Genomic DNA, 43,023 nt, shown 5'->3' on the forward strand with positions numbered 1-43,023 from the left:
GTCACTTCAGTTTTGTCTGAAACGTTGCCTGCTTCATCTTTGGCAGTTACGTCAACTTTTTCACCATTGGTTAATGGATTATCCAAACCAACTGTGAAGTCACCATTTTCGTCTGCTGTACCTGAACCCAAGATGTTGCCATCTTTGTCTTTGATTTCAACTGTTGAATCCGGTTCTGCTTTACCTGTAACCGTTGAACCATCTTCACTGATTACAACATCACTTGGTGCATCTGGTGCTGTCGTATCTTCGCCAGTGCCACCAGTTTCACCTGTGCCGCCAGTTTCGCCTGTACCGCCAGTTTCGCCCGTGCCACCAGTTTCGCCCGTGCCACCAGTTTCGCCTGTACCGCCAGTTTCGCCTGTACCGCCAGTTTCGCCCGTGCCACCAGTTTCGCCTGTACCACCAGTTTCGCCTGTGCCGCCAGTTTCGCCTGTGCCACCAGTTTCGCCTGTGCCGCCAGTTTCGCCTGTGCCGCCTGTGCCGCCAGTTTCGCCCGTGCCACCAGTTTCGCCTGTACCACCAGTTTCGCCTGTGCCGCCAGTAGCACCATTATTAGAATCATTATCGTCAAGCGATCTATTTAAAAGATATGCCATTGTGCCTACAGCACCAAGCACTCCAGCCGCAAATGGTACACTGCCATCTGACTCATATAATAAAGGCTGAATATTATCTAACCCAGCATAGTTAATAGTTTCTAGTGAAACATTATTTAAATCATTAAACTTAACCCAAAGTAATTCATTATTATTCTCTAAAACCAAACTATTATCTAAAGCAAAAAAGTTTTCAATTCGAATCGTTTCGCCATTATCAAGAGTAATGATTAAGTGATCACCCTCTCTAGCAATATTTTTTATCTGATCCTTACGATATTTAAGTACAACAACAGACGGGGCTTTTATTGCAAAACTAGGATTAGTAACCTGAAATGAATTTCCAGTATCCTTAGATACTACTGATATATTTTCCATCTTTTCCACCGTTATCAGATAAATACTGATTTAAAAAAATAATATTATTAAAATCCTACCATGCCACTATGATTTTAGAATCACATAATAATTTTAAGTGTTAAATATATTCTTAATAGTCTATTAAATTAAATTAAATATTTAAGATGTCTAAAGCAGATCGGTTTAACATTAAAATATATGTTACATTTATTTTTTTACCATTATTTTTATTTTTATTTTAAATCAATAATTTACAAAATATAAAAACCTTATTAAAAATAGTACTTTTAGTTTATCTAAATGTGTATTTAATATTTATTTATATATATTTTTTTTAATATTTATGTTATTTTTTATTAACCAAAGTAGTGATGAATATCACAATAAAAATATATTTATAATAAAAAATCACATTAATTAAAATAAATGTATAATGTATTAAAAATATCGAAATTTTAAACAATTTATAACCTAAAATTTATATTTTAACTTATACCATCATATTTCTTATTACCTTATATATTTTTGCTCACAAAAAAGCCAGTATAAATACTGGCTTTTTAATAAATAAATGACTTATCTTTCTCTTAATGCTTCTTGTGCTTTATTAAATGGTTTAAGTAAATATTCCATAATCGTTTTTTGCCCTGTTCTAATATCTACTGTCGCGACCATACCAGGTGTAATGGCAAATGATTGCCCAGATTTATTAACCAGTTTATCAACATCAGTTCGAATATAAACACGATAATAAAATTGATCTTGTTTGACTTCATCTCGAATTGTATCTGGTGAAATCACGACAACTTTACCATCTAAGCCGCCATAGATTGAATAATCATAGGCTGTTATTTTCACAAGTGCTGCTTGTCCAGGATGAATAAAAGCGATATCTCTTGGTGAAATACGTGCTTCAATTAATAACTTTTCATCCAATGGAACTAAAGTCATTAATTTTCCATTTTGTGGAATAACCCCACCAATCGTGGTAATTGCAAGTTCTTTCACTACGCCACGCACAGGTGCATAGAAAGTCGAACGTTTTACAGAGTCATTACGTCCTGTTACGACTTGTTGTAAAGATTTAATATCTGCGTTGGCTTTGGCTAATTCTTCACGAGCTTTCACATAGTAATCATTACGCTTGTCATTAATCTGATTTTCAAAGTTATTAATATCACGCTTTAAACGTAACACTTCAACTTCTGAAGCAGCTCCTTTTGCAACCAAAGGTTGTGTCATTTGCAATTCGTTTTGCACCAAAGACAATGCATGTTGTAAACCTTTGATCGACTCTTCTAAGTTCCAACGTCTAGAGGTATAAAGTGCTGTTTCTTCTGAAACTAAACTTGGAATCTCATGGACTTCTTTAGGAAAGCTCAACTGAGTACCATTTACTTCAGCTTGTAAACGTGCTGCAGTTGCCTGCATCGCACGTAATTTACTTAAACTTTCACCAACTTGTGATTCAAAACGAGTGGGGTCAATTTGCGCTAAAATTTGCCCTTTTTCAACAATATCACCTTCTTTTACTTCTAGCTTAGTCACGACACCACCGTCTAAAGACTGGATGGTTTGTTCTTTAGATGAAGGAATGACTTTACCAGTTCCTGTCGATACCTCTTCCAGTTTGAACATACATGCCCAAACAATAAAAGCAATTAAGCCTAAAGCAACGATCCAAATCACCAAACTTGATTTTGGTAAAGGTGGCTCAGAAAATTTGAGTGCCGAAGGATTACTTGGACGCTTTAATGTATCTAAGCCATTTTCTGGTTTTGTTTTATTTTCAGGTAATTGTGCTGAACTCATGCTGAAGTACCTCGTGCATTGGCTTGACTCGAGTTCAAGATTTCATTACGAGGACCATCTTTTACGATTTTTCCTTCATGAACCACAATGATACGGTCTACCAATTGCAATACTGCGGGACGATGTGTTGCCACAATCAAAGTTCGATGTGCTGACCATTCTTTTAAGTTATTAATTAAAGTACGTTCAGAAACATCATCTAATGCTGCTGTTGGCTCATCTAATAACAGAATACTTGGATTGCGTAATATAGAACGTGCTAATAATAAAGATTGTTTCTGACCACCAGAAAAACCTGTACCACCTTCAAGCACAACGTGATCTAAGCCTTCTTTTTTCTGTTCTACAATTTCAAGTGCATTTGCCAGTTTTAAAGCATTGATAATGTCATGATCTGTTGCTAATGGTGCACCTAAAGTCAAATTTTCACGAATCGTACCGTAAAAAAGTTGAGCATTTTGATTCAACAAAGTCATATCTCGACGAATATCATCAGGATCAATTAAATTTTGGTCAACGCCATCTAAACTGATTTTGCCTTGAATTGGTGTCTGCATTCCTGCCAATAATTGCAGTAAAGTTGATTTACCTGCGCCATTACGACCTAAAATTGCAATTTTTTCGCCAGCTTTAATTTTTAACTGTGGAATAACTACGGATGGACGAGGATCATCTTCACTATATTTAAATAAAACGCCTTTAAATTCGTAGTGACCTAAAATTGTTGGACGATGAATCAGTTGTGCGCGATCAGGACGATCCACAGGTTTTTTCATTAACTCATCTAAACCTTGCTTCGCCACTTTTGCTTGTTGCCAGCGCCCTAAAACACCCGTAATTTGTGAAATAGGTCCTAACATTCTTGAAGATAAAATCGAACATGCAACCAGCGCACCAGTCGTCATATCCCCTTTCATCACTGCAAAACAACCCACCAATACGACAACTGCATAAGTCAAACCCTGAATTTTTTGAGTCCATGCATTTAACCAACCAGTAATTTTACGTTGGCGCATACTGACATCGGCTGAAACCTCATTCATGTGATTCCATTGGTTTTGGAATCTGGCTTCTGCACGTAATAATTTAATATCTTCAATGCCTTGAACAGCTTCAACTAAAATCGCATTACGAATAGCACCTTCACGCATGCCTTCTTGTGCGAGCTGTGCGAGCTTCTTTTGCGCCAAAATACTTGGAATAATCATCAATGGCACAACGATGAGCATTACCCAAAATAGGTTGCCACCAATCACCCAAAAAATTGCAAGGAATAATAGGAAGAATGGTAAATCTGCAATTGCACTGATCGTGGTTGAGGTAACAAGTTCACGCACCCCTTCTAACTCACGAATTTGTGAAATAAATGATCCTGTAGATTTAGAACGATCTTTATTACGAATACGTAATGCATGACCAAACACACGATCAGATATTTTCAAATCAGCACGTTTACCGATAATGTCAGACAAATACACCCGTGCCACACGCAAAGTAAATTCAAAAATAGCTGCGATCAGCACCCCACCTGCCAGAACCCACAACGTAGGGACGGATTGTGATGGTACAACACGGTCATACACTTGCATGGAGAAAATAATGGTTGCCAACGCTAAAATATTGGCAATCATGGACGCAACCATAATATCGGTATAGCGTTTCCAATCTTTTAGAACAATGCTCCAAAACCAACTTTGCTCATAGGGCTTAATATATTCATCAACACGCGCATCAGGAATAGATGTTTCTGGTCGGAAAATAAAAACTTGTTTAGCATTGGCTTGTAAGGCTTTTAAATCAAAAGTTTGTGATAAACCTTGATCCCCACTCAGCTGTAGACTTGCGTTACCTTGTTGGTCTACTTTTTCAATAACTGCAACTTGCCCATCTTTAAATTCGATGACTACAGGTAAACGCCAAGGGTTCAGTACATCTTTTGAAAAATCTGCACGACGATAATTTAATCCCAATTGTTTAGTGACAATCTGTAATAAATCATCAATATTCTGATATTTATTCCAATCTAGCTGTAAACGTATTTGCTCTTCTGAGGGCTGAATACGATAATGCTGAGCAACCGTTAAAATGGCTTGCAGCCAAGGTTGATAATTGAGTGTTTGGTTCATTACTGTACTTCAAACCCTTGAATTTTCGTATTATTAAGTTGATAAATATCTCTACTTTTACCAATTACATTGATATAAATCGCAAGTGTGTCATAAATATCGTAACGGGCAGATTCTCGTTCTGCACGAGAACTATGAAAAGACTGTTCAGAACTCAGTAAATCTAAAATAGACCGTTTTCCTAACTTGTATTGTTCTTCGTAAAGTTCACGTGTTTTTGCAGTAGAACGCTCTCGTTCAATTAACACCCAAATTTGCTTGTCCATATTTTCAATATTTTCACGGGCGATTTGCGTAGAATCCATGATATTTAAATAAGTGGCATTCAACTTTGAACGTGCAGCTTGCTCTGCATAACCTGCAGAGCGAATTTGTGAACTGACTGCACCACCCTGATAAAAATTACTACTCATAGAGATACCAATTGAGCTATCAGTATCATCTTCTTTACCTGTATTTGGGTTTTTACCATTCAGTGCTTGATTGAGTGAACCAACCAAAGACACTGTTGGATAACGACTTAACTCCGTTTGTTTCTTTTGACTACGTGCCACTTCTATTTCAGCTTGGGCTGCAATCATGCTCGGAATCATGTTCATTTTTGGAGAAGTATAAAGTTCTGATTTTTTTAAGAAATCATCATGAATAATAAAATCAGTGCGACTAACATCAAAGCCCAATAATGTGCGAAGTTTTTGCTCTTCTTGACGCAATTTATTTTGTTGTGTCAATAAATACGTTTTGGCATATTCTACATAGCTTTGAGCTTGCACAGGATCTGCATAACTACTAATCCCTGCATCGGAACGTAATCGAGCAATTTCATGTAAACGACTCACACCTTTGACTTGATCTTGTGCAATATTAAGTAAAACTCGATATCGCAAAACAGCAATAATGGCACGTGAAGTTTCTGTAGAAATTTCATCAATGCTCACTAAAACATTGGCTTGTTCTGCTTCTAATTTATTTTTTTGCGTATCAACACTGGATTTTACTTTACCAAAATCATAGAGCATCTGATTTGCTTCAACCGTATAGACCTGACGCCCACGATCACTCGAAGTAAAATCACCTGTGTTTAAACCTGCTTTTAACTGCGGATAATATTGTGCTTTTGCCACATCAATATTGGCATTTTGTGCAGCTAAATTTGCCAAAGATTGTGAAATATTTGGATTACGTTTTACTGCAATTTGCACCGCATTTTGTAAACTCAAACGACTTTGTATTTCAGCATTATTATACAAAGGGACATTATTATCATCTGTCATTGGACGACCAACCACAGGCAATTGTTGATAAATTGGATCTGTTTCAACTTGAAAGTTTGACAACTGACTCAGTTGTACTGTGCTATAAGATTCATCCGCTTGAGGACGAATTAAACTTCCAATATTTTGTTTAATCTCTTGAAAATACCCTTGCCGAGTTTCTGCATAAACCATGCTGTTTAAACATAAACTCAGCGCGATAAAAGTATTTAATTTTTGAATAGAAAATGTGAGATATTTCACTTTACACATGTGTAAACTGTACCTAGAAATAATATTGAATTCTCTGTAATCATTAAATCATTTGCATTTTTTGACATTATTTCCCATATATCAAAAATGAAAGATTTTGCTATATCACCGTTTCATTTTTCAACGGTTTAACTGAGAACAACCGACATCTAAATCAAAATTTTGATTATTAATTTTCAAATTGAATAAACAAAACACCAATGATTAAACCATAAAACTAATAAAATAAAACCTATAACCTTAATATTTTTCAAAATTCATAATCATTATTTTTAGATTACACAACACTTATTATAAAAAATGTGATAAATATCCAATAAAAAAATATTTATCAAAATTAATAAAACTATATTTTAATAAATATTAAAATATAAAGAATGGTATAATCTAATAATTAAATCTATGATTTTAATATATTTGAAATAAACCATATTTAAAATAAGGATTATAATCAAAAATTGCTATATATTTTTATTTAATTTTTCTTTTTATTTATCCACTTATTTAAACAAGATGAAATATTTAATTAGTGCCTGCCTTGTTGGTGAAAATGTTCGTTATGACGGTCAAAACTGTTTACATACTCAACTTAAATCTTTGCTTAAAACAGGTCAAGCCATCATGATTTGCCCCGAAGTTTCAGGTGGACTCAGCACACCTCGCGCTGCTGCTGAAATTGTCGGTGGTGATGGGCATGCAGTACTCAAAGGACAAGCCAAAGTCATTGATACACAAGGTAATGATGTGACTCAGGATTTTATTCAAGGTGCAGAAAAAACATTAAAACTCGCCCAACATCATCAGGTCACACATGTCATTCTCAAGGCAAATAGCCCTTCCTGTGGTTCTACATGGATTTATGATGGTTCATTTTCAGGAAACAAAATTCACGGTAAAGGTGTTACGACAGCCTTACTTGAACAATATGGTTTTAAAGTCATGACCGAAGATGAGTTTTTAAACCCATTAAAAAGTCTATAAAAAAGAGCGCATAGGCGCTCTTCAATGCTGTAGCCTCAAGGCGTTAATGTCTATACTGATCTTCTGATGGATTTTCTAAATCATTTTCTATGGTATTTTGTGCCATTTTATATGCCTTAGATGCCCAATAAGTCGCCAATGCAGGTCCAGAAATATTGTGCCATAGACTAAATATTGCGCTAGGTACCGCGGTTATAGGTGAAGCTGCAAAATGAATCGCTGCTAAAGTCACACCTAAACCAGAGTTTTGCATACCGACTTCAATCGAGACAGCTTTGGCATCTGGATAAGATAATTTCAATAAGCGACTTGCCCAATAACCTAGTAAAAAACCCAAACTGTTATGTAAGATCACTACAACCAAAATCAGCAAACCTGATTGCAAAATAGATGCCTTACTGGCTGCAATAATCGCCGCCACAATCACCACGATGGCAATCACCGATACCAAAGGCATGATTTGAATATATTGTTCAGTTTTTTGTTTGAAGAAAGTTCTCAGTGTCACCCCTAAAATAATGGGGAAAATCACCACTTTCAGAATATCAATAAACATTGAACCAGCATCGATCGGAATCCATTGACTCGCCAACAAATAAAAAATCGTGGGGGTTAAAATCGGGGCTAAAAATGTTGAAATAGAAGTACAAGCAACCGATAAAGCGGTATTGGCTTTAGCCATATAAGCAATGACATTGGAGGCTGTACCACCAGGACAGCAACCCACCAAAATAACACCTACTGCAATTTCAGCAGGCAACTGCAATAACTTGCAAAGCAGATAAGCCAAGCTTGGCATAATCACAAACTGAGCAACTACACCAATCAGCACAGCTTTGGGATTTTGCAACACACCTTTGAAATCATCTACGGTCATGGTCATGCCCATTCCGAGCATGATAATACCTAACACCCACGGAATATAGGCTTTTAACCATACAAATGCGACAGGAAAACACAGCGCAATCAATGCAAAGACCACCACCCAAAGCGCGAAGGTCTTTTGCACAAACTGACTAAAACGTAAAATGGCTGCCATAAAATCCGTCCTGAATCTTTTTTAATTGTCCCAGATTTGTCAGATTTTAATAGAACTTTATACCACTCAGTATTTTTTTCTGGATTATCACAAATTTTCTGTCTCTAAAATCTGCTTTGCCACAACACGTTTTACGCCTGCTGCCAGCATTTCTTGCCATGCATGTTGTAAAGAACCTTGCCAATCAATCGCTTTGGTCGCATCAGAAATCACAAAGGTTTTAAAACCTAGTTTCGCAGCATCCATTGCTGTCCATGCCACACAAAAATCTGTGGCAATCCCAACAATATAAACTGTATCTATACCACGCTCTTTCAAATACCCCGCCAGTCCTGTTGTCGTTTTATGATCTGCTTCCATAAATGCTGAATAACTGTCAATCTGAGCATTAAAACCTTTACGAATCACCAACTGTGCTTGTGGAATATTTAAATCAGGATGAAATTCAGCATCATGCGTGCCTTGCACACAATGAGTCGCCCATAACACCTGTGTGCCATATGCCAGTTGAATCGTATCGTAAGCTTTTTTATTCGGATGATTTTCTGCAAAAGAAATATGATTGGCAGGATGCCAGTCTTGGGTCAAAACAATATTATTAAAATGTTGTGCCAGTTGATTAATGGTTGGAATAATCTGTTCTGCATGGGCAACGGCTAAATTTCCCCCAGACGTAAAACCATTTTGCACATCCACCACAATGAGTACCGAATTATGCTGCATATCCATCTTTCTTAACTTAGTATTTTACTTCACTTTAGCATATTACAAAAAATTCAGTACATTGCCTCAATTGATCATTTTTATAAAAATGAAGTCTATAAAAAAACCCACATCATTATGGGCTTAAATATATTTTGATCTTATTCACTTTTTAGTCGTTGAATTAAAATCAGCATAAAAATAGCTGAAATAACAATACAAGGAATCGCTGCTGAAATTACCCCTGCTGCACCAAAACCTGCTGCAAGAAGTTGACCTGCGATCGCGGGTCCGAGCATTGCACCTATACGCCCCACCGCTGAAGCCATACCTACTCCTGTACCACGTACCGCAGTGGGATATACAATACTGCCAAACGCATAGAGTACACCTTGACAACCAATCACAAATGCACCAACCAATGCAGAAGCCATATACATTTGAGTCAATGAACCTGCTGCATTTAAAGCAAATAAACCTGCCAAAATACCGCCATACATTAATACAATGACATAGGTCTTTTTCCAGCGATCCGTTAACATTCCTAAGATTACAGTACCAACTGTTGCACTGACCATAAAGTAAAACTGTGCTGTTGCACCTTCTTTACGTGTGAAACCTAGTTCAGTAAATAATGATGGCAACCAACTCAACATGATGTAAACCACCATCAAAGTGAAGAAGTAACTCACCCAAATCAGAAGAGTACGGACAAAATTTTGCGTATTAAATAGATCTTTAAATGAAGCTTGAGGCGTAACCTCATTCGTATTGTTATTTTGCGTTTTTAAATATTCTTTAGATTCTGGCAAAAATAGAATCATAATTGGAATAACAATAATCGGTAATAAACCACCTAAATAGAAAATATTTTTCCATTCTGCACCAAAATTAGTGCTTGCAACCAAAGATAAAATTGCAGCGCCAACAGGCATACCACAATACATCAAACCTACTGCACGTCCACGGTTTTCAGGAGACACTGCCTCTGACGCCAGCGTAATTAAAATAGGCATTGCAGCACCTAAACCAGCACCTGCCAAAAACCGAACTGCCAATAAACTTTGGAAACTATTTACCCATACAGTACATAAAGTAAAAACTGCAAATACTGCTGTAGACCAAATCAAAACTTTTTTACGACCAATACGGTCAGCAAAACGACCACCCACTAATGCGCCGGGCAATAATCCCAAAATGCCTGCACTAAAAAATACGCCCAATTGTGAACTGTCTAAAGCAAAATGCTCTCGAATACCTGCTGCTGCGATACCTGCTGCTTGAATATCTAATCCTTCAATCACTGCGATTAAAAAACAAATCAGCACCGTAATGGTGGCATGTTTTTTATCTAAATCGGCTGATCGATCCATATTGAAAAGTCCTTTTACAAAATATTATCGAATGAATCATCATCTAGAAAAATATTTTGCAAAATAACTATCTAAAGGTCGTAGAATATTGGTTTAAATCAGAAATTTAAAATAAATAAATTATTTTTAATAAAAATTTAATAAGTTTAAAAAGCAATAAATCACGCTAAAATCTATCTCTTTAAGCCATAAAATAGAGCAATTAAAGCACAATTAAAGAACAAATTCTCACCATCTAAGAACAAGTCAAAATACCTCCTATATAAAAAAACACTCAATATTTTTGCCATGATCAAAATTTTAGCTAAAAAAAGTAAAAAATCTAAGAATAATTGTGTCTTTGATCATCTTTAAAAACTCTAAATCTTCATGATTGACTTTTTGTTAAGATAGTTGAGCTAAAAGTTTGATTTAGCGCATTTTGAATCTCTCTAATTTTACTTAGACCTAAGAAGTCGCTGATAAAAGTAGAATATGAAGCTTAAACTGTGAGTTATTTGTTGCTTTTTTTAAAGAATTTCCATGCTTTGAATAAAGTATATTGTTCTCAATCGCTGAATCAGTCATAATTTGCGTAAGCAATATGCAATTATTAAAGTGATTGTTTTTGCTCAAATCAAAATACTGCAACCATCCCAATCTTATTTTTAAATCAGTATATGCGGATGGACACATAGGATATTTTTTCAAAATGACTCAGCAAGCACAGATTCAAGGCTCAATTGTCGCAATCGTCACCCCAATGTTAGAAGATGGCAGCGTAGATTGGAAGGGTCTCGAGAAGCTGGTTGAGTGGCACATAGAACAAGGCACTAATAGCATTGTTGCCGTCGGTACAACTGGCGAAGCATCAACGCTTAGCATGGCAGAACACACAGAAGTAATTAAAGAAATTATCCGTGTTGCCAATAAACGTATTCCAATTATTGCCGGTACTGGTGCAAACTCAACACATGAAGCTATTGAGCTCACCAAAGAAGCAAAAGAACTCGGCGCAGATGCCGCTCTTTTAGTGACACCTTATTATAATAAACCAACTCAGGAAGGTTTATACCAACATTATAAAGCAGTGGCAGCAGCTGTAGATTTACCAATCATTCTTTATAACGTACCAGGTCGTACAGGTGTAGATTTACAAAACGAAACAGCGATTCGTTTAGCTGATCTTCCTCAAATTGTTGGCATTAAAGACGCTACAGGTGATGTACCACGTGGTACAGAACTGATTAATGCGCTAAAAGGTAAAAATATGGCAGTGTATTCAGGTGATGATGCAACTGCATGTGACCTAATCGCTGCAGGTGCGCAAGGAAATATTTCTGTTACAGCAAATATTGCACCTAAAATTATGAGCGAACTTTGTGCTGCTGCAATCGCAGGTGAAATGGATACAGCAAAAGCAAAAGATGCTCAAGTTGCAAAATTAAACAATATTCTATTTTGTGAATCGAACCCAATTCCAGTGAAATGGGCACTACATGAAATGGGATTAATTGGTACAGGTATCCGCCTACCATTAACTCCGCTTGCAGAACAATACCGCACTCCTCTGCGTGACGAACTCAAAGCAGCGGGTGTCATTTAATAAGAGCTTAGTATTATGCAATTACGTTTTGGTTTAACCCTTGCCCTGTTAACTTTAAGTTTAGCGGGTTGTAGTTCTTTAGGAATCAAAAATGGTTCTTTAGACTATAAAAATACAACTGATGTGCAACTGCTTAAATACCCTCAAGGCACAACGATTAGACCATCAACGCCATTGTATCCAGCTCCAGTGGTTGACCCGCTTGCGATTCAACATGCTCCTAAGTTTGAAAACAAGCGCGGTAATCGCTATGACGTACCTCGTCCAGAGTTTACGCAAACAAATTCCGTAACACAAAGCAATAATGATACTGCGACAGCGGTAAGTCGCCCACAACTTTTAACTGATGGAAATGCGAATCCACTGCTTAAAGTTGATGGAGATTCTGCTATAATTTGGCGGTATGCATTAGCAACCCTCAATAGTCTAAATTACAACATCATTGGGCAAAGTAAAAATGTGACTGAAGTTACATTTAAACTCGATAATACCAGTTATGTTTTAAAAATGACTTCTGTAGGCTCAAGTAATACCATTGCTTTGTTTAATGCGAACAACTCTTTTGCAGATAAAGACCAAGCTGCGGAAGTGTTGACCCAGATATACCAAAACTGGCCAGCCTAGTCGTTCTAGGCAATTTTTTTTTGCAAAAGGTTCCCCCATGTTAAAACAAACCTTGCTCTATACTGGTAAAGCGAAATCCGTTTATGAAACAGATAGCGCAGATCATCTAATTCTAGTTTTCCGTGACGATGCTTCAGCATTTAATGGCGAAAAAATAGAGCAACTAGATCGTAAAGGTAAGGTGAATAACCGTTTTAATGCCTTTATCATGGAAAAATTGGCTGCGGCTGGTATCGAAACTCACTTTGAAAAACTTCTTTCTCCAACTGAAGTTTTAGTGAAAAAATTACAAATGATCCCTGTAGAATGCGTAATGCGTAACTATGCTGCGGGTTCATTATGCCGTCGTTTAGGTGTTGAAGAAGGTTTAGAACTGACTCCTCCTACATTTGAATTGTTCTTCAAAGATGACGCTTTAGGCGATCCAATGGTGAACGAGTCTCAAGCGATTGCTTTAGGTTGGGCGAATGCTGAACAATTGGCACAAATGAAAGAACTCACTCAAAAAGTGAATGTTGTGCTTAAAGATTTGTTCGCTCAAGGCAACATGCTTCTTGTTGACTTCAAACTCGAATTTGGTGTGTTCCATGACCGTATCGTTTTAGGTGATGAGTTCTCTCCAGATGGTTGCCGTCTATGGGATAAAGACACTAAGAAAAAACTCGACAAAGACCGTTTCCGTCAAGGTTTAGGTGGTGTTGTTGAAGCTTATGAAGAAGTTGCCGCACGTATTGGTGTAGATCTTTCAGACATCTAATCTTAGATTCTGATTGTTCAAAAAACCGAGCTTTTTAGCTCGGTTTTTTATGTTCAGTGTTATAAATTTTTATATTTCTCTAAAAGAAAATCATGCAAATTTTCACCTTTTTTCTGTTTAAAATGCTGAGAAAATAATGAAATGTATTCAGAAGGATTAATCTGTACAAAACTAATTTCTTCAAAATCTTCATCAAAAGCATCTGCATACTGAAGGATAAAAATCATTTCATCGCCTTGCTGATTTTGTAGTTTTCCTTCTTTTCTTAAATCTTGTAATACTTGAATAATTGTATTTTGGTAATGTTGTCGAAGCTCAATATACTGTTCTTCCGTGTATTCTTCACCCAATTGCTCATATAATCTTTGAATTTGTTGATGAACATGATTATTGTGGCTCGCCTCAATGCTCCATTCAGAAATAAACCAAACCAGTTCTTGATCAAATTGACTGAATTCTTCGAGCGTCATCCCCACCACAAAATAACCGCATAAATCCTCAACTAAGCCTAATCCAATTATCTGTAAATGCTGTCCTAATGTCTCTTGTTTGAGTTCTGCACAAGCATCTTGAATATCTTGGTAAATCGTTAAATATAAATTTGTTTTTTCAGTCATTTTTCATTATTCCTATTTTTATTGATCAAAATAAATACTTTACTATCTGCATTTAAAATCTGTGTATTATTTTTTAAAGTGACAACTTGTGAAGTGTCCCAATGTGAATGCCCACAAAATAATAAATTTTCAGCGTACTTTTCAAGTAAATGAAGCAATTGTGGTTCACCTAAAAAGCCATATTCTTCCAAGTGAGGTGACAAATGCGTGAGTACAAGATCAGGCTGTTTTTTCAAAAGTTTTTCAAAAGCGTGTAAGTAATCTGTTTCTGAACGTCTAAAATTTTTATCTACACGTCCAATGATTCCGCTCAGCCCTGCGATTTTGAAATGATTTATTTCAATAAAATCATTGTCTAAAAAATGAATATTTTCAAATTCTGCAAGTTTATATAAATCTTTTCCAAAATCATCATGATTGCCTGCAATGCCAATCACTTGCCGAAAAACCTGTGCAAAAGCTTGCCAGACGTTGATCGGATTGCCACTGCTGCCACGCTTTTCTAAATTGGCATATAAATCGCCACATAAAAAACCCCATGACTTTTCAAGTTTCAACTGAGGAAAATAGATCTCATAAATCAGCGCCAAACTTTCTGCTACAACTTCTCCTAATAGCAAAGTCTGATCATTGTCAAAGTTGCATACGCCTTGCAAATCCGAAGTCACCACGATTGAATCAATAGATTGCGGTAAACCTTCAATTTCACCCCGATAAATCGGAAGCTGAAATTTTTGTGCCGTCAAAGCACCATGCGGAATGGTTAAATATTCAATATATTCAATCGGATTTGAATCAATTGTTTTTATACTCAGACGACTCATCAATCACACCTAATTTACAATGATTTTCATAAGCTTAGATACAATATGATAATAGTTTTGTTGATCAATCTGATATTTATAAATTACTAAAACATCAGCCTTCCCTTTCTCTAGGAAAATCAACTGACCATTAACCATCTCATATTTGGGTGAGCCTGCTAATACGATGAAATCATTAGAATTTTTTGATATTTTTATACCGTCTTGCTGAGTTAACTGAGCTTTAACTCGCACAGCTTGATTCAGTTTAGCTTTGATGCTTTCAGCCGTTTGAATATCCACAATATACTTCGAATAAAGCTGTGCTGAATTGGTCGTAATGCCATTTGTTCCCGCAATATACAACTGTTTAAATGTTTCATCATTCAGTGCCCATGGCCAAAAACTGATACCACGATGTTTTGAAGCTTCTAAAATACTGCTCAAATCTGCACGATAAGCAGGGTTATAACTTGAATTAAACTTTTGTACATCAGCATTAATTTGCTTACTACTCACTAAAACATTGGCACTATTTGGCATCTTCCCAACCAATAAACCACGTGGAATCTCCGACATTTGTGACTGAGCACGTGCAACTTGATCGGTATTGAAGGACGTTATGACAACCTGATTTTCAACTTGATATCTTTTTATTTTCTCTTGCATTTTAGCGACCAATTGAGGATTTTTGCTTTTCATTTCAATCATCAAAACAAAATTGGGATTGTTCTTAAATGTTGTAAAATATTCCGCTAAAGTTGGAATTTTATAATTTTTATTTTTTGAGCGAAGTTGTTGAACTTGCGCTAAAGTCATCTCCTCAATTTTGCCTGTGGAGGTTGTGGTTCGGTCTACCGTCGCATCATGCATCACTACAATCTGCTGGTCTTTAGTCAGATAAATATCATTTTCGACAATATCCGCACCTAATGCTACAGCATGTTTCGCACTTTCTAAGGTATTTTCATCCTCTAAACTAGGTACACCACGATGACCAATAATCAAAGGTTTGCGCAATAATGTATTTTTTGGAAATTGCTTCAATACACTATTGAATAATGAACTTTGTGTGGTGATCATGCCATTCGTTCCTGAAGTTAAAACGGTTGCAACTTCATTCGGCTGTGTCGCTGTTGAATCAATCCAAACCGTCATCAAGTGGCGCTGAATAAAACTCACATTGGCTTTATTGGCTAAATACTCTGGCAGTACCATAATACGTGCATGCGCTTGATTGGTACGACGCATAACTTCTGAAAGACTTTGTCGATTATCTTTTAATTTTTCGGCACTTAAGTCCAAAGCTGTACGTAGCATCGGGACAACTTGATGTGCAGTTTTTAGCAGAACATCGCTTTTAGACAATAAGGTGATATCACTGATATCTTGTTTTTTTGAAAGTAATTTTAATTGCTCAAGGGTTTGTGGGGTTTTAATTTCTAAAACAGGAATAGTCTTACGTTGTGGATTTGCTAAATAATGTTCTAACAAACCCAGCTTATTTCCTTTTTGATCTAACAAATTTAACTCACTATCCAATTGGTAATATGCCTGATTGGCTGAGCTCAAAGCTGTGTCACTATTCTCAATCTTTTGAATGATCGTAGGAGCTAAAGCAACATTGCTTTGAATTTCTTGTACTTGAGTCACTTTATTTTGCAATTCAGGTAATGCTTGTCGCTGTTCACTTACCTGAATATTTTTAACTTTGAGGATAATACCTGTCGCTGATAACCCAATACCCCCTTTGGTAGAAAGCTGATCAAGCTCAACATCTTGCATCAACTGATGATTTAGATAATGTTGTACGCGTTGCCCAGAAACCACAATGCTGGCTTTGTACCATTGATTTGGTTTTAGGTTTTCTGAAAAAGCTTTACTGGTCATGACTTCCCATTGACCATTGCTTTTACGACGACCAAACTCTGTGCCATTTTTTGCAGTAGTATCTGCACGTATTGTAAATTGATAATAACTGTTGGGAATTACACCTTGAGTTTCAGTAACATCATAAATCACACTGCCCCAACGTGAAGAATTCACAGCTTGATCTAAACTAAACTCTACATCGATTCGATAGTTCTGTTGTTTTTCTAAGCTTTGTGGCAATAAAACTGAGGTCGGTTGTCCAGCATTAGCTCGACCATCCAGAATCAATACACCATTTTCAATATAGATATGACCTGCATTATTTCCAGAGATACGCCAACCGTGGGGAATGGTTTTTTGTTGTGCAAAATTTTGTTGATAAAGCACTTTAAGCTCAGAAGAAACAGGCGCAGTGCTTTGTACTTTTGTGGTGGTTTTGGCAGAAATTTCAGCATAACTTTGTAATGGAAGTAACATGAAAACAGCAAGAGAAAGTATTGAATTTTTCATAATATTTTTTGATTCATTGAAAATATTGACATTTTTCAATGATAAAAGCCCAAACTAGTTATGATCTATTCTAAATCTTTCTCTACTTTAGAACAGTATTTTAGTTTGGGCTTTTTCTATTTTTACTATTTTTTTCTACTTTTCACTATTGCTGTTGCTGCTCTTGTTGCCAACGGCGTTGTTGTAAACGTTCGCCTTCCACTTCACGCTTATTACGTGCAGATTCATATAACTTTGTCCCTTTGAGCTCAGGTGGCAAATATTCCTGCAAAACAAAATGTTCAGGATAATTATGCGGATAGAGATAATCTACACCATAGCCCTGTTCTTTCATCAGCTTGGTCGGTGCATTTCGTAAATGCAAAGGCACAGGCAGATTTGAGGTTTTTTCTGCAAGTTCAAGGGCTTTATTAATGGCTAAATAAGTGCTGTTACTCTTGGCACTGGTCGCCAAATAGACCGCACATTGTCCCAAAATAATCCGACATTCAGGCATACCGACAGCTTGTACCGAACGAAAACATTCACCTGCCAACAACAAAGCATTCGGATTTGAATTGCCAATGTCTTCCGAAGCTGCGATCAACATCCGACGTGCGATAAAGACAGGATCTTCACCACCTTTTAGCATACGTGCCATCCAATACAAGGTCGCATCTGGATCACTGCCCCGAATGGACTTAATAAATGCCGACACTAAGTCATAATGTTGCTCACCTGATTTGTCATAGCGTGCAATATTTTGCTGTGCTACTTTCACCACAATCGCATTGGTGACAATATTTTCAATCTCAGGCTCAAAAGTGCTTGCAACCAAATCAATCAAGTTCAGTGCCTTACGTGCATCACCTGCGGCAAATTGCACCAATGCATCAAACTCTTCAATTTGAATATATCTTTCTTTTAAAAACCGATCTTGCTGAATTGCACGTAAAATCAAGTCCTGAATTGCCTCATTACTTAAAGCATGTAAGCTATACACCTGACAACGAGACAGCAATGCACTATTCACCTCAAAAGATGGATTTTCTGTGGTTGCCCCAATCAGCGTAATCTTGCCTTTTTCTACTGCATTTAACAGCGCATCTTGTTGTGACTTGTTAAAACGATGAATTTCATCCATAAAAACCACAGGTGTCAGCAAATCACCGCTTTCCGCAATCACTTCCCGTAGCTCTTTGACCCCAGTATTGAGCGCAGATAAACTGACAAATGGTCGATCAACCGCTTGAGCCAAAAGCAAGGCAATTGTGGTTTTCCCTACCCCCGGTGGCCCCCAAAAAATAATCGAGGGTAAATGTCCTTGATCAATCATTTGACGCAGTGGTGCATCTGCTCCCAACAAATGATCTTGCCCAATAATTTCAGACAAATCGCGTGGGCGTAATCGTTCAGGAAGAGGGATTTGAGTGTCGGACATATGACTTTTCGATTGGTAAATGCTGTTCTTAGTCTACTATGGAAAGTCCATCAGATGACATGTCCCTTTTTAAAATAATTGATTGTTCAATACATCCATCAATGCTGCCTGAAAAACCTGTCCATGACTCAGATGTGGATACAAAATTAGCTTTGCATCAACACCTTTATGCGCCAGATCTTGCACCAATTGACGATTATTTTGAATCATCTCTCGATCAGCATTGATACTGACCCGAGCTTGTGACTGCACCTGATCACCTTCCATCACCACCAGTTTTTTATGCTGTAACTGTGCTGCATCTGTTTTGGCAACTGCATTTAAAATACGTGCATCTGCCCAACTCAGTGAAGGACTTGCCGAGAAATAGTGTGAAAATGGCTGATCTTTTGTATTCAGTAAAGTGTCAAGGACAAATAATCCACCATAAGAATGTCCCCATAGTGCTGTTCGCTGCGGATCAAGTGCCACCTGCTGACGTACCCATGGCTGAATCTGATGTATGATCAACTCACGAAACTGCACACTGCCACCTGTCATGCGCTCGGGATTTCGTGGATCAGGCATTATTTTTCCTGTCTCATCTGCAGGGGTATAATCGACAGAACGTGCTGCTGATTCAAAAGGTAAATTGCTCTGATAACCAATTGCCACCAAAACAGGCGCATCCCGTTCAGATAATTTTTTCAGCACAGTATCATTTAAGCGTGACATGACAGAATTACCATCGAGCATAAAAATGGCAGCGGATTGTTGATTTTGCTTGTGATTTTTGGGAATGCCTAACCAAACCTGATAATTTCTTTGCTGATCTGCTGACTGAAATTTTTGCGTTTTGAACTGATAATAGGCTGAACCTTGCTCTGCAATATTGGCACCTAAAGGTCTTAAATCAGGCTTGGCATATGCCGCTGTCATGTTTACCATGCTTAAACCGAGCGCCAACACACAGCACATGATGGGTTGATGCCATACAGCCACTTTCGACATTATTGATTCACTCCATTTTAATGGAATGATCATACTTTTAATTGATAATGATTATCAATTATTTTATGAGAATTATCGAACCCAACGCACAATATAATCTTCGATTTGCTCTTCATCGACCTGTTCTTCAGAAATGCAACGCCCTGCTGCAGATTTTCTCGCATCAATCACACTTTGACGTGATCCCGTATTTAAATAATGCCACGTTGGCAAATTTTTGCCTTCATTTAAACGACGATAAGCACAGCTCGAAGGCAACCAATTGATTTGTTGTAATTTTTCTGGGGTCAGTTGAATGCAATCAGGAACATACTGCATACGATTGGGATAGTCAGAACATTGAGCAGTCTGGCAGTCAAGTAACTTGCAGGAAACTTTGGTATATGCAACTTCATTGGTCTCTTCATCTTCCAGTTTGACTAGACAACACAGTCCACAACCATCACATAACGCTTCCCATTCTGCTTGATTAAGCTCAGTCAAGGTCAAGGCTTTCCAAAATTGTGGTCGAATCTCAGCAGACATATCCCAAATAATCCTTAACTCATTTACAAAATGATTATAACAGTATTCATAAATGATATTCACTCTTACATTTGCTCACAAAACAAGCGTTTTTTGTTTGGCATTTCACATGAATTGCACAGAACTATACATGTTGCGGATGAGGCTTTTTATATACTGAAAAAGATAACAACAACTTGGAGAAAAACTATGTTTCGTTGGGCAATAATCTTTGCAGTGATTGCATTAGTTGCGAGTCTATTTGGTTTTGGTGGCGTCGCAGGTATGTCAAAAGACTTCGCGGTCATTCTCTTGGTCGTCGCAGTAATTCTTGCGATTGTGGGTTTCATCTCTAGGGGAAAAGTTTAAATTTACTTATTAAATAAATAAAAAAAGAAGGAGAGATATCCTTCTTTTTTTATCGCTGTTTTACCCACTAAATTTATAATTTCTCACATTTATTTACGACTAATGATGCAATTAGTCATTTGAATTTGTCATATTTATGCTTTAATCAATGTCATTCTTGCCGATCTTAATCAGGATTTAATAATGACATTTGCAATAACAACACGTGAAATTCAATACCAAGCACAAGATGGTACAACGCTCATTGGCTATTTTGCTGCCCCTGAATCTACACAAGCTGTTGCAGGTGTGATCGTTGCTCCTGAATGGTGGGGACGCACTGAATATACTGAACAACGTGCGCGTGAGTTGGCAGAACATGGTTTTGCAGCCCTTGCCATTGATATGTATGGCGACAAAAAAGTCACAACAAATGTACCTCAAGCCAGTGAATGGATGACACAAACTTTCCAAAATGCCAATACGATTGTTGACCGTGCAACTGCGGGCTTAGCTACTTTGGCAGCTCAACCAGAAGTCGATGCAACACGTTTAGCTGCCATTGGTTTTTGTTATGGCGGTAAAGTGGTATTAGACCTTGCACGTACTGGTGCGGATTTAAAAGCAGTTGTGACTTTCCACGCTGCTAATGTTTCACCACGTCAAGAAGGTGATGCTCAAAATATCAAAGCTGAACTTTTAGTTTTACATGGTGAACTTGACAGCATGCTTTCACTTGAAGCAATTGAAAGCTTTGAACAAGAAATGACTACTGCACAAGTAAAATATGAAGTGATTGTATTTAAAGGTGCAAAACATGGCTTTAGTAATACTCTTGCAGATGAACGTGCAAAAGCAAATAATGTCGACTTAGGATATAACGTTGAAGCAGAGCAAAAAAGCTTAGCTGCAATGTATCAACTTCTAGACCGTACACTCGCTTAATTCAAAGTCTATAGCGAATGTCTTGATTTAAATAAAATTGAAAGAGGAAGATAAAATGACTGATAAAAAATGCCCATATTGTGAATTTGACGAATTTGACATCATTGATAAAAATGATTTTGGGGTGATTTTACCTGAAACAAATCCCTTATCTAAAGGTCATTCAGTCATTATTCCTCTACGCCATACCGACTCATTTTTTGAGTTGACTGAAAAAGAACGTAATAGTTTATCAACATTACTTGAACTTGCACGTAATGAACTAAAAATCCGTCATCATGCTGAAGGTTTTCATGTCGCATTTAATGATGGTAATGTCTTTGGTGATGATCAACTTGAACATTTCCATATTCATATCATCCCACGCTATAAAAATGAAAATTTAAAATTAGATAAACGTTGGGGCGTAATCAGTGATCAATAACTGATGATTCCCATCTAAAGTAGAAAAGGCGCTAAAGCGTCTTTTTTATGGTCTGATTTTCGTCCTCTATTCTGTTAAAAATTGTGCATTATTCGCTATACTAATGATCTATTTTTTCATTATTTTTCATGATTTTTATGTCGCAATTCTCCTTTTCAGATGCCCTGCTCACTTGGTTCGATCAACATGGACGCCATGATTTACCGTGGCAAGTTGCAGATGATCCCTACAAAGTATGGGTCTCTGAAATCATGTTGCAACAGACGCAGGTCAAAACGGTCTTACAATATTTTGAGCGTTTTATGAGCCGTTTTCCGACTGTGGATGACTTAGGCAAAGCCACGTGGGATGATGTTGCTCCCTATTGGGCAGGTTTAGGTTATTACGCCCGTGCGCGTAATCTACATAAAGCGGCGGGAATTGTGAGTCGACAAGGACATTTTCCTGTAACACTTGAACAATGGGTTGAGCTACCTGGTATTGGTCGTTCAACAGGGGGCGCATTGATGTCGCTCGGTTTACGTCAGTATGGCGTGATTATGGATGGCAATGTCAAACGTGTATTGGCACGTTTTTTTGCCATTGAAGATGATTTGAGTAAACCCATTCATGAACGGGAAATGTGGCAACGTGCAGAAATGCTGTGTCCAACTGAACGTAATCATGACTATACACAAGCCATTATGGATTTGGGTGCAACCATCTGCACGCCGAAAAAACCATTATGTTTGTATTGTCCAATGCAACAGCACTGTCAGGCACATCAACAAGGTTTAGAAACTGAACTGCCTTATAAGAAACCGAAAAAACCTGTCCCTGTAAAAACAGCCAAAGTTTTACTGATTCAATCCAATCAAGAATGGTTATGGCAACAACGTCCAAACAGTGGTTTATGGGGTGGTTTATGGAGTTTGCCTATTTTTGAAGATGATGTTGAATTTGAAAATATCTGTAAGCGTTTTAAATTGATTTCCAAAGTTAAACCCGTACAAATTTCGCATAGTTTTACCCATTTCACATGGATTTTAAATGCTCATATTTTCCAGATTGAGTCTGATCAACAGGAATATCTGCAAGCTGAACTGACTGGTGAATGGCTTTCGCCACAAAAAGCTACACAAATGGGCATTCCAACTGCTATGAAAAAATTGATCTCAGCCATCGAGATATGACATAGTCAGACACGGGTATTCACAACTTATTTTCAATTTTAAACTGTACTTTTAAAACTTGAAGAATAAATAAATCAGGATTTCTTGTGTCATTTTATTTTCGTTATAGTTTGATTGCATGTTTTGCTATTTTAATCAGTGCATGTACCACTACGCCTAAAAAATCAAGTCCTTTACCGCAAAATACGATTTTAAAACTAAAATCAATGTCGATGCCAAATCGTTTGCCTATTCCAGTAGAAGGGATTAAAGCAAAAAATTTGACTGACACTTGGGGAGCATCTCGTAGCGCAGGGCGCAGTCACGAGGGCATTGATATTATGGCTCCACGTGGAACAAAGGTTTATAGTACAACTGAAGGCTTAGTGACTAGCCTCAAAGGGAATAACTTAGGTGGCACTGTCATTTGGATCATGGGTCCTAGTGGTGCTTATCATTATTATGCACATTTAAATGGACATAAACGTGGCTTAAAAGAAGGTGACTATGTCAAAAAAGGCACTTTAATTGGCTATATTGGCAATACAGGAAATGCACGACACACTGCCCCTCATTTGCACTATGGATTATACTTAAACGGTAAAGGTCGTGGCGCAGTCAACCCTTACCCTTATTTAAGATAGTTTTATTGAAAAAATCAGTTAGGAATATTCCATGTCAGAAGCAGTACTTGAGCGTTTGGTTGAATTTGCAGAATCAGGCAATCAGCAAAAAATTGTCTTTAATGGACAAAGCCATCAAGGCTGGATTATGGAAATCACCGATGAAGCTTTACTGATCAGTACAGGTTTTGCAGATAAGACAGGCAAAGATTTGTGGCTAAATTTCAACGAGCTGCAACAGTCTGAATTATTTTATTGGGACAATAAAACCGATCAATGGGTCGAATTTAAACTTTAAAAAAATAAAATTCAGGAGCACTTAAAAATGACAAATAAGCGTTGTGGCTGGTGCTCCAATGACCCGATTTATATCCACTACCATGATCATGAATGGGGCAAGCCCAATCGCAATGAACAGCATTTATTTGAAATGCTGTGTCTGGAAGGTCAGCAAGCAGGTCTGTCATGGATTACCGTTCTGAAAAAACGCGAAGCTTATCGGACGCATTTTTTTCATCATCCTATTACTGAAATTGCACAACTGACTGATCAGCATCTTGAATACAAATTACAGGACGCAGGTCTAATTCGTCATATCGGTAAATTGAAGGCGATTCGTGACAATGCCATCGCTTGGCAAAATATGAAAGCCGAAGGTTTAGATCCTGTCCAATGGCTATGGGATTTTGTCGATCAGAAACAGCAGATCAATGATGTACCTGACTATAAACTCGCCCCTGCTCAGACTGAAATCAGTCAACAGTTATCGAAAACCTTAAAGAAAAAAGGCTTTAAATTTGTTGGACCAACCACGATCTATGCTTTTATGCAGGCTGTCGGTATGGTCAATGACCATGAAAATGATTGCTCATTTCGTTGATGTTTTTTTATTAAAAACTGAAAATAACAGGAAGGATTCACATGACTGATAATACCATCCATGCTTATGCTGCCTTAGAGGCAGGTGCTGCACTTGTACCTTTTGACTTTGATGCAGGTGAATTACAAGCGCATCAAGTTGAAGTCAAAGTCGAATATTGCGGACTTTGTCACTCCGATGTTTCCGTGATCAACAATGAATGGGGCAATGCAGTTTATCCTGTGGTGGGTGGTCATGAGATTATTGGTACGATTACTCAACTTGGTTCAGAAGCCAAAGGCTTAAAAGTCGGACAGCGTGTTGGAATTGGTTGGACTGCGGAAAGTTGTCAGCACTGTGACCCTTGTGTCAGTGGTCAACAAGTCCTTTGTACAGGTGAAAAGAAAGCAACCATAGTCGGGCATGCAGGTGGTTTTGCCGATAAAGTCCGTGCAGGTTGGCAATGGATTATTCCCCTACCTGAAGACTTAGATCCTGAAAGTGCAGGACCCTTACTGTGTGGTGGTATCACGGTATTTGACCCAATTTTAAAGCATCAGATTCAAGCCATTCACCATGTTGGCGTGATTGGCATTGGTGGTTTAGGTCATATGGCGATTAAACTGCTGAAAGCTTGGGGCTGTGAAATTACAGCTTTTACCTCAAGTCTGGATAAGACCGATGAACTCAAAGCCATGGGCGCAGATCATGTGGTGAATAGCCGTGATGCGAGTGCTTTAAAAACACAGCGTGGCAAATTTGATCTGTTACTGTGTACGGTAAATGTCAGCCTAGATTGGAAAGCCTATCTGAATACGCTTGCACCCAATGGTACGATTCACATGCTCGGTATGGTTCTTGACCCAATGCCAATTCCTGCGGGAACTTTAATCAGTGGTGCAAAATCAGTGACAGGCTCCCCTACAGGTTCACCTTTTGCTCTACGTCAACTGCTACAATTTGCTGCACGTAAGAATATTGCACCACAAATTGAGCTTTATCCGATGTCAAAAATTAATGAGGCTTTGGAGCGATTGCATTCAGGACAGGCACGTTATCGCATTGTGTTAAAGGCGGATTTTTAATAAACCGTACTAACCTCTTTAATTGCTATCGGACGTGATAATTTTTGACTTACTTTTTCTGTTCAATAGAATCCCTCCCAACCTCCCTTTAAAAAAGGGAGGAGATGTTCGAATCTAATATTAAGCAGATTCGTAATATTCCCCTCTTTTTAAAGATGAGTAGCAAAGCTACGCAAGAGGGGAGATTTTAAGCTACATCCTCAGCAGATAACTCCCCTCTCACCCAATCTGCCAACAACACAATCGCTCCTCGAATCTCATCCGATAACTGATGCCCTGCATTTAACCGAATACAATTGTTATAACGATTATCTTCACCAAAAATTAAACCGGGAACGATATTAATACTGTGTTTTTGCGCATGATAATACAGCGCCAAACTATCCACCTGTTCAGGAAACTGTAACCACAATGCATAACTGCCTTGCGGTTGATTCAATCGAATCTCCACACCCTGAAAAGCCTGTGAAATAAACTGACGATATTGCTCCACCTGTGCCATCAATTTAGGTCTCAATTCACTTAAATGCTGACGATACGCCCGACTAAAAATCAAATCAGCAAGCCCCAATTGCAACGGCGTATTCACCGACACATTTTGTAAAATCAACTTGGCATGCAAATGCTTCAAGCGCTGCGGTAAACAAAACCACCCCAAACGATAAGATGGTGATAAAGACTTGGAAATCGAACTACAATAAATCACATAACCTGCACGATCCCAATATTTGATCGGTAAAGGACGTTTGGCATTGAAACTACATTCGGCATAAATATCATCTTCAATTACATAACACTGATATTTTTCAGCAAGTTGAGCAATTTTTTCTTTTTCAGCATTACTCAGACAAAAACCCAAAGGATTTTGAAAATTTGCAGTCAATAAACAGACTTTTGCACCTGATTTTTGCATGGCTTGTTCTAAACGCTCTAAGTCAAAACCCTCAGTATTGGCAGGAATTTCAATGATCTTGCGCTTTAACAATGCCAACAATTGCAATTGCCCATTATAGTTGGGCGTGGGCACGATAATACTGTCACCTTCATGGCTGACACTCTGAATCATCATGGACAATGCAGGCATGCAACCATTGCTGATATAAATATCTTCTTTGGCAATATAAAAACCATCTTCCGCCCAATGTGCGGACAGTGCTTCACGTAAAGTGGGATGACCTTGTCGATTGTTATATAAAAAATCCTCAGGTTTACAGTGTTTTAGTGCACGTTGAATCGAACGCCTCAGGGCTTCTACAGGCACAAAATCAGGTGACAATTGGATCGAACCTAGATGTACCAAATGGTTATTGGCTGAGGCTTCATGAATTTGTATTTGTAATTCTAAATTTGACACTTCACGTGGTCGGGATGGAAAACTCGGATGATCAGGTACAGCAATATGTTGTGCATCCTGTTGTGATTGCACAAAATAACCTGACTTTTCCTTCACATAAATCAAACCTTGTGCTTCAAGCAATTCATAACAACTTTTTGCCGTATTCAGACTAATGCTTTGCTGCTCGGCAAATTGACGCAATGAACTCAAACGCTGCCCAACTGTCAATTCACCACTATAAATTTTCTGTGCAAGTTGCTGTGCCAAACTTTGGTATTGAAATGCCATATCTGTACCCAAATTTTAGTATTTGTTGTATCTGTACCTATAAAACTATCAGATTTATGCTTCTTTCACAGCCCCATCTTGCAACTGAAATGATTTGAAAGGAGAAAATAATGAGAATATTCACATTGCTAACGACCGCTTTATTGCTCAGTGCCTGCCAACCCCAAGCCACCAATCAAATCGCACAGCAACAGCATTTTATTTGTAAATCATTGATTGAAGGCTTTCTAAAAACGCAACGATTGGGCGAATATCAACTTGATCATCTGCAACCGAGTTTACAACATACAGCACCGATCAGAGCGTACACCTACCGTGTCAGCAGTGACATCACAATGCGCCTTAACATGCCGACACAGCAGAGTTTAAATTTTGAATGTCAGCAGGATGCTGCTCAACATTTTGAAGTCCGTTTGGTCAACAAAGCACAGAATAGCAAACAAAACTTGCTCAGTTTGGATTTACCGCCACAAAAAACTATCGATACTTTGACAGCTTTTGCGCTAAAAACTCAATGAATAAACGGACACGCTTCGGCAAGTGCTCTTGCTGATAGTACACGGCATGGATGCTCTGCTCATATAGTTCGATTTGATCTTCAAATAAAGCCACCAATCGCCCTTGCTTTAAATCTTGGATAATTTCAAATGCAGATAAGCGCGCGATCCCAAATCCACCTACGCATAATTGTCTTACGGTTTCTCCACTTGATGCTTTAATTTGAGGCTGAATCGTCAAATACTGACCATCAACCTGAATCGGCCAAGTATTGAGATGTGCCACTTTACTGAAGCCAATTTGTTGATGGTTGAGAATGTCCTTTGGCGTTTGCGGCTTGCCATTTTTTGCTAAATATTCAGGACTTGCCACAATATATAAACGACTCTTACACAACAAGCGAGCATGCAGACTTGAATCGGTTAATTGTCCAAAACGAATGGCGACATCTGTTTTATGTTCAAGCAGATCAATAATTTGGTCATTACTATTCAGTTCAATCTGAATATTGGGATATAGCGCGAGAAACTCAGGAATCAACGGCGTAATCACATGCAATACAAAAGGTGTTGCGGAGTCAACCCGTACAATCCCTGAAGTATCGTTGTCTGATTTGAGTAAGGCATCCTCTGCTTCATTCAGATCGTGAACGATTTTTCGGGCTTTTTCTAAAAATATTTGCCCTTCCTGCGTCAATTTTAATTTGCGTGTGGTGCGTTCAAGCAAAGTTACATTGAGTTTGGTTTCAAGACGCTGCAAGGCTCGACTCACGCCCGAAGTAGTTTGATGCAACTGCTCTGCTGCCCCAACAATGGAGCCACTATCAACAATAGAGATAAATGCTTGTAATTCTTCTAAGGTGGATTTCATTTTTATCACAGTTTATTGTTGACTAAAAATCAATAATATTTTGCAGAATATTGTATTTGTCCGCAACAATAAATCTTGCACAATACAGATAATCTCAAAAACAATGTGAAATATCCATGAATACGATCATTCCGCAATTCGGTGTCGGAACTTTCCGTTTAACAGGTCAAACCGTTATTGATTCGGTAAAAACGGCTTTGGATGTTGGTTATCGTGCTATTGATACGGCGCAAATTTATGGCAATGAAGCAGAAGTGGGTCAAGCCATTGCTGAAAGCCAAATCAACCGCAATGAGTTATTTATCACCACAAAAATTTGGACAGAACATTATTCAGCAGACAAACTGATTCCAAGTTTAAAAGACAGCTTACAAAAACTCAGAACGGATGCTGTGGATTTAACCTTGATCCATTGGCCTGCGCCAAGCACAGGTATTTCGGTCGCTGAAATGATGCAAAACCTGTTACAGGCAAAACAGCAAGGTCTGACCAAACATATTGGTATTTCAAATTTCAATATTGATTTGACCCAACAAGCGATTGCTGCGGTGGGTGTGGAAAATATTGCCACCAATCAGATTGAACTCAGTCCGTATTTACAAAACCGTAAAGTTGTTGAATTTTTACAAGCGCAAAATATTGATGTGACTTCATATATGACTTTGGCATATGGCAAAGTCTTGCAAGACCCTGTTTTGGCTGAAATTGCTCAACATCATCAAGCGTCAACTGCACAAATTGCCTTGGCTTGGGCATTGCAAAAAGGCTTCTCTGTGATTCCATCATCAACCAAACGTGAAAATTTGATCGCCAATCTAAAAGCACAGGACATCCAACTGACTGCTGAAGAAATGCAGATGATTGCAGAGTTGGAACGCAACGGACGAGAGGTTGATCCTGAAGGCTTAGCACCGATTTGGGACTAATCCACAATGAAAATTAATTTTCCTTTATTTGCGCTTGCCATTGGGGCTTTTGCCATTGGCACCACAGAATTTTCTCCCATGGGTTTCTTGCCACAGATTGCGGAAAACCTGAATATTTCCATTCCCACCGCAGGCATGCTGATCACTGCCTATGCCTTGGGTGTGATGATTGGTGCACCGATCATGACGCTATGGTTTGGACATTTTTCCAAACCTAAAGCCCTGATCCTTGCTATGAGTATTTTCACAGTCGGAAATATTCTAGCCGCCATAGCACCCAATTATTGGGGACTGATGGGCGCACGGATCCTGACCAGTTTAAATCATGGCGTGTTTTTTGGAATTGGTTCCATTGTGGCAACCAGTGTTGTGCCTAAAGAAAAACAAGCCAGTGCCGTTGCCACTATGTTTATGGGGCTGACCATTGCCAATATTGGCGGTGTTCCGCTTGCCACATGGGTCGGACAAAATATTGGTTGGCGCATGTCCTTTGCCGCTATTGCTGTTTTGGGTGTCGTCACCATGCTGTGCTTATGGAAGGCATTGCCCGAGGGAACTGCGGGACAACGTCCCAATGTCAAAGCTGAATTAAAGGTGCTGACCCGTTTACCTGTCGTGCTTGCCTTACTCACCACGGTGATGAGCGCAGGTGCAATGTTTACCTTGTACACCTATATTGCACCAACACTGCAAAATATTACCCATGCAAGTCCAAGCTTTATTACGTTCATGCTGGTGCTGATCGGGGTGGGTTTTTCGATTGGGAATCATTTAGGCGGTAAATTTGCAGACAAATCCTTAACCAAAACCCTGACTGGTTTTTTGTTGTTGCTGATGCTGTCAATGTTGCTTTTCCCTATTTTGGCAACCACGCCAATTGGTGCTGCTTTGGCATTGGTGGTTTGGGGAACAGCCGCTTTTGCTGTGGTTCCTCCCTTACAAATGCGCGTCATGTCTGTGGCACATGAAGCATCAGGTTTGGCATCATCTGTCAATATTGGGGCATTTAACTTAGGAAATGCGGTGGGTGCAGCAGCAGGCGGTGCCGTACTCAGTCTGGGCATGAGCTATGTCATGGTATCAATTACAGGTGCATTACTCACCGCTTTGGGTCTGCTCTTGGTTTGGCTGCAAATGCGTTTACCTGAGCCAAAACTTGCGTATTCTTCTGAATCCTAAGTAAAAAAATCCCACCATTAAGTTGGTGGGATTTTTTAAATCTTCACGTTTGCACGATTTATTTTAAAATTTCAGGTAACGCAGGCAATGCCTTATTTTTAGCTAACTCAGCTTTCATTTTCTGCAACATCTGATAAGGCTGCTGTTCGACTAGCATATTGGTCACACTGGCTGGGATTGCACCTTCAGGATTAGCATGCCCATTGGTTGTGACTTTGACTTGGTTTGCCCCAAGCTTTTGAAATGTCCAATCTCCTGAATAATCTTTTAAACGAATATAATCCGTATTGAGTGCCTTACCTTGTTGGATTGCGCTATTTTTAATCGTAATTGTGCCATTACTGTCTTTTGACATTTTGCCTTTAACCACCATATCGCGGTCTTTCAGTGGAAATGGAAAATCTAAAACCATATAGAGCGTAAACTCGCCCTTTTTATCGTCACGTGAAAGGATTTCGGCTTTTGCGACATTGGGAACCCATTTTGGACTGTTATTAACATCTAGCACTAAAGCCACAGCTTTTTCTATTGGCACATCAATCACGGTTTCAGCCTTATAAGATAAAACTGGATTATTTGCGTCCTTATATGTCCACACCTTAATATTATTTTTATTAAGGCTAAGTTTGGCATTACTTGGCAAAGTTGCTTGCGCAGACAGACTCAAAGCACTGGCTACACAAGCAATTAACATCACTGTCTTATTCATTTTATTTATTCAAAATCGTTTTCTTGTTTTTATATTAACCGATCATAAGAAAAGCTTAAATATCATTTAAACCTAAAACATCTTTCATGTCATATTTTTTAGCATCTTTGCCCACAACCCACGCCGCTGCACGTACTGCACCCGATGCAAAATTCATACGACTGGTCGCTTTATGCGTCACTTCAACACGCTCACCTTCACCAATAAACATGACCGTATGTTCACCGACAATATCACCACCACGAATAGTTTCAAAACCAATGGTTTCACGCTCACGTGGACCTGTATGCCCTTCACGACCATATACTGCGACTTTCTTCAAATCACGACCTAAAGTATCGGCAACTGCTTCACCCATCATGAGTGCTGTACCTGATGGTGCATCTACTTTATGGCGGTGATGTGCTTCAATGATTTCGATATCGACAGTGTCGCCAAAAACTTTTGCTGCGAGTTCTAAGAGTTTAATTGAAACATTCACACCCACTGAATAGTTCGCTGCATACACCACAGGTGTTTGAGTTGCAGATTCATTTAAAACTTGTTTTTGTTCTTCTGAAAAGCCCGTGGTACCAATCACCATCGCCACTCCTGCTTCACGGCAGAGTTTTAAGTTATTTTCAGTTGCCCCAGGTGCAGTAAAATCAATCACCACATCTACATCTTTTAAAATTTCTTCTAAACTGCCAACAACTTTAATACCAACAGCTCCGATGCCTGCAAGTTCACCTGCATCAGCACCAATTAAAGTGCTTTCTGGACGCTCAACAGCTGCTGCAAGTTGATATCCTGCTTGTTGTACAGCTTGAATTAATGTGCGCCCCATACGACCGCCTGCGCCTAAAATACCAATACGTGGAGCTGTAGACATGAGTTCTTCCTAAATCTAGATTTAAAATTTGATCTACTATAGCAAAACTCTGTGTATTGGCTAAGTTTCGCTAGAACATTTCCTCAAAATAATTCTATTTTCATTTGCATGCTACATGTTAAAAAATGTGCGCTTTGACCTACTGAGATAAAATTCAGTTTAAGATAATCAAAAGTACAACTTAGCTATTCATTATGCGTTTTGATTTTTTTGATTTGAGACTCTTCTTAAATATTGTGGAAAATGGCAGTCTAACCAAAGGTGCAGAATGCTCAGCGATTTCCTTACAAGCAGCAAGTGAGAGAGTAAAAAAACTAGAACAACATTTCCATACTTCGTTATTTACTCGCCATAGCTCTGGTATAAAACTGACTATTGCAGGTCAAGTATTTGCAGAACACGCACAGCAAGTACTTCAACAAGCCCAGCAATTACAAAATGCGATGCTTCCCTTTTCACAAGGCTTAATCACAGAAATCACGTTATGGTGTAATTCTTCTGCGCAAAGTGAATATTTACCCTTATTGCTGCCTCAATATTTAGTGGAAAATTCACATTTACACATCGAACTCAAAGAGGCTGAAAGCCAAGACATCATCCAAGCGCTTGAAAAAGGCATCGCACAGCTTGGTTTAATTTCAAGTTTTTTTAATTCAAAACATTTACATACTTTAGATTTTGCTGATGACCCTTTGGTGCTTATTTGCCCTCAAAACCATGATTTAGAAAAAGAAAAAATACTTAATTTAGCCGATATTTTACATTATCCTTTTGTTGGGCTAATACAACATCACTCACTACAACAATCGATCGAAGCTCAAGCAAAACAACTGCATTGTACGATTCAATATCGTTTACGTTTACCCAATTTCACCGCAATTGCACAAGTTGTTGCCAATGGTGTAGGTATTGCGATTATTCCTAAACGTGCTGCACAACATTTAAATAAAATATATAAATTCCATCAAGTTAAACTAAGTGGAACTTGGGCAAATCGTAAATTACTTCTGGCAGCACAAAATTTCGATATTTTAAATACGTCTTATCAACACTTTGCACAGTTTTTAATTTCTCAAAAAAATCAATTGGATGTTGACTAAAATTAAACAACACCCAGTTGGTGTAAAACAGAATACACACCAAAAACCACTAAACCACAAAAAAAGACTTTACGAAATTTTTGTTCAGGAATGCGATAACGAATTTTTGTTCCTAACCACATCCCCATTAAAGCAGGAATTAAGGCGATCAATGATAATTGATAATTAATGGGTGTATTTTCTACAGGATTTAAATGTAAAAAAACGGCTAGACAACATGTTGATACAGTAAAAGCCAGACCTAAAGTTTGAACTAAATCATCACGTTTTAACTGTAAAGACTGAACATAAGGCACCACAGGAATGAGCACTACACCTGTTGCAACGGTTAATGCACCACCCAAATAACCCACTATCGGCGATAAATATTTTTCATAAGGTGCAAGATTTGGCATATTTTTGGCAAATAAACCATACGCACCATACAAAGCTAACATGGCGCCTAATAATGCTTCACTCTGAAAATGAGTTGTCGAATGACCTAAAGTTGGAAAAATACTCCAAACTGAGCCAACAATAATGCCCAGTAATAACATCCAAAAACGGCGAATTAAACGAATGACATGACCTTCAGCAAAAAGTTGCCAAATATTCGTCACCATTGAAGGAATAATCAATAAAGCTGCTGCCTGAAAAGGACTGATGACCAGCGTCAAAAGCCCCATAGATACCGCAGGTAAACCTAAGCCAATTGTACCTTTAATCATTCCTGCTACTGCAAAGACAGCAATCACAAAACCTATCAAGACACGCCCCTCGTCATATTTTAGGTCATGCTACAGAAATTTTTTAAGATGAAATATCACGTTTTTCAGAAGTGAACCTCAATAAAATATTGAGGCTAAATGAAAAATTAGAATTAAAACCCTTTATAAAATAGTGGCTATAAAAATAGTCATGCTCTTAGTCAAAAATAAAGACTCGAATAGATCCAACTTCGTCATATTTCATCGCGCGTTATGATTGCATTTTTAATGCGCTTGACTACATCTATATAAGGAAAAATCTTTTATTTACGATTATCCTGATGATTCATTCACCATTCATTTTATGTCTGGCATTTAAAAAATTCATATGATAAATCTAATATTTTAGGGTCTAATTTCTTTAAGTTCTCTTTGAATAAAATGTTGAATCATCTCGCGATAAATCTTTTCAACTAAGTCAGGATCTGTATGTAATACTTTGGCTTTTTCACGAACTTTATGAATCACTTGTTGTACACGTTCAGGCGACTGTACATCTTCAGCAGTACGTTTAAAGCGTACCGCTTGATCAACATAAAATTGGCGTGTGGCAATAATTTCGATTAAGGCTTGATCAAGTTCATCAATATAAGCACGTGCTTGTTCAAGTGATTCACATTTCTCTTTTTTCATCGCTAAGTTGTTTGGCATATTTTAGCTCGGCAGCATTATCACTTTTATACTTCTGTTCTAACACATTACTGAAAATACTTTCAATCATCCATACACGATATAAGCTATTAAATACGTAACGTTTTCCTTCAATATCTAACTCAAGCACAGGAAAATCAGGTTGATGCTTCTCAGCACAATGTTGGTCATTTATTTTTAATAACTCACTGACATCCAGATCTACTAATTTTTCAATACCTAGTTCTTGTTGTAGTTCTTGCAAATGTGCCTTATAAGACAAATCTTTTCCTTTTGCCCACACTGCTTCCAAAATAGTATAGATGGCATCAACACGTTGCTCTTGTTCAACACTATAAAATAACTGTGCCATATGCAAAATACTGTCTGCGGTTGGACGACAAAATGGGGTAAATTTTACCTCAGTACGTTTTGATAAACGTGTTGCTAAACTCCAATCAAAAAAGTCTCGTCCATGATAACTTAACGGAAAAACATTCAATTGAATATTATAATAATTTGCCAATTCTTCTTTGATATAAGCCAATAACAACCAACTAATCGGATCTTCGAGCGCAATATATAAATTTAACTCAGGATGCATTGCCTGAATTTCAGCAAGTTCTTCTGCATCACTCATTAAATGTTCGCGCCATTCAATATGATTAATGAGAAAAATAGGGTTATCAATCAATAATTTTTGCTGTTTTAAACGGCGTGTTAAACGTAGCAAATCATCGACTGCATGATATTTACGTCCACCTAGCTCAAAATAACTTTCTAGAACAGGTGTATGATCAAAGATACGCTCTGGAAAATGTTGTTCTTTTTGTTGTTTACTTGCCATCACAAATAACATGCGTAATTTTCCATATTGTTGCTGCCACAACATATGAAAAACGTCTTCAAGTAAATATAAAAAATTTTGACCTGTTAATGGCGTATTACGAAGGATGGTTTCTGCTTGTTTTAATGCTTCTTGAGTGGGTTGTTCTGGTTTTTCTTCATCATAACTAAAACGGTGCTGATTCGCTAAAATCTTAGCGTCATTCAAACTATATTTACGCCATTCTTCAATCGTCATGCCATTGGGGGGTTCTGCGGCAGTATCGGAAATAATAATTTTCAACGGTTTTAATTCAGCACTTAAAATATCATCGAGTTGTATCAACTGCTGCACAGCGAGATAACTATAAACATCATCTAAACGCAAATAGATATGTAGACCATGTTCCGTGGATAACACCTCTTGACGTATTGGCTTTTCATAAAACCAACTCGATCTAATGGGATCAAACCAACGGCGTAACAGTGACATGAGTATAGCCTCGAAAAAGCACTGAATAATGTGATGAAAAAATTTGATTGAAACTCATTCAAGCATACCATTCATTGTAATATGATGCTTAAAAAATTTATTTTACATTGAAATTTTTTTCACCATGCTGCATAAAACAGCCTATCACTAAAAATTTAATTCTAATCATTCAATCATATAAAAAGCACCCAATTTATGGATGCTTTTTAAATATTAAATCATTCAGCGTGAAAATTAAATTTCGCGTACAGCACCTTTTGAAGCACTCGTGGTATGCATTGCATAAGCTTTAAGTGCTTTAGAGACTTTACGTGGGCGCTCTTCGGCAGGATGCCAGCCTTTAGCTTCTTGTACTTCACGACGTGCAGCCATAGTTGCTTCATCTACAGCAAGGTGAATAGTACGGTTTGGAATATCAATTTCGATACGGTCGCCATCTTCAACCAAACCAATTGCACCACCTTCTGCCGCTTCTGGTGAAACGTGACCAATAGACAGACCTGATGAACCACCAGAGAAACGACCATCAGTTAACAAGGCACAGTCTTTGCCCAGACCTTTGGATTTTAAATAACTGGTTGGGTAAAGCATTTCTTGCATACCTGGACCACCACGTGGACCTTCATAGCGAATCACGACTACATCACCCACAGTAATTTTTCCACCCAAAATAGCTTCTACAGCAGCATCCTGACTTTCAAAAACACGTGCTGTGCCGTTGAATTTCAAAATCGAGTCATCTACACCCGCAGTTTTAACAATACAGCCTTCTAAAGCGATGTTTCCGTAAAGTACTGCCAAACCACCATCTTGAGAGAATGCATTGGCAACATTACGAATCACACCACCCTCACGGTCACCATCCAAACGTGAATAATAACGATCTTGTGAGAATGCAGTTTGCGTTGGAACACCGCCCGGTGCTGAACGGAAGAATTGGTAAACGTCTTCGTCTTCAGTACGGATAATATCCCATTTATCCAAAGCATCTTTTAAGGTTTTTTCATGTACAGTTGGAACCGAAGTATCAAGTAAACCTGCACGATCCAACTCGCCAAGAATCGACATGATTCCACCCGCACGGTGCACATCTTCCATATGAACGTCTTGTTTTGCTGGCGCAACTTTACATAGGACTGGGACGTTACGAGATAAACGGTCAATATCCGTCATGGTAAAGTCCACTTCTGCTTCATGTGCCGCAGCCAATAAATGCAGAACTGTATTGGTTGAACCACCCATCGAAATATCAAGGGTCATTGCATTTTCAAAAGCCGCTTTGGTCGCAATTGAACGTGGCAATAGACTATAGTCATTTTGTTCATAATGACGTTTGGTAATTTCAACAATCAACTGACCTGCTTTTTCAAACAGCTTTTTCCGGTTGGCATGCGTTGCCAAAGTTGAACCATTACCCGGTAATGACAAACCTAAAGCTTCAGTCAAACAGTTCATTGAGTTTGCAGTGAACATTCCTGAACATGAACCACAGGTTGGGCATGCTGAACGTTCGTATTCAGCCACTTCCTCATCAGTAAAGTTGTCATCTGCTGCAACAATCATGGCATCGACAAGATCAATGGCTTTTTCATTGCCACGGATTTTGACTTTACCCGCTTCCATTGGACCACCCGATACAAACACTACAGGAATGTTCAAGCGCATAGATGCCATCAACATTCCCGGAGTGATTTTGTCACAGTTGGAAATACATACCATCGCATCTGCACAGTGTGCATTGACCATGTATTCTACTGAGTCCGCAATCAAATCACGTGAAGGCAATGAATAGAGCATGCCATCATGCCCCATGGCAATGCCATCATCAACCGCAATGGTATTGAATTCTTTAGCTACACCGCCTGCTTGTTCAATTTGACGAGCAACCAACTGTCCTAAATCTTTAAGGTGTACATGACCTGGTACAAATTGGGTAAATGAGTTGACCACCGCAATAATCGGTTTACCAAAGTCCTCATCTTTCATTCCTGTCGCGCGCCATAAGCCACGCGCACCAGCCATGTTTCTTCCGTGTGTCGATGTTTTTGAACGATAGTCAGGCATGTGTATTTCCAACATTATTTGAGCTGAAATGAATGTCATTATTCATTCTGGCAGACTAAAACTGATAATCAGGCGAAATATTTTTACATCATACTATAAGATGCTGCATAACAGATGATCAAGGCATGGATCATTTTTATACAATTTTGATGGATGACAAATTCAATGACGAATAGCCATAAGCCTTGAGTAATGAAAACTAATATAAACCTATCTTGAAGAGATTCAATACAAAACTTATATGAATATTTTTTCAAAATTACATAAATAAAACTTATTAATAATAGTTCCACTTTAGCTTTTATTAAAAAGGCTTCCAAAGAAGCCAAATTTTGATTCACAATCGTATTATTTCTGTTTAATCAAATATAAACCGCTACACAACTTAGCTTCATGATCACTACATAACTCTGCTGAAGTTGCAGAAATCCACTTCAGATTTAGTTGTAACTTACCATTGGTCATATCTATAGCAGGTCCACCACAACTGGCAGCTTTATTGTCAGACTTCACTTGCACTGACAATAAGTCGAGATCTTGATTAAGCATACTTCTCCAGATAGCAAAATCACCTGTGATTCGTTTTTCATTACTTGTATAAGTTAACTGACTTGGTTTAGAAAACTGGTAAACTTCAGAACAATTCAATTTTTCATTATGAATCGTCCAAGTTCCCCAAATATCCTGCTCAGGGTTGATCTGTTTTTTGTCAAAAGCCTGAACATTACAAGCCATTAAAATACCCACAGACATCCAGATTATTTTCTTTAACATCCTATTTCCTTACTCATCTATTACTGACTTAAACAATCAACATGATCCACTAAATCAAAGTATATTTAAAAACTCAATTTACTCTAAAATAACAAAATTATGAGTTCTTAAATAAATGAATGACCGATTTATTTTCGGTCATTACAAATATCTATACTTAGATAAAATTAATATACTTAAGTTCTAAAAACTCACAGTATCACAACTTTACCACTGTACATTTACACGACGGTTTGGCGCTAAACACTGGATCAAACCTGCTGTTTTAGCACCTGCTTGGCATTGTTGATAAGCTGTTGTTGAACCATTTCCTTGTAAAGAAATAATATTAGGATTTACACCTTGTTGTACTAATAATTGAGCCACTGTATTCGCACGATTTGCAGATAAACGTTGATTATAAGCATATTGTCCTAAACGGTCTGCAAAGCCCGATATTTCGATACGCTCAGGATTATCTACCTTAATCTGTTCAACAATAGTTGATACTGAACTATAGTTTTGGTCAATGGCTTGTGGATCATAACGATCAAATGCAAATAAGACATTTGCATTTTTACGTTGTTTATCTACAGGATAAACTACCTGTGGAGGAACTTGGTTATTTGCACCATAGACCATTAAGCCTTGGCACTCTTCACCTTTCCAATATAAATTTTCAGATAGTTTATCTTTATTAAAATCTACACGTAACTGACAACGCTTGTATTGGTTAGTATTTGGTTGGCGGATATCTAAAACATAGTTCCATGTTTTAACAAAAAATAAGCCTTCATTAAATTGGGGATTACCCAAAATAAAACGGATCTGATCTTTTGTTAAGCCTTTATCCAAACGTGCAACTTCGTCATATTCATAACGATGAACTTGTTTTAAATAGCTGTCTTTAACTTCAGGAAAATTAATTTCTTCTGGTGTATTTTGTGGATCAATTTCAGCAGCAGAACTCATTGTTGTCACTAGACCGCTGAGCACACTGAACAGCAAAATTGTGTTTAATGTTTTCATTAATTTATCTCTCTTAAAATAGGGAAAAACCAAGGAAGATCCGAAGATCTTCCTAGTCTAGTGAATTAGTCAATTACACCACTGATACCGATACGTACACTTGGATCACCTTCGCTCGCTGCCGCAATACCACCAGTCAATGACCAGCGACCATTATCGGCAGTTTTACGTAAAGTCACACCGATAGCACTTTCACCACCGTGATATGACGCACCCGCTGCGTAAGTATATTTACCTGGAATGTACGGTGCATTTTCAAGCGCCATTGCCGCTGCAATACCTGCATTTGCACGTTTTTCAACATCATCAATACGTTGATTAGTCGATTGGAATGCTTGCTCTAAACGGTTGCTTACATTATTAATCTTATTACCAAGCTCTTGATCTGCTTTATTCAACGCATCAATAGCACCACCAACATTATTGTATTTACTGTCTCCGACTGTATAAGACGGTGCGGTTGTAAAGCTGCCAGTAATATTGTCAATCGCAGCACCACCACCTAAGTACTCAACAACTTTTTGATTCGTTTCAACTTTCTGTGCATGTAGTTGAGAACCATTAATTGCATCTTTAGAGTCTTTGTTGACTGCACCATCTTTAACACCAGTAACGACACGATCACCATCTTTACCAGCCATATTCACTGTTGTACCACCTGTATTTTTACCTACAGTGATATCAGCTTTTGAACCTCCAGTTTGTTGAACTAAGCCAATTGAACCATTGTTAATCTCATTTTTGATATTGTTAATATCACTGGTATTTTGATTAACTTTTTGTTCAACATTCCATAATTGACCGCCATTGACTGCGTCTTTAGAACCCTGCGTCACTTTACCGTCAGCAACATTGGTAATTGTTGTACCTTTATCGCCACCACCTAAAGTTACGCTGTCTTTATTTACAGTACCGTCAGCATTTTTGTCATATTGAACAACATTGTTATTTGCTTGATCAACCTTATTGCTAATATTGTTAATCGCGCTATCCAACTGACCTTTGTTCACAGCATCAGTATCTTTCTGACCTGCTGCAACATTGGTAATCACTTTATTACCTGCGCTAATTCCTGCAGTTGTTACACTTGGACCATTTTGAATAATTAGACCTGTTCCGCCTAACTGTACAACTTGCCCAATTGACACTCCACCAGTATTAATCACAGTATCGCCAGCTTTTAACTGTTCAACATCAAGCTTTTTATTCAACTCGACAGCAAGTTTTGCATTACCCTCTTTGTCGTTTTCTTGAGTTACAGTGATATTGTTATCACCAACAAACTCAACCGTTGCTTTTGGCTTAATGGTTTGTGATTTATCACCAGCTTTCACTGTCCAACCAGCATTTGCAGTACCGTCTACATTATTCACCTTACTATTTAAAGCGTCTAATGCATCACCAACATTGGTTTGTGTACCACCACCAACATTGTAAGTTGGACCTGTGATTGAGCCATCTTGGTTCACTTTAGAACCACCACCAAGGCTGTTTACTAAAGTATTTTGTGTGTTGGTGACTTGATGATCAACCGCCTTCAACTGTGCAACGTTTACAGCATCAGAATCTGCTGTACCTGCTGCAACACCTGTCACTTGACGATAAACACCATTCGTTGCATCACCTACAGCAACGGCACCAGTTGTACTGGTCGTCTTGTTAATTGCATCACGGTCTTTCGCTGTTGACTGAGCAAATGTATAACCTGCAACACCAGCACCTGTTGTTGCTGCTGATTTATTACCTAATACCACTGAGCCTTCAACGGTTTGAGTAACATCATTACCCAGTACAAAAGTATTATCTGTAACAACTTTATTGTTATTACCGACAGAATAACTGCTATTTCCATCAACAATACTTGGATCACCTAAAGCACCAGAATTATTACCTTTGACAATATTTCCAGTACCAATACTAATTGATTGATCACCTAATGCTTGTGCACCATGACCAATTGCAATCGTTGATGCTCCACCAACTTTAGAACCTGAACCAACAACGACTGAGTGAGTTGCTTCATCTGTTGCTGAAGTATTATGACCGAGTGCCGTAGTACTTGTTGCTCCATCTGCAACAATTGCATTGACACCAATTGCTGTAGAGTTTTTGCCTCCTGCACTAGAGTCATTTGTCTCTCCAATCACACCACTTTCTAATGTTTCATCTACAGCATTCGTATGGAAATATTTTGCACCCTTCGTATTAATGCTTGTCACAGTTTCTAGGATGTTACGGCGATCTGTAGTTTTTTGACCAGAGACATTATAGGTTTCAAATAGCTCACTTGCTTTACCATCAGTAGTACCAATAATCTTCGTTACATCATTTTCAATGGTCTGATTAACGACTTTATTCAACTGACTAACGTTAACTGCATCACCATCTGCTGTACCCGCGGCAATATTCTTAATTTGCGTATTGCCAGCATCAACACCATTTTTGGAAATTGAAATAGGACCGACAGTCACATTATCAAACTTCACGTCTTTCGCAGTCGCAACTTGGTAGTTCACTGAACCATCAGCATTGGTACCTGAAGTCACCGTGATGTTGTCACCTTGTGTCACAGTAGTTTTCGATTTCTTCGCTTGATCTGCAATCGCATCAGAAATGTTGTTATAGCTGCTGCCATTAGTTGTGAATGGACCTGTCAAGCTACCTGCATTATTGGTCACACCGCCACCAATAATGTCGCCTGTGCTTTGTACCGTGCTATTTAACTGATTACCTGTCACAGCTTCAGTTGAACCTGCTGCAACCGTACCATCCGTTAAGCCACTGATTTTGCCAGTCGCACCATCTGTTACCACATTACCGACAGTCACTTTATCAAAGTTAACATCTTTCGCAGTTGCAACGGTATAGATCGATTGACCATCTTTACCTTTGGCTTCTGTGACGGTGATGTTGTCACCTTGTTTAACTTCTGTCTTCGCAGCTGCAGCCGTTGTGTTTACATTTTTGATTGCATCATCAATGGTTGTTGCGCCAGTACCACCAATGTTTTGAACGCTATCCGTTACATTGCCTTTGTTGTCAACATAAGCACCTTGACCAACAAGATTATG

Annotated in this window: 40 protein-coding genes; 16 read left to right on the forward strand and 24 right to left on the reverse strand. The window is 38.2% G+C overall.

The genetic code is table 11. The annotated features are described in order from the left end of the window. The 4 genes from HX005_RS17875 to HX005_RS17890 form a co-directional block, all read right to left on the reverse strand. On the reverse strand, positions 1-977 hold a 977-nt coding region (locus HX005_RS17875), incomplete at its 3' end, for a BapA/Bap/LapF family prefix-like domain-containing protein (protein ID WP_286378385.1). Positions 978-1,535: 558 nt separating this feature from the next. After that, positions 1,536-2,771 (reverse strand): HlyD family type I secretion periplasmic adaptor subunit, encoded by a 1,236-nt coding sequence (locus tag HX005_RS17880; protein ID WP_286378386.1) that lies wholly within the window; start codon positions 2,769-2,771, stop codon positions 1,536-1,538. Beyond that, positions 2,768-4,897 carry a type I secretion system permease/ATPase gene (locus HX005_RS17885; protein ID WP_286378387.1) on the reverse strand — a complete coding sequence of 710 codons (2,130 nt, stop codon included), beginning with the start codon at positions 4,895-4,897 and terminating at the stop codon, positions 2,768-2,770. Before HX005_RS17885 ends, HX005_RS17880 begins: the two co-directional genes overlap by 4 nt. Next, positions 4,897-6,423 carry a TolC family protein gene (locus HX005_RS17890; RefSeq protein WP_286378388.1) on the reverse strand — a complete coding sequence of 509 codons (1,527 nt, stop codon included), beginning with the start codon at positions 6,421-6,423 and terminating at the stop codon, positions 4,897-4,899. Before HX005_RS17890 ends, HX005_RS17885 begins: the two co-directional genes overlap by 1 nt. Positions 6,424-6,936: 513 nt before the next feature. On the opposite strand from HX005_RS17890, the gene HX005_RS17895 reads away from it, so the two are divergent. Next, positions 6,937-7,404, forward strand: a complete 468-nt coding sequence (locus HX005_RS17895; RefSeq protein WP_286378389.1) for a 2-thiouracil desulfurase family protein — start codon at positions 6,937-6,939, stop codon at positions 7,402-7,404. Between the two features lie 43 nt (positions 7,405-7,447). On the opposite strand, the gene HX005_RS17900 is transcribed toward HX005_RS17895, so the two are convergent. The 3 genes from HX005_RS17900 to mhpT form a co-directional block, all read right to left on the reverse strand. Beyond that, positions 7,448-8,443: a bile acid:sodium symporter family protein gene (locus tag HX005_RS17900; protein ID WP_286378390.1), complete on the reverse strand. Its 996-nt coding sequence runs from the start codon at positions 8,441-8,443 to the stop codon at positions 7,448-7,450. A gap of 87 nt (positions 8,444-8,530) precedes the next feature. Continuing rightward, positions 8,531-9,166 (reverse strand): bifunctional nicotinamidase/pyrazinamidase, encoded by a 636-nt coding sequence (gene pncA, locus HX005_RS17905; RefSeq protein WP_107009073.1) that lies wholly within the window; start codon positions 9,164-9,166, stop codon positions 8,531-8,533. 140 nt (positions 9,167-9,306) lie between these two features. Continuing rightward, positions 9,307-10,518, reverse strand: a complete 1,212-nt coding sequence (gene mhpT / locus HX005_RS17910) for a 3-(3-hydroxy-phenyl)propionate transporter MhpT (protein ID WP_107009072.1) — start codon at positions 10,516-10,518, stop codon at positions 9,307-9,309. Positions 10,519-11,209: 691 nt separating this feature from the next. Between mhpT and dapA the strand changes: the two genes are divergently transcribed. Genes dapA through purC form a run of 3 tightly spaced genes read left to right on the forward strand, consistent with a single transcriptional unit; the run spans position 11,210 to position 13,484 of the window. Next, positions 11,210-12,103 (forward strand): 4-hydroxy-tetrahydrodipicolinate synthase, encoded by an 894-nt coding sequence (dapA, locus tag HX005_RS17915; protein ID WP_107009071.1) that lies wholly within the window; start codon positions 11,210-11,212, stop codon positions 12,101-12,103. Positions 12,104-12,118: 15 nt separating this feature from the next. Then, positions 12,119-12,727 carry a lipoprotein-34 precursor (NlpB) gene (locus HX005_RS17920; RefSeq protein ID WP_107009070.1) on the forward strand — a complete coding sequence of 203 codons (609 nt, stop codon included), beginning with the start codon at positions 12,119-12,121 and terminating at the stop codon, positions 12,725-12,727. A gap of 37 nt (positions 12,728-12,764) precedes the next feature. Then, entirely contained in the window at positions 12,765-13,484 is a 720-nt protein-coding gene (gene purC, locus HX005_RS17925; protein WP_068975543.1) for a phosphoribosylaminoimidazolesuccinocarboxamide synthase, read from the forward strand. Positions 13,485-13,543: 59 nt separating this feature from the next. Here purC and HX005_RS17930 read toward each other — a convergent pair whose 3' ends face one another. From HX005_RS17930 to HX005_RS17955, 6 genes are all read right to left on the reverse strand, one after another. After that, positions 13,544-14,101 carry a hypothetical protein gene (locus tag HX005_RS17930; protein ID WP_286378391.1) on the reverse strand — a complete coding sequence of 186 codons (558 nt, stop codon included), beginning with the start codon at positions 14,099-14,101 and terminating at the stop codon, positions 13,544-13,546. Further along, positions 14,098-14,925, reverse strand: coding sequence for a metallophosphoesterase family protein (locus HX005_RS17935; RefSeq protein ID WP_286378392.1), 828 nt, complete (start codon positions 14,923-14,925; stop codon positions 14,098-14,100). Before HX005_RS17935 ends, HX005_RS17930 begins: the two co-directional genes overlap by 4 nt. Before the next feature lie 9 nt (positions 14,926-14,934). Next, the gene (locus HX005_RS17940) at positions 14,935-17,286 is read right to left on the reverse strand and encodes a glycerophosphodiester phosphodiesterase family protein (RefSeq protein ID WP_286378393.1); all 2,352 of its coding nucleotides are present in this window, start codon (positions 17,284-17,286) and stop codon (positions 14,935-14,937) included. A gap of 145 nt (positions 17,287-17,431) precedes the next feature. Then, the gene (locus tag HX005_RS17945) at positions 17,432-18,706 is read right to left on the reverse strand and encodes a replication-associated recombination protein A (RefSeq protein ID WP_286378394.1); all 1,275 of its coding nucleotides are present in this window, start codon (positions 18,704-18,706) and stop codon (positions 17,432-17,434) included. A gap of 69 nt (positions 18,707-18,775) precedes the next feature. After that, a complete protein-coding gene (locus HX005_RS17950; protein ID WP_502872769.1) occupies positions 18,776-19,696 on the reverse strand; it encodes an alpha/beta hydrolase in 921 nt (306 codons plus the stop codon). A gap of 72 nt (positions 19,697-19,768) precedes the next feature. Continuing rightward, positions 19,769-20,221 carry a YcgN family cysteine cluster protein gene (locus HX005_RS17955; RefSeq protein WP_286378395.1) on the reverse strand — a complete coding sequence of 151 codons (453 nt, stop codon included), beginning with the start codon at positions 20,219-20,221 and terminating at the stop codon, positions 19,769-19,771. A gap of 189 nt (positions 20,222-20,410) precedes the next feature. Between HX005_RS17955 and HX005_RS17960 the strand changes: the two genes are divergently transcribed. From HX005_RS17960 to ahr, 8 genes are all read left to right on the forward strand, one after another. After that, the gene (locus HX005_RS17960; protein ID WP_004825834.1) at positions 20,411-20,569 is read left to right on the forward strand and encodes a DUF1328 domain-containing protein; all 159 of its coding nucleotides are present in this window, start codon (positions 20,411-20,413) and stop codon (positions 20,567-20,569) included. A gap of 183 nt (positions 20,570-20,752) precedes the next feature. Beyond that, positions 20,753-21,493: a dienelactone hydrolase family protein gene (locus HX005_RS17965; RefSeq protein WP_286378396.1), complete on the forward strand. Its 741-nt coding sequence runs from the start codon at positions 20,753-20,755 to the stop codon at positions 21,491-21,493. Between the two features lie 55 nt (positions 21,494-21,548). After that, positions 21,549-21,917 carry an HIT family protein gene (locus tag HX005_RS17970; protein ID WP_107009061.1) on the forward strand — a complete coding sequence of 123 codons (369 nt, stop codon included), beginning with the start codon at positions 21,549-21,551 and terminating at the stop codon, positions 21,915-21,917. 137 nt (positions 21,918-22,054) lie between these two features. Continuing rightward, positions 22,055-23,089 carry an A/G-specific adenine glycosylase gene (gene mutY / locus HX005_RS17975; protein ID WP_286378397.1) on the forward strand — a complete coding sequence of 345 codons (1,035 nt, stop codon included), beginning with the start codon at positions 22,055-22,057 and terminating at the stop codon, positions 23,087-23,089. 86 nt (positions 23,090-23,175) lie between these two features. Continuing rightward, positions 23,176-23,712, forward strand: coding sequence for a M23 family metallopeptidase (locus tag HX005_RS17980; RefSeq protein ID WP_286378398.1), 537 nt, complete (start codon positions 23,176-23,178; stop codon positions 23,710-23,712). A 31-nt stretch (positions 23,713-23,743) separates the two neighbouring features. Continuing rightward, positions 23,744-23,989, forward strand: coding sequence for a hypothetical protein (locus HX005_RS17985; RefSeq protein ID WP_107009059.1), 246 nt, complete (start codon positions 23,744-23,746; stop codon positions 23,987-23,989). A gap of 27 nt (positions 23,990-24,016) precedes the next feature. Beyond that, complete coding sequence (locus HX005_RS17990) at positions 24,017-24,571, forward strand: DNA-3-methyladenine glycosylase I (protein WP_286378399.1); 555 nt, start codon at positions 24,017-24,019, stop codon at positions 24,569-24,571. A 41-nt stretch (positions 24,572-24,612) separates the two neighbouring features. Beyond that, complete coding sequence (gene ahr / locus HX005_RS17995) at positions 24,613-25,635, forward strand: NADPH-dependent aldehyde reductase Ahr (protein ID WP_286378400.1); 1,023 nt, start codon at positions 24,613-24,615, stop codon at positions 25,633-25,635. A 187-nt stretch (positions 25,636-25,822) separates the two neighbouring features. Here the strand turns inward: ahr and HX005_RS18000 are convergent, their stop codons facing one another. Further along, positions 25,823-27,259, reverse strand: a complete 1,437-nt coding sequence (locus tag HX005_RS18000) for an aminotransferase-like domain-containing protein (protein ID WP_286378401.1) — start codon at positions 27,257-27,259, stop codon at positions 25,823-25,825. Between the two features lie 110 nt (positions 27,260-27,369). Between HX005_RS18000 and HX005_RS18005 the strand changes: the two genes are divergently transcribed. Continuing rightward, positions 27,370-27,777 carry a hypothetical protein gene (locus HX005_RS18005; protein WP_286378402.1) on the forward strand — a complete coding sequence of 136 codons (408 nt, stop codon included), beginning with the start codon at positions 27,370-27,372 and terminating at the stop codon, positions 27,775-27,777. Here the strand turns inward: HX005_RS18005 and HX005_RS18010 are convergent. Continuing rightward, a complete protein-coding gene (locus HX005_RS18010; protein WP_286378403.1) occupies positions 27,737-28,627 on the reverse strand; it encodes a LysR family transcriptional regulator in 891 nt (296 codons plus the stop codon). The genes HX005_RS18005 and HX005_RS18010 overlap by 41 nt on opposite strands. Before the next feature lie 116 nt (positions 28,628-28,743). Here HX005_RS18010 and dkgB point away from each other — a divergent pair, with 116 nt between their 5' ends. Together dkgB and HX005_RS18020 are read left to right on the forward strand one after the other, a co-directional pair. After that, the gene (gene dkgB, locus HX005_RS18015) at positions 28,744-29,553 is read left to right on the forward strand and encodes a 2,5-didehydrogluconate reductase DkgB (RefSeq protein ID WP_286378404.1); all 810 of its coding nucleotides are present in this window, start codon (positions 28,744-28,746) and stop codon (positions 29,551-29,553) included. A gap of 6 nt (positions 29,554-29,559) precedes the next feature. Beyond that, positions 29,560-30,732: an MFS transporter gene (locus tag HX005_RS18020; RefSeq protein WP_286378405.1), complete on the forward strand. Its 1,173-nt coding sequence runs from the start codon at positions 29,560-29,562 to the stop codon at positions 30,730-30,732. A gap of 58 nt (positions 30,733-30,790) precedes the next feature. Here the strand turns inward: HX005_RS18020 and HX005_RS18025 are convergent, their stop codons facing one another. After that, the gene (locus tag HX005_RS18025; RefSeq protein ID WP_286378406.1) at positions 30,791-31,441 is read right to left on the reverse strand and encodes an START domain-containing protein; all 651 of its coding nucleotides are present in this window, start codon (positions 31,439-31,441) and stop codon (positions 30,791-30,793) included. A 55-nt stretch (positions 31,442-31,496) separates the two neighbouring features. Further along, positions 31,497-32,312: a 4-hydroxy-tetrahydrodipicolinate reductase gene (gene dapB / locus HX005_RS18030; protein ID WP_286378407.1), complete on the reverse strand. Its 816-nt coding sequence runs from the start codon at positions 32,310-32,312 to the stop codon at positions 31,497-31,499. A 194-nt stretch (positions 32,313-32,506) separates the two neighbouring features. On the opposite strand from dapB, the gene HX005_RS18035 reads away from it, so the two are divergent. Next, entirely contained in the window at positions 32,507-33,412 is a 906-nt protein-coding gene (locus HX005_RS18035) for a LysR family transcriptional regulator (protein WP_286378408.1), read from the forward strand. Positions 33,413-33,414: 2 nt separating this feature from the next. On the opposite strand, the gene HX005_RS18040 is transcribed toward HX005_RS18035, so the two are convergent. The 7 genes from HX005_RS18040 to HX005_RS18070 form a co-directional block, all read right to left on the reverse strand. Beyond that, the gene (locus HX005_RS18040; RefSeq protein WP_286378409.1) at positions 33,415-34,158 is read right to left on the reverse strand and encodes a sulfite exporter TauE/SafE family protein; all 744 of its coding nucleotides are present in this window, start codon (positions 34,156-34,158) and stop codon (positions 33,415-33,417) included. A gap of 345 nt (positions 34,159-34,503) precedes the next feature. Then, on the reverse strand, positions 34,504-34,791 hold the full coding sequence (locus tag HX005_RS18045) for a chorismate mutase (RefSeq protein ID WP_286378413.1): 288 nt from the start codon (positions 34,789-34,791) through the stop codon (positions 34,504-34,506). After that, complete coding sequence (locus HX005_RS18050) at positions 34,772-36,106, reverse strand: hypothetical protein (protein WP_107009046.1); 1,335 nt, start codon at positions 36,104-36,106, stop codon at positions 34,772-34,774. Before HX005_RS18050 ends, HX005_RS18045 begins: the two co-directional genes overlap by 20 nt. A 234-nt stretch (positions 36,107-36,340) precedes the next feature. Further along, positions 36,341-38,170, reverse strand: coding sequence for a dihydroxy-acid dehydratase (gene ilvD, locus HX005_RS18055; protein ID WP_286378410.1), 1,830 nt, complete (start codon positions 38,168-38,170; stop codon positions 36,341-36,343). A 348-nt stretch (positions 38,171-38,518) separates the two neighbouring features. Beyond that, the gene (locus tag HX005_RS18060; protein ID WP_286378411.1) at positions 38,519-38,944 is read right to left on the reverse strand and encodes a hypothetical protein; all 426 of its coding nucleotides are present in this window, start codon (positions 38,942-38,944) and stop codon (positions 38,519-38,521) included. Between the two features lie 207 nt (positions 38,945-39,151). Continuing rightward, positions 39,152-39,952: a trimeric autotransporter adhesin/peptidogylcan-associated protein TpgA gene (tpgA, locus tag HX005_RS18065; RefSeq protein WP_107009042.1), complete on the reverse strand. Its 801-nt coding sequence runs from the start codon at positions 39,950-39,952 to the stop codon at positions 39,152-39,154. 65 nt (positions 39,953-40,017) lie between these two features. Next, positions 40,018-43,023, reverse strand: a 3,006-nt coding sequence (locus tag HX005_RS18070) for a YadA-like family protein (protein ID WP_353622006.1), incomplete at its 5' end; no start/stop codon positions are given.

Origin of the sequence: Acinetobacter sp. R933-2 (assembly GCF_030325485.1) — a bacterium.
Classification (GTDB): domain Bacteria; phylum Pseudomonadota; class Gammaproteobacteria; order Pseudomonadales; family Moraxellaceae; genus Acinetobacter; species Acinetobacter sichuanensis.

Coding starts and splice junctions, on each gene's coding strand:
- HX005_RS17970 (WP_107009061.1), top strand. CDS start 21,549: ATGACTGATAAAAAATGCCCATATTGTGAATTTGACGAATTTGACATC.
- HX005_RS17990 (WP_286378399.1), top strand. CDS start 24,017: ATGACAAATAAGCGTTGTGGCTGGTGCTCCAATGACCCGATTTATATC.
- HX005_RS18010 (WP_286378403.1), bottom strand. CDS start 28,627: ATGAAATCCACCTTAGAAGAATTACAAGCATTTATCTCTATTGTTGAT.
- ilvD (WP_286378410.1), bottom strand. CDS start 38,170: ATGCCTGACTATCGTTCAAAAACATCGACACACGGAAGAAACATGGCT.
- HX005_RS17930 (WP_286378391.1), bottom strand. CDS start 14,101: ATGACTGAAAAAACAAATTTATATTTAACGATTTACCAAGATATTCAA.
- HX005_RS17960 (WP_004825834.1), top strand. CDS start 20,411: ATGTTTCGTTGGGCAATAATCTTTGCAGTGATTGCATTAGTTGCGAGT.
- ahr (WP_286378400.1), top strand. CDS start 24,613: ATGACTGATAATACCATCCATGCTTATGCTGCCTTAGAGGCAGGTGCT.
- HX005_RS18025 (WP_286378406.1), bottom strand. CDS start 31,441: ATGAATAAGACAGTGATGTTAATTGCTTGTGTAGCCAGTGCTTTGAGT.
- HX005_RS17885 (WP_286378387.1), bottom strand. CDS start 4,897: ATGAACCAAACACTCAATTATCAACCTTGGCTGCAAGCCATTTTAACG.
- HX005_RS18060 (WP_286378411.1), bottom strand. CDS start 38,944: ATGTTAAAGAAAATAATCTGGATGTCTGTGGGTATTTTAATGGCTTGT.
- HX005_RS18005 (WP_286378402.1), top strand. CDS start 27,370: ATGAGAATATTCACATTGCTAACGACCGCTTTATTGCTCAGTGCCTGC.
- pncA (WP_107009073.1), bottom strand. CDS start 9,166: ATGCAGCATAATTCGGTACTCATTGTGGTGGATGTGCAAAATGGTTTT.
- mutY (WP_286378397.1), top strand. CDS start 22,055: ATGTCGCAATTCTCCTTTTCAGATGCCCTGCTCACTTGGTTCGATCAA.
- tpgA (WP_107009042.1), bottom strand. CDS start 39,952: ATGAAAACATTAAACACAATTTTGCTGTTCAGTGTGCTCAGCGGTCTA.
- HX005_RS18045 (WP_286378413.1), bottom strand. CDS start 34,791: ATGAAAAAAGAGAAATGTGAATCACTTGAACAAGCACGTGCTTATATT.
- HX005_RS17900 (WP_286378390.1), bottom strand. CDS start 8,443: ATGGCAGCCATTTTACGTTTTAGTCAGTTTGTGCAAAAGACCTTCGCG.
- HX005_RS18000 (WP_286378401.1), bottom strand. CDS start 27,259: ATGGCATTTCAATACCAAAGTTTGGCACAGCAACTTGCACAGAAAATT.
- HX005_RS17880 (WP_286378386.1), bottom strand. CDS start 2,771: ATGAGTTCAGCACAATTACCTGAAAATAAAACAAAACCAGAAAATGGC.
- mhpT (WP_107009072.1), bottom strand. CDS start 10,518: ATGGATCGATCAGCCGATTTAGATAAAAAACATGCCACCATTACGGTG.
- dkgB (WP_286378404.1), top strand. CDS start 28,744: ATGAATACGATCATTCCGCAATTCGGTGTCGGAACTTTCCGTTTAACA.
- HX005_RS18020 (WP_286378405.1), top strand. CDS start 29,560: ATGAAAATTAATTTTCCTTTATTTGCGCTTGCCATTGGGGCTTTTGCC.
- HX005_RS17895 (WP_286378389.1), top strand. CDS start 6,937: ATGAAATATTTAATTAGTGCCTGCCTTGTTGGTGAAAATGTTCGTTAT.
- HX005_RS17965 (WP_286378396.1), top strand. CDS start 20,753: ATGACATTTGCAATAACAACACGTGAAATTCAATACCAAGCACAAGAT.
- HX005_RS17985 (WP_107009059.1), top strand. CDS start 23,744: ATGTCAGAAGCAGTACTTGAGCGTTTGGTTGAATTTGCAGAATCAGGC.
- HX005_RS18050 (WP_107009046.1), bottom strand. CDS start 36,106: ATGTCACTGTTACGCCGTTGGTTTGATCCCATTAGATCGAGTTGGTTT.
- purC (WP_068975543.1), top strand. CDS start 12,765: ATGTTAAAACAAACCTTGCTCTATACTGGTAAAGCGAAATCCGTTTAT.
- dapA (WP_107009071.1), top strand. CDS start 11,210: ATGACTCAGCAAGCACAGATTCAAGGCTCAATTGTCGCAATCGTCACC.
- HX005_RS17940 (WP_286378393.1), bottom strand. CDS start 17,286: ATGAAAAATTCAATACTTTCTCTTGCTGTTTTCATGTTACTTCCATTA.
- HX005_RS17920 (WP_107009070.1), top strand. CDS start 12,119: ATGCAATTACGTTTTGGTTTAACCCTTGCCCTGTTAACTTTAAGTTTA.
- dapB (WP_286378407.1), bottom strand. CDS start 32,312: ATGTCTACAGCTCCACGTATTGGTATTTTAGGCGCAGGCGGTCGTATG.
- HX005_RS17890 (WP_286378388.1), bottom strand. CDS start 6,423: ATGTGTAAAGTGAAATATCTCACATTTTCTATTCAAAAATTAAATACT.
- HX005_RS17935 (WP_286378392.1), bottom strand. CDS start 14,925: ATGAGTCGTCTGAGTATAAAAACAATTGATTCAAATCCGATTGAATAT.
- HX005_RS18035 (WP_286378408.1), top strand. CDS start 32,507: ATGCGTTTTGATTTTTTTGATTTGAGACTCTTCTTAAATATTGTGGAA.
- HX005_RS17950 (WP_502872769.1), bottom strand. CDS start 19,696: ATGTCGAAAGTGGCTGTATGGCATCAACCCATCATGTGCTGTGTGTTG.
- HX005_RS17945 (WP_286378394.1), bottom strand. CDS start 18,706: ATGTCCGACACTCAAATCCCTCTTCCTGAACGATTACGCCCACGCGAT.
- HX005_RS17955 (WP_286378395.1), bottom strand. CDS start 20,221: ATGTCTGCTGAGATTCGACCACAATTTTGGAAAGCCTTGACCTTGACT.